Source organism: Tabrizicola sp., assembly GCF_016792905.1.
Classification (GTDB): domain Bacteria; phylum Pseudomonadota; class Alphaproteobacteria; order Rhodobacterales; family Rhodobacteraceae; genus Tabrizicola.
In genome coordinates, this window is the sequence record NZ_JAEULP010000054.1 from 1 (window position 1) to 53,823 (window position 53,823).

Consider the following 53,823-nt stretch of genomic DNA (forward strand, 5'->3'; position numbering starts at 1 on the left):
GCGCCCGGCGGTTTCGCACGACCCGGAGCGAACAACGATCCGGCATATGCTGAACGGGGATCTTTGAAGTGGATTGACTTGATAGCTCCGGCCAACGGAGCGACGTGTACAGAACTGCGCAACGAACGTTAGGCAGTTTTGAACAGGGGGTGGAGATGGCGGCAGGACAGCGGCTGGTGGCCTACGAGCGGGTCTCGACGGCGCGGCAGGGAGCGAGCGGGCTAGGTCTCGAGGCACAGCGCAAGGTGATTGAGGACTTTGCAGTCTCCCGCGGCGCTGAGGTCCTGGCGCGGTTCACTGAAGTCGAGAGTGGGCGCAAGGCGGATCGGCCGGAGCTTGCGAAAGCGCTGCACCTCGCGAAGGTCACGGGCGCGACGCTGGTGATCGCCAAGCTGGATCGACTGAGCCGGAATGCGGCGTTCCTCCTCGCCATGCGCGACAGCGGGGTGCGGTTCGTGGCCGTGGACATGCCCGAGGCGAATGACCTGACCGTGGGTATCATGGCATTGGTCGCCCAGGCCGAGCGGGAGGCAATCTCCCGGAGGACCAAGGAGGCGCTGGCAGTGGCCAAGGCGCGTGGAGTGAAGCTCGGGAACCCAAATGGGGCCGAGAGCCTGCGGCGGGCCGGGAAAGGCGGTGCGGCTCTCCGAGAGGCCGTGTCTGCCAACGCTGCAGTCTTCTCTGCAGACCTGGCACCAGTGCTCGCGGATATCCGGGCCGAAGGACATACTTCGCTGCGAGCGATTGCTGCCGAGCTTACTGCCCGGGGGATAAGGACGCGGCGGGGCGGTCGTTGGAGCGTGGGTAATGTCGGCCGACTGCTCCATCGCCGGTGACAGCTCCCGGCCCAAAGCGGACGGTCGTGGCAAGACAGCCAGTAGCAGCATTTGCAGGTCGACTTTCTCCAATTACCTATCTCTCTCTCTCGGCTGTAGATCGTCCGAATGTCCGGCTGTCGCCAACAGGCCACGAAGAACTCAGCACGCCCAGCCCCGTACTTACGGGCGCACGCCGCTGTGATACCAACGAATTTAGCCCGCGCAATCGCGAAAGAAAGAGGCGGCAGCGCTCCTCGCATCGTTAGTAAATAGAAGGATTTTAAGAACAAATTTCTGGCTTCAGCAGCCCCAAAGTATGGTCGCTCTCAGTAAGTTTGGCACCAATGATGGGGGATCATATGACCGAAGACATGTTGCACGTGATGGAGTGGCACAACGGGGACAAGGAATATTCGCCCTTCTCCGAAGCCGAGATGAAGCGCCGTCAGGATGACGTGCGCGGATGGATGGCGAAGAACAACGTCGATGCGGCGCTGTTCACGTCCTACCATTGCATCAACTACTATTCCGGCTGGCTCTACTGCTACTTCGGCCGCAAGTACGGCATGGTAATCACCCAGGACAACGCCACCACGATCTCGGCGGGGATCGACGGCGGGCAGCCCTGGCGGCGCAGCTTCGGCAACAACATCACCTACACCGACTGGCGGCGCGACAACTTCTACCGCGCGGTGCGCCAGCTGACCCCCGGCGTCAAGCGGCTGGGGATCGAGTTCGACCACGTGCACCTCGACTACCGCAAGGCGCTGGAAGCGGCGTTGCCGGGGGTGGAGTTCGTGGACATCGGCCAGCCCTCGATGTGGATGCGGTCGATCAAGTCGGCCGAGGAGCACAAGCTGATCCGCACCGGCGCGCGCATCTGCGACGTGGGGGGCTGGGCCGTGGCTGGTGCGGTCAAGGCGGGCGTGCCGGAGCACGAGGTCGCCATCGCCGGCACCAACGCGATGATCCGCGAGATCGCGGCCTCCTTCCCGTTCGTGGAACTGATGGACACCTGGACTTGGTTCCAGTCGGGCATCAACACCGACGGCGCGCACAACCCGGTGACCAACAAGAAGATCAGGTCGGGCGAGATCCTGTCCTTGAACACCTTCCCGATGATCTTCGGCTATTACACCGCGCTGGAGCGGACGTTGTTCTGCGACCACGTCGATGACGCAAGCCTGGATATCTGGGAGAAGAACGTCGCCGTCCACCGCCGGGGCCTCGAACTCATCAAGCCCGGCGCCAAGTGCAACGAGATCGCGCTGGAACTGAACGACATGTACCGCCAGTGGGACCTCTTGAAATACCGCTCCTTCGGCTACGGCCATTCCTTCGGAGTCCTGTCGCACTACTACGGCCGCGAGGCTGGGGTGGAACTGCGCGAAGACATCGAGACGGAACTGAAGCCGGGCATGGTCGTGTCGATGGAGCCGATGGTCATGCTGCCGGAAGGCACGCCGGGCGCGGGCGGCTACCGTGAGCACGACATCCTAATCGTGACCGAGACCGGTGCCGAGAACATCACCGGCTTCCCCTTCGGCCCCGAGCACAACATCATCAAGAACTGATCTTGGACGGGAGCTGTCTAAAGGGGCCGGATTTCCGGCCCCTTTTCTATTTGTGACGTTCAGACCTGGCATGAAAAAAGGGGGGCCGAGGCCCCCCGAGGTCACCAGGAAGAAGATGGTTCAGGCAAACTCGGTCCGCAGCGCCTCGACGATGCCCTTGGTGCAGACCTCCAGCAGGATCTGTCCTTTTTCCGTCGAGGCGTCCTTGGGCGACGACAGCGTGCCGGAGCAGGGGGTCCATTCGGGCTTGACCGGATAGACGTCATAGGGCGGGAAGGTCGCGGCGGGGTGGTCCACGGCGCGGTCGAGGTGGACGTGCTGGGGGTAAAGCGCCAGCATCAGTGACGTTTCCAGCACCCCGCCGTGTTCGACGTCCCAGCCGGGGAAGCCGTTGGGGTAAAGCTGCGCGATGGCCTCCTTGTGGACGAAGTCCCAGTAGGAGAGGACCACGACTTTCAGATCGGTGATCCCGTCCCAGCGCAACTCGCGCAGGGCGAGGTCGATGCCTTCGATGATGAACCAGGAATTCTCGAAATGGCCGTTCACCAGGCAGATCTTGCGCACGCCGTGCCGGGCGAACTCCTTCACCACGTCCTTCAGCGCCGCGACGAGCGTGGCGCCGTCCAGGCTGGTGGTGCCGGGCAGGTGGTTGCCGCCACCGGATTTCTGGTGCGACTTGTAACCGTAGGTGAAGGCGGGCGCGACCAGGGCGCCGATCTGCGGGGCCACGCGCTTGGCGAATTCGGTCGGCAGCAGCACATCGACATGCAGCGGCATGTGGTGGCCGTGCTGTTCCATCGACCCCAGCGGGATCAGGATCGGGGTCCCGCCGTCGCGGACGGCCGCATGGTAGTCCGGCCAGGTCAGTTCCGAGGCGAAGGCTGTTTCGTGTTTCATGGGCCAAAACCTGAGTAAGGGTTGGCCAAAATTACGTTGCCTTAGCTGCATAAGGAAAATAGATAGTCACAATGGTTCCATTGCCGGAGCAAATTCTTGGCGCTGCTGACCAACCTTCCGACCGACCTGTTGCGTACGTTCATCGCCGTTGTCGAACTTGGGGGCCATTCGAAAGCGGGGGCGGTGCTGGGGCGCAGCCAGCCCGCCATCTCTTTGCAGATCCGCCGACTGGAAGAGCTGGTCCGCACGCCGCTTCTGATGCAGGAGGGCCGGGCGATCCACACCACGCCCGCGGGCGAGGCGCTGCTGTCCTACGCGCGCGAGATGGTGCGGATAAACGACGAGGCGGTGCGATACTTCCACCGGTCGGACATGCAAGGCGTGCTTCGGATCGGCCTGCCGACCGATTATGCCGTCGCCTTCCTGCAGAACACCCTGACCACGTTCCTGCGCCAGAACGCGGATGTCGAACTGGAAATTCACTGCGACCTTTCCCGCGAACTGCACCAGCACCTACGCTCGGATGACTTGGACATCATCGTGGCCACCATGCCCTCGGCCCGGATGCCCTACCTGTCGCGCGCCTGGGTTGAGCAGCCGATCTGGGCCGCCGCCGAGTCGCTGAAGCTGTCGCATGCTCGGCCCGTGCCGCTCGGCGCGCATCTGGAAGGCTGTGACTACCGAACCCGCATGATCGAGGCCCTGGACGCCGCAGAACGGCGCTGGCGCATCGTGTATACCGGCCCGGGCATCTCTGGTTTGCAGAACGCGGTGCTGAACGGGCTCTGCGTCACGGCCCTGACGCGGGCCACCATGATGCCCGGCATGCGCGAGTTGCAGCAGGAAGAGGGCTTCCCGAAGCTGGAACCCCTGCGCATCGGGCTTTTCTACAAGCATCCGCGGCTCTCCCCGGCGGGTTTGCAACTGGTCAGCGACCTGGTGGCGGGGCTGGAAAGCGTCGGTTCCGGCGTCCGTCCGGTGCCGGGGTGATGTATTTCCGGGCAGCATAACGGGCGCTTATCAAGGGATTTCAAGAACCGATTTTGTGCGGGCGCGCTGATCCCCTAACGTCGCGGCAATGACATTGCCGACATAACGACAACGGGGACAACGAACATGACCAAGATCGATACCGCGATGGGTCTTTCCCGCCGCTCGCTGCTTGCCTCGGGTGCCGCACTTCTGGCGACGCCCATGCTGTCGCGCCGTGCCTTCGCAGCGCCGACCGAGCTGACGATGCTCGCCTGGTACGGCCATGCCGAGCCGGACATCGTTACCGAGTTCGAGGCCGAGAACAACGTCAAGTTCATCCCGAAATACTACACTGGCGGCGACAACATGCTGGGCCTGATCTCGCAATCGCCGCCCGGCACCTTCGACGTGATCCTGTCGGACGCCGAATATGTTCAGGCCCTGAACGCGGCCGGCTATGTCGAGGAGCTGGACCCCGCCGACTATGCGCTGGACGACTATTTCCCCGAGTTCCAGCAGTTCCCGGGCAACTGGCAGGACGGCAAGCTCTTCTCGCTCGTCACCCGTTTCGGCTTCCTGGGCGTGGCCTACAACACCGACGCCCTGACCGAGGCGGAAGCGGCCAACTACAACGTCTTTTGGGACCCGAAGCTAACCGGCAAGGTCGGGCATTTCGACTGGCACCTGCCGAACCTGGGGCAGATGAGCCTGTTGAACGGCAATGCCAATCCCTATGACATCGACGAAGCCGCCTGGGCCGGCGTTCAGGAAAAGACCATGTCGCTGCGGCCGCAGGTGGGCGGGTTCTTCGACTATGGCGGGACCTTCTCGTCCCTGAACGACGGGCAGATGCTGGCCTTCTGCGGGATCGGCGACTGGATCACCGGCGTATTGGAGAAGAACGGCGCCAAGGTGAAGTCGGTCATCCCGGAACAGGGCGGGCTGCAGTGGTCGGAATGCTTCTCGATCGGCAAGGGCTCGGCCAAGGCGGACCTGGCGAAGAAGTGGATCCAGTACATCACCTCGGCCAAGGGGCAGGCCAAGTCGGCCCAGATGGCGGCCTATCCGGCGCTGATCCCGAACGCGAAGGGCTGGGAGGTCCTGCAGGCCGAGAACCCCGACGAGGCCAAGCGTCAGGGCATGACCAAGGACGCAGGCAACGCGATGGACATGATCCGCGCCGGTCGCATCAAGTTCCGCGAATGGCCGATCCAGCAGGATCTGGAGACCTGGAACGACTTCTGGTCGGAATACAAAGGCGCCTGAGCCGAGAGGCTTCCAAAGACTGTGGGCCGGTTCCCATGCCGGCCCGCACCCCATAAGCCGGAGTGCGCCCGCCAATGCGACGCCCGATTTCCCTCTACGGCCTGACCTTCTCGCTGCCGCTGTTGATCTGGCAGGTGCTGTTCTTCGTCTTTCCGCTGCTGTTCCTGGTCGCGCTGTCCTTCTGGACGGTGAAGAACTTCGTGATGTCGCCGGATTTCGACGCGGTCAACTGGACCACGATGTACGACCGCGCGGTCTTCTGGCAGGCCTACGGGACGACGCTTGCCCTTGCGGCGGCCGCGTCAGTCCTGACCAGCGTGCTGGCTTTCCCGGCGTCCTACGCCATCGCGTTCAAGATGTCCGAGACCACCCGGCGCTGGGCGGTGTTCCTGATGGTGATCCCGTTCTTCACGAGCTACCTCGTCCGAGTCTATTCCTGGCAGATCTTTCTGTCCGACAACGGCATCATCAACGTCATCCTCGGCGGGATCGGCCTTGGCCCCTACCAGATGCTGAACACCGTCGGCGCCACGATGATCGGCTACCTGACGCTGGCTTTCCCGCTGGTGGTTCTGCTGCAACTGTTCAGTCTGGTCTTCATCGACCGCACCCTGATCGAGGCCGCACACAACATGCGCTGCGGGCGGTTGCGCACGGTGTTCGAGGTTATCATCCCCTCGGCCCGCACCGGATTGGTGATCGCCGCGCTCTTCTGCTTCATCCTGGCCTTCGGCGATTTCGTCAGCCCGGTCTACCTGGGCGGGGGGGAGCCGACGACGCTGTCGATCCTGATCACCGACACCACGAAATCCGGCCAGCAATGGCCCCGCGCGGCGGTCATCGCGCTGACCATGATCGGCACGCTGATGGTCGTGGCCTTCGCCGCCGTCAAATTCGCCTATAAGGGGAAGTCAAAATGAGCGGCTCCGCCGATCTGAACCGCAGCCGCAGCGTGGACTGGGCGCTGATGCTGTATGTCGTCCTGGCCTATGCCTTCGTCTTCGCCCCCATCGCGGCAAGCTTCGTCTTCAGCTTCAACTCGGACCGCTTCCCGTCGATCCCCCTCGGCGAGTTCTCCCTGGACTGGTACCGCGCCGTGGCGACGGACCCACTGGTCTGGGAAGGCGCGCGGAATACGCTGTTCGTGGGTGTGATCGTGGGTGTGGTCTCGACCGCGCTGGGGTTCGGGGCGGCCTATACGGACTACCGCTACAAGTTCGCGGGCAAGCAGGTCTACCTGGCACTTGCACTGCTGCCGCCGACGATCCCGGTCATCATCCTTGGCCTGGCGATGCTGGCCTACCTGTCCCGCATCAACCTGTCGGGCAATGCGTTGTCGGTCATCATCTCCCACGTCGTCGTCTGCGCGCCCTTTGCGATGGCGATCATCCGGCTGCGCCTCAGCCAGATGGACCCCGCGCTGGAGCCCGCCGCCTGGAACCTGGGCGCGTCGGAATGGATGGCGATGCGCCATGTGATCGTGCCCTTCTGCGCGCCAGCGATCCTGGGGGCCCTTTTCATCACGATGGCGGTTTCGTTCGACGAATTCGCCGTGGCCTGGTTCGTCTCGGGCCTGAACGAGACCCTGCCGGTCAAGGTCCTGGGCTTCCTGCAAGGCCAGGTCAGCCCGCGGATCAACGCGATCGGCACCTTCGTCTTCATCCTTTCCATGACGCTTGTGATCCTGGCGCAGCTTCTGCTGTCGGGCCGCGGCGCCAAGCTCGCCGACAAGGAGTGACCCCATGAGCCGCGACATCCTGGTTTCCTTCGAAGGCGTGGTCAAAAGCTTCGGCAATTTCATTGCCGTCCAGAAGCTGGACTTCGAGATCAAGAAGGGCGAGTTCTTGGCAATCATGGGGTCCTCCGGCTGCGGCAAGACCACGACGCTGCGGATGCTCGCCGGTCTGGAAGCGCCGACCAAGGGCGTGATCCGACTGTCGGGCAAGCCGATCAACGACCTGCCGACCTGGAGCCGCGACACTCCGATGGTCTGGCAGAGCCTTGCGCTCTTTCCATTCCTGAACGTCATCGAGAATGTCGAATTCGCGCTGAAGATGCGCGGCGTCGGCAAAGCCGAACGACGGCGGCGGGCCGAGCAATGGCTGGACCGGATGCAGATCACCGAGTTCGCTGACCGCAACATCAGCCAATTGTCCGGCGGCCAGCGGCAGCGCGTGGCGCTGGCGCGGTCGCTGGTGGTCGAGCCGGAGATCCTCCTTCTGGACGAACCCCTGTCAGCGCTGGATGCCGCGCTAAAGGTGCGGATGCAGTCGGTGCTGAAGAACCTGCAACGCGAAACCGGGATCACCTTTGTTTACGTCACGCACAGCCAGTCCGAAGCCTTCTCGATGGCCGACCGAGTGGTGATCATGAGCCGGGGCAAGATCGAGCAGATCGGGACCCCCCAGGAAATCTACCGCACGCCCCGCACCCGCTTCGTCGCCGATTTCCTCGGCTCGTCAAACCTTTTCTCGGGACAGGTGCGGTCCGGCACCTCCGGCTTTGAGCTTGACACGCCCATGGGCCCGCTGCGCCTTGCTGCGCCCGCCGCGAGCGGAGAGTCCGCGACCCTAACCGTACTGGATACCCAGACCCACCTCAGCACCACGGCCCCCGCCGGGAATGTCAACTTCGTCCCCGTCAAGGTCATCGGCGAGGAGTTCGTCGGTGCCACCGCCACGGTTTATCTTGAGACCGCACAAGGCCAGGAAATCCGGGTCCAGAAGGGCCATGACGAACTGGCCGGCCTGCCCTTGGCCATCGGACAGCCGCTTTACGCCTGGTGGAACCCGGAAGACGGCCATCTAGTCCGCGAAAGCTAGCGCCGGCCCGATGCTCTATCCTTTCTATCACGCACGTCTGCAGCCCGTTTTCCTGAACTCCCGGAGATCCGAAATGAGTATCGTCCTGTTTCACGGTGGAGGCCTGTCGAAGCAACAGATGGACGGTCTCGCACTTACGCCGAAACGATGGCGGTTCGTGCTGCCGGGCTGGGCCAGCCGGTTCTTCCGACGTCACCATTTGAAGTGATGATCCGAGCGCCAAGATGAGCATCCACGCTAAGGGAAATCGTTTCGACCCTGCGACGCCGGTCATCCCCCGAGGGGTGGCCTTCCTGCGCCTGCCCGGCGCCGTCACCACACGGCATTTCGCCTTCCTCGCGCTGCCGCGCTTCACGCTTCTGGCTTTCAGCTCGGCCATCGAACCGTTGCGCATCGCGAACCAGCTGACGCAGCAGCCGCTTTACAGCTGGAGCCTGCTCAGCGCGGACGGCGCGCCGGTGGAAAGCTCTGCCGGGATACGGGTCGAGGTCGACCGCGGGCTCGCCCCCTTGGGACGCGATGCAACCGTCGTCGTCTGTTCAGGCACCGACGCATCCCAGGCCGCCGACCTCGGCGTCCTATCTTGGCTTCGAAGCCACCAGCGTATCGGGGGACGGATCGGGGCCATCTGCACCGGCGCCTATACGCTTGCGCGGGCCGGGCTGCTTGGCGGTCACTCACCCGCTGTCCATTGGGAGAACCAGCCAGCCTTTCGGGAACTGTTCGATGTCGAGCCGCTTCAGCAGATTTACTCAATCGGCCCCAAGCACTTTTCCTGCGCTGGCGGCGAGGCGGGCGTCGACATGATGCTTGCGCTCATTGCGAAGGATTACGGCGACCGGCTGGCCGATGCAGTGGCCGAGATGTGCCTGCATTTTCGTCGTCGAGAAGCAAGCGTTACGCAGAAGGCGATCTATCCGACTGCGATGGGAGTCCGGCATCCCGGCATCGCAAAGGTCATAAGCGTGATGAAGGCCAACATCGCGACGCCTCTCGATCAGGGAGAGCTTGCGGACATCTTTGGTCGGACCACACGCCATCTTGAGCGGACGTTCAAGTCGATCATGCAGGAGACACCCAAGAGCTATTACCTTGGACTACGCTTGGAAGAGGCGCGGAACCTCCTTTCGGAAACACAACTATCAATCTTGGAGGTTGCGGTTGCGACTGGCTTCAACTCGCGATCGAGCTTTTCGAAGGCCTATAAGGCGCGCTATGGAAAGAGCCCGTCCAATATTTCGTGAGCCGGCAACCTGTCGGGACCCTCGAACACATTCGTTGGCCGCCGGAAACTGCAGCGCCGCCAAATTCTTTCCATTCTAAGAACTGCCTGAAGTCGGTCAAGCGCAAGCGGACTTTGTCCATTTTCGCAAAGGTCCGTTTTGCGACCGTTCGCGAGTAAGAGGCCGATTATCCATCCGGACCTAAGCCGCCGTTGGTCACTCCTGTTCGAATGACCGCTCCCCGCCCTTCGGTCCTCGCCGCCACTCTAAAGCTATCAGATGCCAACGACCTCGCTACCTTCGCCTTTAACGGTCTCGTGGATCCAGTCGCTGAATGCGCGTATGGCAGGGCGGTTTTCGGCGGCTTCTGGGTAGAACAGCGCAATCAGCTTCGCCGCTCTCACGCGAAAATCGAAAAGCCGCACTAACCTACCAGCGCGGATATCCTGTTCCACCAACGAGCGCATGGCGATGCCGACGCCCTGGCCCTGCATCGCCGCCTCGATCATCATATAGGCGCGCGAGAAGGACAGCGCCCGTTGCGCCGAGAGGGGGGCGAGGTTTAGAGCGGCCAGCCACTCCTCCCAACTGGCTCCGAAATCGAGGCCCTCCAGCGTGGTGTGCAGGATAGGTCGGCCCGACAGATCCTCGGCGCAGCGGATAGGTTGGACGTCCTGGGCCATCCCGGGGGTGCAAATCGGCCAAATCTCATCCTGCAACAGGATTTCCTGACAGATGCCTGACTGCCGCTCGCGAACGAAGCTGATAGCAATGTCGACGCCGTTGATCACAACGTCGTCGAGGCTGACATAGGAAAGAAGCCGGACCTCGATATTGGGATGCATGTTGCAGAACTGCCTGAGCCGCGGCGCAAGCCACTTGGCCCCAAAGGAGGGCAACGATCCGATCACCAGCCTGCCCGAAATGTCGCCGGAGCGGATATTGTCCAGGACGCCCTCAATATTCATAAGTGACTTGCGCACCACCCCGGCAAGCGCCGCACCTTCACGCGACAGGACTAGCCGGCTGTTCATCCGATGGAACAACTGCGCGCCAAGCTGACTTTCCAGCTGGCTAATCTGCTGGCTGACGGCGCTGCGCGTCAGGAAGAGCTCATCCGCGGCCTTGGTGAAACTCAGGTAGCGCGAGGCGACCTCGAAGGTTCGCAGCGCGGTCAGCGACAGATGCCGAAGCGACATGGCCACCCTTTCTGACACGGTGTTAACAATAATCCTAGACAGCGACGGGGTTCCCGTCCAGCCCAAGCCACGCCGGCCGAACCTTGGCCAAGGCCAGCCCTTCGTACTCGTTAGCTTGACTAACGGCAACAGTTAGGTCTTCGCGCTTGTTGCAATCAGCCGGGGGCTGCAAAGTCGGACGAAGAACTGAAGGGCTGCCTGGTGAAAAGGTGGCCGATCGCATGAGGGATGAATGCCCAACACCGTAATTAGCGACGGCACCATGGTGTTCTTCGGAAGCCATGCCGTCGATCACTACCTGCTCTGCAGGGCTTGGCCAAACGAGGGCCAGAAAATCAATGCCGAGCCGACGGGGAGGGTATATGGCGGCATGATCCCAAATGCGGCGACCATCTTTGCGGGTTACGGCGCCCCGCCTATGCTGATGGGACCGCTGGCGGACGACGAGGATGCTGATCCCATCTTGGCCGAGCTGGCCCAGGCCGGCATCGACACCCGAAACATCCGCCGCGCGCCCGGGTTCCGTAACTCCTATGCCTACAATTTCCTGACCGAGGTCAATCCGGATGAAAAGACGCTTGTCATCGTCGATCCTGGCTATGACTTCGATCCGACCACGGCCGAGAGGGCAGTGCTGACGGGGGCGAAATTCATCTATTCGACCATCGCCCATCTGCGCCGGATCGTGGGTATCCAAGGTGTGCTGGCCGAGGCGCACGCCCGGGGGGCGCGGCTTTTCATCGACGTCGAGGCAGAATCCTTCCGTTCGGCCGAGGAAGACTGGTGGGCCTTTTCGGCAGCCGACTTCCTATCGTTCAACGAGGAAAGTCTTGACAAGTTCCGCGGTACGAAATCCGCAGAGGCGGCGATTGCCGACCTCCTTGCAGCGTCTGGTGCCGAGATCGTCACAACCCTCGGCAAGGGCGGCTGCGAGGTCGTTTCGCCGACGGGGCGCTGGAGGACGGCTGGGCTCCGAGTGGCAACCGTCGATCCTCTTGGCGCAGGCGATACGTTCAACGCGACATATCTATTCGGCCGCAGTCAGGGCTGGTCCATCGAGGATTCGGCGCGCTTCGCCAATCTCGCTGCAGCCCGTTCGACCACCATGACCGGCCCCCGCAGCGGGCGCGCGACGGTCGGGACTGTGATGGAGTTCTTGGAACATCTCAAACAAACAGGCGCTGCCGCTGCCTGTCCAGCCTGACTAGGGCGGCTCATTCAAGCAAACAGGGAAAGGTATACTACATGAAGAAGACATCTGTTTTGTCGACGGGGGTGGCTTTCGCCGCTCTAATCGCGACGACCGGCCTAGTCCGCGCTGACGAAGTGAACGTCACATCGACCGGTGGAGCCTACCAGCGCAGCCAGGAGATGGGGTATGGCGAAGCCTATGAAAAGCTTGGCCACACGATCAACTGGAACGTCTATTCCGGCGGCCTTGGCGAAATCCGCACACAGGTGGATTCGGGCAATGTCATCTGGGACATCGTCGATGTGAACAGCGCCGAGGCCAATACCGGCTGCGCCGAGGGCATCTTCGAGAAGATCGATCTGGCCGAGGTCACCGAACCCGCTCCCGATGGCACCACGTTGGACGACTACCAGGTCCAGAGGACCAACGACTGTTCGGTCGGCACCGTGGTCTACTCTTGGGGGTTCGCCTTCAACAATACCGTGTTTACCGGAGATCAGCCGGCCAAGGTCGCCGATTACTTCGACACCGCGCGGTTTCCTGGCAAGCGCGGGATCTGGAGCAGCCCGACCCAGGCCATCGAACTGGCGCTGATGGCCGATGGCGTGGCCCCCGGGGATGTCTACAGCTATCTGGAAGAATCGGGCGATGTCGGAGTGGACCGGGCGCTGGCCAAGCTAAAGTCGCTGCATGACGATCCGAATGGCGGTCTGGTGTTCTGGACTGGCGGAGCCGAGCCCCCAGAACTGCTGGCCAAGGGCGAGGTCGTCATGTCCACCGGATGGAGCGGTCGCTTCTTCAACGCTGTCGTGACGGAAAACGCCCCGATCACTCAGGTTTGGGACGGGCAGATCATGGATTTCCAGAACTTCGCGGTGATCAAGGGCACCCCCAATCTGGAGGCGGCAAAAGCCTTCCTGAAATTCGCCACTGCGACCGACAACATCGCCGAAACTGCCCGCTACATTCCCTATGCGCCTTGGCGAAAATCGGCAGTGGACAAGATCCTGGCGAATGAGCCCTGGTCCGAAGACGGCAAGACCTCGGTGGGGCCGTTCCTGTCGACCGCGCCAGATAACATGGCCAACTACCTCGAGATGGGTGTCGACTACTGGCAGAACCATCAGGACGAGGTGACCGAGCGCTGGACCGCCTGGAAAGCCGGCCTCTGACCTTAACGGGGCTGGGGCGGAGCAATCCGCCCCGCCGCCACCCAATCCCCCCGGGAGCGTCCCATGACCGCACGCCCTTTTCAGACGGCAAGGACCTGGCGCCCAACGCGAGCCTCGGTCATAGGCCTTGGCCTGATCGCACCGCTTGCCCTGCTGGTTCTGGCCTTTCTGGTCCTGCCGCTTTTCCGCTTCGCCTACCTCAGCGTCGACAACCGAGCCATCGCGCAGGTGTTGTCGCTGACAGCGCAGGCGATGCGCGACCATCCGGTCGAGGGAGTGCCGGACGATGCGGTTTTCGCCGCCTTCCAGCAGGACCTGGCCCGAGACCCCGAGGGCGTGGCCAAACTTGCAGCAAGACTGAACTTTTTCGAGGGCGGCTTGAACAGCTTGCTCCGCAAGACCAGCGCCCAGATGGCGACCATCCCGCCGAATCGGGCCGGTTTCATGGCCTTCGACAAGCGCTGGGGCGAGGAAAAGACTTGGCGCGCCATCGGCTTAGCGACGCATCCCGTCATTCCCGAATACTATCTGAATGCGCTCGACCTGCGCACCGACGAGCCGTCCCGGCTGCTTTCGATCGAGCCGAAGCCCGAGGGCCAGAGGATCTACTTGCGGCTCTGGGCGCGCACCATCATGGTGGCCTTGTTCGTGGTCAGCGTATGCACTCTGGTCGGATATCCGATCGCGCATTTCCTTTCACGCTCCAAGGGCATGGTATTCACCCTTGCCATGGGGCTGGTGATGCTGCCTTTCTGGACGCCGCTTCTCGCCCGCATCGCCAGCTGGAAGGTGCTGCTGGAATCGAACGGGGTGATCAACAGCCTGCTGGTCGCCAGCGGTCTGGTCAGCGAAGCGGGGCGCCCGCAGCTTCTGAATAATCTCTTTGCCACCGTGTTGGTCATGTCCTATGTCCTGCTGCCCTATGCGATCCTTCCAACCTATGCGGTGATGAAGCGCGTGCAGCCCTCACTCTTCAGCGCGGCGCTGACGCTAGGAGCCACCCCGGTCCGGGCTTTCTTCACCGTCTACCTGCCTCAGACGCTGCCGGGCGTGCTGGCCGGCGGCATCCTGATTTTCGTGCTGTCCTTCGGCTTCTACCTGACACCGGAACTTGTGGGCGGCCCCAGCGGCAGTCTCATCGGCAACATGATCGCCTACAACTTCTCGCGCTCGCTCAACTGGGGCCTGGCCGGAGCCCTCTCGACCATGTTGCTCATTGTCATCGCAGCCGCAGCCCTGCTGCTGCGCGCCGTGTCGCTGAAGCCTTCGGCAAGATAGGGGAAGCACGATGAACCAATTCGTTAAGCTCTGGGTCATCGTCGGCCTTGCCTTTCTGGCGTTGCCGCTTCTAGTCATCGTCCCGCTGTCGTTCACTTCGGGCCACTACATGGTCTACACACCCGAAATGCTGGCGCTGGAGCCCGATGCCTATTCGGCCCGCTGGTATTCCGAGGTGCTCCACGACCGCGACTGGATGCTGGCCCTGAGGAACAGCTTGATCATCGGCCTGTCGGCAGCAGCGCTTTCTACGGTCCTAGGCACATTGGCTGCCCTGGGCTTGTCGCGGTCGGGAACGCCGGGGCGCAATGTCTGGACGGCGCTGATCCTGCTGCCGCAGATCGTGCCGATCGTTGTGACGGCTGGGGGCATCTACTCCGCCTTTTCCGACCTGAACCTGATCGGCACCTATGCCGGAGTCATCATCGCCCATACGGTTCTGGCGGCTCCCGTCGCCGTGATCACAATCCGCGCCAGCCTCGAAAGGTTCGACTGGAACCTCCTCGCAGCCTCCTCAACGCTCGGCGCGGGGCCCTTGCTGACCTTCTGGAAGGTCACGCTGCCGCTGATCCGGCCCGCGATTGTCGCCGGGGCGATCTTTGCCTTCGCCACCTCGCTGGACGAAGTGGTGGTGATCCAGTTCATCGGCTCCTACGACCAGAAGACGGTGCCGATCCAGATGCTCATCGGCCTGCGCGAACACCTTAGTCCGGCCATCCTGGCCGTCGCCAGCATGCTTGTCTGCTTCGCATTGTCGATCCTTGTGCTCAGCGAATTGATGCGCCGCCGCAGCGAGATCTATGCCCGAAAAACTACCAAGACCTGACGGCGCCCTGAACGCGCCCCTGCCCAAGGAAAGAACTCCAATGCGCAAAGGCACATTGCTCAACGGCCCGCTCACCGCGCTCGTCGGCGATCTGGGTCACTCAGACAAGATCATGATCGTAGATGCCGGTTGGCCGATCCCGGCCGACCTACGTCTGGATCTGTGCCTGACCCACGGCATCCCTCGCCTGACGCAGGTGTTCGCCACCGTGGCGCAGGAACTGTCGATCGAGCGCGTCATCATTGATGCCGAAATGCAGAAGCACGGCCCCGAGGTCCACTCCGAAGTGCTGCGCATCATCGCAGCCGCCGGGCAGGATCAGGGCGAAGCGATCACCATCGATTACGAACCGCATGACACCTTCAAGCACCATGCCAGGTCGGTGAAAGGCATCGTGCGCAGCGGCGAATGCATCCCCTACTGCAACCTGGTCATCGTTGCCGGGCTGGCGTTCACGCCGCGGGATCGCAGGCCATGATCGGAGTCCGCGACATCGGCATCGAGCCGTTGACGGCGTCGGCCGCCGCCGATTTCGGCGCAGCCGTCCTGCCCGACCCCGCCCGACCGACCAGCACGGGCCCGTGGTGGGCCTGCTGTGAGGGCTGCGTCGGCCTCGGTGACGGGCAGCAATGGCTGGGCTTCGTGCAGGCCGGGGCCGCCCCGCCCGAGGTGACCGAGATGGAGCGTGAACCGGGAACCGAACTTGTGATCCCGGTCGCGGGGGAAATCGTGCAGATTGTGGCGCACGGGCTGCGCGATGCGGCGGGCGTTGATCGCCCGGACGGCCGCACCGCCCGTGCCTTCGTCCTGCGGCCGGGGCAGGCGCTGATGATAAACCCTGGGGTCTGGCACGCCGCCGCCTTCGGCCTGAGCGCCTCGGCTGCGTATTTCTACATCGCCCGACGCCGCAAGGCCGAAGACAGCGAAGGCCGTGGAGGCTGGGTCGCGCTGGCCGAAGGGCAGGTGCTGCATCCCGGTCCGGGGCGAATGGAGGCAGGTCAGCGGATGGGTGATCGGGAATGACTGACGACATCATCGGCCGGTATGAGAACGTATCGAAATTCTACGGCAGTATGGCCGTGGTGAAGAACCTCAATCTCGACATCCGGCGAGGCGAATTCCTGTCGTTGCTGGGACCTTCCGGCTCGGGGAAGACCACTACGCTGATGATGCTGGCGGGGCTGCAATCGCCCAGCAGCGGGCATATCTTCCTGAACGGCCGCCCCATCGAGACGACCCCGCCTCATCGCAGGAACATTGGCGTAGTGTTCCAGAACTATGCGCTGTTCCCGCATATGACGATAGCCGAGAATTTGGCCTACCCGTTGAAGGCGCGGCGGATGGCCAGGGCCGACATCGCGCAACGTGTGCAGCGCGGGCTGGAGATGGTGAAGCTTCAGCCGCTGGCCCAGCGTCGCCCTACCGAACTGTCGGGTGGCCAGCAGCAGCGCGTGGCGCTGGCCCGCGCGCTGGTCTTCGAGCCGAGCATCGTGCTGCTGGACGAGCCCCTGGGTGCGCTCGACCGCCAGCTGCGCGAGACCATGCAGCTGGAGTTGAAGCAGCTTCACCGCGAGACCGGGGTGACCATGGTCTACGTCACCCACGATCAGGCCGAGGCGATGACCATGTCCGACCGCGTGGCGGTCTTTAACGATGGCAAGCTGCTGCAATGCGCCCCGCCGCCCGAGATCTACGACCGGCCGACCAGCGCCTTCGTTGCCGAATTCGTGGGCGAGAGCAACCGTCTGAGTGGTGCGGTCGCCGCTGTGGACGAAGGGGGCTGCACCGTCACGACTGATGCCGGGATCGCAATTCGCACCCGTCCGCAGCCGGGGCTTCAGCGGGGTCAGGCGGTGTTCGTCTACCTTCGGCCGGAACGGATTCTGGTCGGCGGCGCTGCTGCCGCCTGCGAAAACCGCCATGAAGCCCCCATCGCCGACGCGATCTTCCTCGGCGACCATACCCGCCTGCGGATTGAACTGCCCGGCAATCGCGACTTCACCATCAAGCAGAACTTCTTCGGCGAGACCCGGCCTCCAGACCTCGGCGACCGCATCGTCTTCGGCTGGACGGCCGAGGCACCGCAGGTCGTGCCCGTCTAGGGCCAGCCGCCCCGAAATCCCCCGCTCCGCCGCCGATCCCGTGGGCGGTCGGGTGAACTTTTGCCGCTGACTTCAGGAACGAATGGAACTCGAAATGAACAGGACGGACTTCCACAAGCTTTTCAAATCACCCGGCCCGGTGGTGCTGCCGGTGGTGCATGTGCTGGACCACGCACAGACGGCCCGCAACGTCAGGATCGCGCTTCACGCCGGCGCCCCCGGGGTGCTGCTGATCAATCACGACATCACGGTCGAGGAATTTCTCCCGGTCATACGCTCGATCCGCCAGCAGTTTCCGGCCTGCTGGATCGGGGTCAACTTCCTGGCTGTCACTGGCCTGGAGGCGTTCCCCATCCTGGGCGGCCTGCAACGTGAGGGGATCGCCGTCGACGCCTACTGGGCCGACGATGCCCGGATCGACGAAAGTCGCACCGCCGACGACCAGCCCGAGGCCGCCGCCATCGCAGAGTCTCGCCACCGCTCCGGCTGGACCGGCCTTTATCTTGGCGGCACCTGTTTCAAAAAGCAGCGAGAGGTCGCGCCCGAGCATCACGAGGTTTCCGCCGCCATCGCCGCACGTTGGATGGATGTCGTGACAACGTCGGGTATCGCGACCGGCCATGCGCCGGAGTTGCAGAAGGTTGAAACCTTCCGGCGCGGCGTGGGCGATGCGGCGCTGGCGCTGGCCTCGGGCCTGACGCCCGAGAACGCGCATGTCTTCGCAAGCCTGATCGACTGTTTCATCATCGGCACCGGGATCAATCACCCCGGCGATTTCCACAACTTCGATCCCGCGAAGCTGGAGCGCCTGTTGGCCTTTGTGCGTGGACAGGGTGAGTGCTGTGACGCGCGATAAATCGTCGATCTTATGCAAGTGACCAACCCTGTAGGTGTTGTCAGATGAACTTCGCTTGCCGCATGACAGGCCGCTCCGCTAGCTTGCTGCGTGACCAAACGCTCCCCTTTCCGCTTCTTCAGGACGAGCCCGGAGAGAATCCGCCTCGCGGTGATGCTCCACATCCGCTTCCCACTGTCACTGCGCTAGGTCGAGGATCTGCTCCATGAGCGCGGCATCGAGATCAGCCACAAGCCGGTGCGGTACTGGTCCGGGCCGCGCAATTCGAACAGAACTTGCTGCTTCTAAACTGACCCGGGTTAGATCTTAGTCGCGATTGTATCGGATGGGATTCGAACACGCACTCGGTCGTAGTGAAAACAATGACTTAGGAACTGGAGAAGGTTGGATATCAGACCCATCCTCTCCTGCGACTGGGCGTGAAGCGACGCGCCGATGATGGTCAGGCCGCTGATGGCGACCGCGAGGAGGCCGGAAAGCCTGCTCTGCGCGGCGAGAGTCGCCACAATCAGCCAGATGCGCAGGGTCGGATTGCGTGAAGCGGTCATGACCGGGGCTCGCTACCATGTGCCCTTGGCATGCGAAAGGCTCCCTGTGCTTCTGCCGCTGCGGCCGGATCCGTCAGCCGGCAAACCGGTCGAGCAGGGGACGGTTTGCGGGATCGGGTCTGCCGTAGCTGACGATCACCACGTCCATCTCGACGGTCTGCCAAGTTTCAAGGGCTGTAGCCATTGCGGCGGAAATCCAGGAGGACGGATTGCCGAACGCCCCCCCACCCAGCCGGGTCAGGAACAGCCGCGGAGCGCCAAGCGCATGGGCGGCTCCGAAGGTGGCAAGGTAGGCTGCCTCCAGCACAAGCCGGGCAAAGGGCTCCCAGTCGTCGATTGGGTCAAGGGAATAGGCAATCGGCAGGGCCGAAGCATAGACCTGATGCACCAGATGCCCGGCACCGGGCAGCGTGACCTCAGTTCCCGCCTGGACCCCGACCCGCAGCAGATTCCGTAGCCGGGACCGATCCGCCTCACCGATCCGGATGGACCCAAGCCCGCCGGGATGCGGCCTCACATAGCCGTTCACCATCGACCACAGTCGGCCCTGCGCATTGCCAAGCGCCGCGCCAAGATCGGCCAGCATGTCCAGCTGGTGCGCCGCGCTTTGCCCGATCCGGTTGCCCACCGGCACAAAGTAGTTCCGGTAGATCGTCCCCGCCGCGCAGGCCATGGCACAGGCCGGGCCTTGTGTCTGGTCTGTCTCATATCGCGCAATCCCGTCCTCGGGCGTGACCATCGGTCCGATCATTTCCAGCAGGTTGAACTGCGAGGCCACCTGGAACACCGCCCCCGCATTGCCTGGGTCGGCATGCAACGCCTTCACGTCGGCGACGACCTCGCGCAGCCGGAGCCGGACAGGTCCGGTTGGTGGTGCCGGAAGCTCCGCCAGCGCCGGTGTGGTCAGCCGACCCGCCACCAACCGCCGTCCGCTTGTGCGCAGGACAAGCTCGGCGCCGTCCTGCAGGATTCCTGCCCGAACCACGTCGAGTCGATCGCTTGGCAATCCCGTCAATGCGCTGAACCAGTCCATCAAACCTCTCCCACCGCCACGATGAACCCGCCTTTTTGCGTTGCCGAACGGCAGATTCGGGCCTATATCGCCCCCATGCACGGGTTCATCTACTTCAACATCACCGATCACGCGCGGCTTCCGGCCCGTTTCTTCGGCATGACCCGCTCGATCCTCGCCCGCGTCTGACGCGCCACGCGCGACCCGACGACCCTTTCCAAAGCCATCCCGAACCACAGACAGGTGAGAGCCATGACCGCTCCGCGTACCCTCTATGACAAGATCTGGGACGATCACGTCGTCCACCAGGCCGAGGACGGCACCTGCCTCCTCTACATCGACCGCCACCTTGTCCACGAAGTGACCAGTCCGCAAGCCTTCGAGGGGCTCAGGATGACCGGCCGCAAGGTCCGCGCGCCGGAGAAGACCATCGCCGTGCCGGACCACAACGTGCCGACGACGCTCGACCGCGCCAATGCCGCGACGATGACCGAGGACAGCCGTATCCAGGTGGCCGCCCTCGACAAGAACGCCAAGGACTTCGGGATAAATTACTACCCGGTCTCCGACATCCGCCAGGGCATCGTCCACATCGTCGGCCCCGAACAGGGCTGGACTCTGCCGGGGATGACCGTGGTCTGCGGTGACAGCCACACCGCCACCCATGGCGCCTTCGGCTCGCTCGCCCACGGGATCGGCACGTCGGAGGTCGAGCATGTCCTTGCCACCCAGACGCTGATCCAGCGCAAGGGCAAGAACATGAAGGTCGAGATCACCGGGTCCCTGCGCCCCGGTGTCACGGCCAAGGACATCACCCTGTCGGTCATTGGTGCCACCGGCACGGCGGGCGGCACCGGTTATGTCATCGAATACTGCGGCCAGGCGATCCGCGAGCTGTCGATGGAAGGCCGGATGACGGTCTGCAACATGGCCATCGAGGGCGGTGCCCGCGCGGGCCTGATCGCGCCGGACGAGAAGACCTTCGCCTATGTCATGGGCCGCCCGCATGCCCCGAAGGGGGCGAAGTGGGAGGCCGCGCTCGCCTACTGGAAGACCCTCTTCACCGATGAGGGCGCGCATTTCGACAAGGTCGTCACGATCAAGGGCGAGGACATCGCCCCCGTCGTCACCTGGGGCACCTCGCCCGAGGACGTGCTGCCGATCACCGGCACCGTCCCGGCGCCGGACAGCTTCTCCGGCGGCAAGGTCGACGCGGCCAGGCGCTCCCTCGACTACATGGGCCTGACCGCTGGCCAGAAGCTGACCGACATCGCCATCGACACCGTCTTCATCGGCTCCTGCACCAATGGCCGGATCGAGGACCTGCGGGCAGCTGCCGCCATCCTGAAGGGCAGGAAGATCGCCGTGAAACGCGCGATGGTGGTCCCGGGCTCGGGCCTCGTCCGCGCCCAGGCGGAAGAAGAGGGCCTGGCCCAGATCTTCATCGACGCGGGCTTCGAATGGCGGCTCGCGGGCTGCTCGATGTGCCTGGCGATGAACCCCGACCAGCTTGCGCCGGGCGAACGCTGTGCGGCCACCTCGAACCGCAACTTCGAGGGCCGCCAGGGTCGCGGCGGCCGCACGCACCTGATGTCGCCCGCCATGGCGGCCGCAGCGGCGATCACCGGCCACCTGACCGATGTCCGCGAACTGATGGGCGAGACGGTCTGATGACCGAGCCGGCATCCTCCAGGGATGTCGTCCCCAGCGGGGCCGCGCGTCGGCCCCGCGTGCTGGTCGTTGCCGAGGCCGCGAACCCGGAGTGGGTTTCGGTCCCACTGATCGGCTGGTCCCTGACCGAGGCCCTGCGCGAGGTGGCCGATGTCCATCTTGTCACCCAGGTGCGCAACCGCGACGCCATCCTGCGCAAGGGATGGGTCGAGGGCCAGGATTTCACCGCGATCGACACCGAAGCCATCGCCGCCCCGGCCTGGAAGCTTTCCCAGATTCTGCGCATGGGCGAAAGCCGGGGCTGGACCATCGTTCAGGCCATCAGCAGCCTGACCTACCCCTGGTTCGAGCGGAAGATCTGGCAGCAGTTCGGTCCCGCCCTCAGGCGCGGCGACTATGATCTTGTCCACCGCATCACACCCCTGTCGCCCGCCGCCAGCGGCCCGCTTGCCGCGAATTGCCGCAAGGCGGGCGTACCTGTCGTCCTCGGCCCCATGAATGGCGGCGTGCCCTGGCCCAAGGGGTTCGAGGCAGAGCAGCGCCAGGAAGGCGAATGGCTTTCGCGCTTGCGCGGGCTTCTCAAGGTCTTCCCCGGCCGGAACGCCATGCTGAACGCCTGCGACGCCATCCTCTATGCCTCGCGCTTCACCCGGCGCGACATTCCCGAACGGCTCGCCGACCGGTGCATCTACCTCCCCGAGAACGCCATCGATCCGACCCGTTTCTTCCGGGAAGCCAGTCCCGAGCCCGGTACCCTGAAAGCCTGCTTCATCGGCCGCTTCGTGCCGTTGAAGGGTCTCTCCATGCTGATCGAGGCGGCGCGGCCCCTGCTGGAAACCGGGAAGATGGAATTGCACCTCGTCGGCGACGGTCCCCTGACGCCCGCCCTGAAGGATCAGGCGAAAGGCCTGACCGGCATCACCTTCCACGGCTGGCTCAAGCACGAACAAGTGCAGGACGTCGCGGCACGCTGCCATGTCCTTGCCTTTCCCTCGATCCGTGAATTCGGCGGCGGCGCCGTGCTGGAAGGCATGGCGCTGGGCCTTGCGCCGCTGGTTGTCGACTATGGCGGTCCCGCAGACCTCGTGACGCCGGACGTAGGCATCAAGGTGCCGCTGACCACGCGCGAGGGCACCACGCTCGCCCTGCGGCAGGCCCTGGAAACCCTGGCTGCCGATCCCGCGGAGACAGCCCGCATGGGCAAGGCGGCCCGGCAGCGCGTCGCCGACCATTTCACCTGGTCGCGCCGCGCCGCGCACCTGTCCCAGGTCTACGACTGGGTCCTCGGTCGCCGCCCGACCCGCCCCGAACCGATCAAGCACCCCTGACAGTCAGCAAGGCAGACCCCATGGACAAATTCACCACCCTCACCGGCGTCGCGGCCCCGATGCCGCTTGTGAACATCGACACCGACATGATCATCCCGAAGCAGTTCCTGAAGACCATCCAGCGCTCGGGCCTTGGAAAGAACCTGTTCGACGAGATGCGCTACACCCAGGACGGCCAGGAAATCCCGGAGTTCGTGCTCAACCAGCCCGCCTACCGCAAGGCCGAGATCATCGTCGCCGGTGACAACTTCGGCTGCGGCTCCTCGCGCGAACATGCGCCCTGGGCGCTTCTCGACTTCGGCATCCGCTGCGTGATCTCCACCAGCTTCGCCGACATCTTCTTCAACAACTGCTTCAAGAACGGCATCCTGCCGGTCGTGCTGCCGCAAGAGGCGATCGACGTGCTGATGGACGATGCCCGCAAGGGGGCGAATGCCCGGATCACGGTGGACCTGGAAAGCCAGACCGTCACCGCCTCGGACGGCACCTCGTTCCATTTCGAGGTCGATGCCTTCAAGAAGCACTGCCTGATGAATGGTCTCGACGACATCGGCCTGACCATGGAAAAGGCCAGCGCCATCGACAGCTTCGAGAAGAAGAACGCCACGCTCCGCCCCTGGGCCTGACCGGCCTTTCTGCCTGCTTTCACCTGGCACCAAATATCCTGCGGGGGTTTGGGGGTGCAAAACCCCCAACGCCCGAGCCGGTTGGCCGCAGGCCGGAGGCGAGACAAAAGGCTTGCGCGGCACGCGCTCAACTTGAAAACCGCCCCCACCCGCGACCCGTTACGAAATCGTAAACGCCCGCGACCAACCCCTTGAAATCACTTGCGCCAGAGCCCCTGTCCACTGTGGACAGCCCGACCCTTGCCGCCCCGCCCAGCCCGCGCTACCCTCGCGCCGACCCATCCCGGAGGACCCCATGCACCTGATCGAGAAACGCCTCGCCGACCTCGGCGTCACCCTCCCCGACGCCCCCGCTCCGGCGGCGAACTACGTCCCCTTCGTCCAGGTCGGGACCCTCGTCCACGTCTCCGGCCAGATCAGCCAGAACGAGGCGGGCCTGATCAAGGGCAAGCTCGGCGAGGACCTGAGCTTCGAACAGGGCGCCGAGGCCGCCAAACGCTGCGCGATCTCGCTTCTTGCCCAGTTGAAGAAGGCTCTCGGCGGCGACTGGGACCGGCTGGACCGGGCAGTGAAGTTGGTGGGCTTCGTGAACTCCACCCCCGACTTCACCGACCAGCCCAAGGTGATCAACGGCGCCTCGGACTTCCTCGTGGCCGTTCTTGGCGATGCCGGTCGCCACGCCCGATCTGCCGTCTCCGCCGTGTCGCTGCCCCTTGGCGTGGCGGTGGAAATCGAGGCGATCTTCGCGCTGAAATGACCCTTCCCAGATGACCCGCGTTCCCCTGCCCGAGAGCTTCCTCCGCCTGCCGATCACCCACCGCGCCCTGCACGACCGGGCGGCGGGGCGGATCGAAAACTCGCCCGCCGCGATCCGGGCGGCAGTGGCGGCGGGTTACGGGATCGAGGTCGACCTCCAGCTCTCGTCGGACGGAGTGCCGATGGTCTTTCACGACGAGGTGTTGGACCGCCTGACCGACCAGACCGGCCCGGTCAACGTCCGAACTGCCGTAGACCTGGGCCACATCCGTTTGACGGGGTCGACCGACACCATCCCGACGCTTGCCGAGGTGCTGGCGTTGATCGGGGGACAGGTGCCCCTCCTCATCGAGATCAAGGACCAGAGCCTTGTCATGGGCCCGACCGATGGCAGGCTGGAAGCCGCGACCGCTAAGGCACTGGAGGGTTACAGGGGAGACGTCGCGCTGATGTCCTTCAACCCGGCCTCGGTCGCCCATCTGGCCCGCCTTGCCCCCGACCTGCCCCGCGGGATCACCACCTCGGCCTATGACCCGGACGACTGGGCGCCCATGCCCGCCGACATGTGCGCGCATTTCCGGGCGATCCCGGATTATGACTCGACGGGGTCAAGCTTCATCAGCCACGAGGCGCCCGACCTTGCCCGCCCCCGGGTGGCCGAGCTGAAGGCCCAAGGCGCCCGGGTGCTGTGCTGGACGATCCGTTCGCCCGAACAAGAAGCGGAAGCGCGGAAGCATGCCGACAATGTGACCTTCGAGGGATACCGGGCCGAGCTTCCGGCTTGACCTTTAGCTCCGGTCCGCCACTTTCCTTCCGACCCCGAGGGCATGAATGGCCGACCTGACCCTGCACGAAAGCCTGTCCGAGATTCCCGCCGCCGAGTGGGATGCCGTTTCCGCCCCGGAACAGGCCGAAGGGCGGCCCCTCGACCCCTTCACCACCCATCGCTTCCTGTCGGCGCTGGATCTTTCGGGCTCCACCGGCAAGGGCACGGGCTGGCAGGCGCGGCCTCTGGTCTTGCGCGAGGGGGGAAAACTGGTTGCGGCGACTCCGCTTTACGTCAAGTCCAACAGCCAGGGCGAATACATCTTCGACCACGGCTGGGCCGACGCGCTGGAGCGGGCCGGGGGGAGGTATTACCCAAAGCTGCAGATCGCCGTCCCCTTCACCCCCGCCACCGGAAGGCGCTTTCTGGGAGCAGACGAACATCGGGATACCCTGTGGCAGGCGGCCATCGGGATCGCGGCGCAGAACCGGCTGTCCTCGCTGCACGCGACCTTCTGCACGGGCGACGAGGCCGAGGCTCTGGCGGGGGTGGAAGGCACGCTGCACCGCGTCACCCAGCAGTTCCACTGGCAGAACCGGGGCTACGGCAGCTTCGACGACTTCCTGTCAGACCTCTCCAGTCGCAAGCGCAAGATGATCCGCAAGGAGCGCGAGACGGCGCGGGCCAGCAGTCTGGCGATCCGCGCGCTGACCGGGGACGAGATCGAACCCGCGCATTGGGATGCGATCTGGGCCTTCTACCAGGACACCGGAAGCCGCAAATGGGGCCACCCCTACCTCACCCGCGATGCCTTCACCCGCTTGCACCAGACCATGCGCAACGACATCCTGCTGATCCTTGCCTTCGACGGAGCCCGTCCGGTGGCAGGCGCACTGAACTTCATCGGTCGCGACACGCTTTACGGCCGCTACTGGGGCTGCGTCGAGGACCATCCCTGCCTGCATTTCGAGCTGTGCTACTATCAGGCCATCGACTGGGCGATCACCCACGATCTGCAACGAGTCGAGGCCGGGGCGCAGGGCGAACACAAGCTGGCGCGCGGCTACCTGCCGGTCGAGACCCATTCGCTGCACTGGATTGCGGAACCCTCTTTCCGCAAGGCCGTTGACCGCTATCTGCAAGCAGAACGTCGCGCGGTGGACGAGGAGATCGAGGTGTTGACCGCCTACGGGCCCTTCCGCAAGCACGAGGGGCGGGAGTAGGCTGAGGCAAAGGAGGACCTGGCCATGCTGACTTTCTATACCAACCCGATGTCGCGCGGCCGGATCGCCCGCTGGGCGCTTGAGGAAGTTGGCCAGCCCTATGACACGGTGGCGCTGGAATACTACACCACGATGAAGGCGCCGAAGTATCTGGCGGTGAATCCGATGGGCAAGGTTCCTGCGATTGTCCACGACGGCAAGGTCGTGACCGAGGTGGCGGCGATCTGCACCTATCTGGCGCTGACCTTTCCTGAAGCGGGGCTGATGGCCGTGGACAAGGCGGCCTTCTTCCGCTGGATGTTCTTTGCCGCTGGACCGCTGGAGCAGGCGGTGGTCAACATGGGCTTTGGCTGGAAGACCAGCGGCCCGCAGGAAAAGCGGCGGGCGGGGTATGGCGACCTGGCAGACGTGCTCTCGGCACTGACCGGGCATCTGGAAAAGAACGACTACATCGCTGATGGCCGGTTCACCGCCGCGGATGTCTATGTCGGCAGCCAGATCGGCTGGGGGATGCAGTTCGGTGGCATCCCTGCAAGCGACACGCTGGCCGCCTATTGGGCGCGGCTGAAGGACCGTCCCGCGCTTCTCGCGGCGAATGCCAAGGACAATGCCCTGATCCCGGAGGCCACGACATGACACCCCTTCTCCCCGAAGCCGACCGCAAGGCCGGGTTGCCGCCGCTGGCCGAAACCGGCTGGGCCGCCGTGCCCGGCAAGGACGCGATCCGCAAGGTCTGGAAGTTCCGTAACTTCTCCGAGGCCTGGGGCTTCATGTCCCGCGCGGCGCTGGCGGCGGACAAGGCGAACCACCACCCGGACTGGACCAACCGCTACAACGTGGTGGACGTGACGCTGACCACCCATTCCGCCAAGGGCCTGACGCAGCTGGACATTGACCTGGCCAAAGCGATGGACAGGCTGGCGCCCGATACCGAGATCGAGCGCAACCATGGCGAGCCGGTGAGCTGCCTGTGCGAGTTGCACGCCAGGAAGGCGTGACCGGCGTGCAGCCTAGAGCAGCCCCGCCATCCGCGCCCCGGTCAGAAGGTCCGGCGCAAGGTGATGCGCCCAGCGGCCCCGGCTGGGGACGACATCGGGAACCTGCACCACCACGCAGCCCGCCCGATGGGCGGCTTCCGCCCCGGTCTCGCTGTCCTCGAACACAAGACAGCGGGCGGGCGCGACGCCAAACAGCGACGCGGCCAGCAGGTAGGGCTCGGGGTCGGGCTTCGCGGCGCGGACGTCGTCCAGCGTGACGACATGGGTGAAAGCCTCGGCGATCCCGGCGATCCCAAGCTTGCGGTGCGCGCCAACCCGGCCGGTCGAGGTCACGATGGCCAAGGGGGCTGAAAGTGCGGGCAGCAGGTCGAGGGCGCCAGGCTTGAGCGCAAGGCCTGCATCGACGCCATCGTTGAACCCCTGGCGCCAGTGCATGTTGACGGCGTCGAGGTCGACCTCCGGCAGGGCAGCCCGAATGATGCGGGCGGCAGTGGGTTCGTCCTTGCCGACCAGGCCATGCATGAAGGCTTCGTCCACCGCGTGCCCATGGGCGCGAAAAGCCGCCAGTCCGGTGACAAGGGCGATGCTTTCGGTGTCGATCAGCGTGCCGTCGAGGTCGAAGAGAATGGCGTCGTACATCTGGGCCTCCGCGCGGAGGCATAGCCGATCACAGGTGCAGCCGGTAGTGGGTAAAGCCCTCGGCATCGCGCCCGAGTGGAACCGGGCGGAAGGCCGCAATGTCGTCAAGATGCACGGGGGAGGCGTCTCCGGCTGTGATCGAGACCGTGGTGCCGGGCATCGGCAGGAAATGCCAGTTGCGGTGCGGTGCTGCCCCGACACTGCCCTTGCGCTGGATATGTTCGGAGAAGACCGACTGCACCCGTGTGCCATCGGTAAACACGACCTGCAGCGCGGCGGCGGGGTCCTGCAGGCGCGCGCGGCCTGCGCGGTGGTTGTTGGTCACCAGCAGGAATTCCGCCGCGGGGTCGACTGGGCGCCCATTGTATCGCAGTCCGGCGATCCGTCGCGCGCCGGGATTGATCAGCCGTCCCTGCACGTCGAATCGCGAAGGTTGGCTAAGGTCTATGGCGTAGGAAAGCTGCGGAATGCTCTCGAAGACGAAGGCCGGTACCCCGTCGTCGCGCAGTGGGGAATCGATCGACCCGGGTGCGATCTGGCGGAAGACAGCGGTTGCGCGCTCCAGCCACTCGGTCAGTTCCGCCCCGGTCAGGAGAAGCGTGACGAGCGTGTTCGGAAATGGGTAGAGATCGGAAAGGTTGCGCATCCGCAGCGGACCCGCGGCGATGTCGGTGAAGTTCGCCGGGCCACCCCGCCCCCCGGCGCGGAACGGCGAGGCGGAGGACAGCAGCGGCAACCCCGCCCAACTGGTATCGGCCAGGGCGGTGCGGACGTGATCGGCCTTGGCCTCGGCAATCAGCTGAAGCGAGGCCGAGGGCGCGACGATTGCAAAGTGGCTGTGCAGCGGGACGGTGGTTTCGCCTAACTGCCGCCGCGACCAGGCGAGCGTCGCACGGTGATCCGGCGCCAGTATGTGCTGCAAGGCCGGGGCGGGCAGGGTCTTGTCGGGGTTGCGCTGGCCGATGCGGGCGGAGGAGGCCACGACATGCCAACGACGCTGTCCGGTGGTCCGGCGTTCAAGCTGCAGGTCGATGATCCCGACATGGTTGGCCGAATGTCCCGGCATCACCGCGGGCTTGCCGGCAAGGCGACCCTGGACCGGATCGACCTCGGGCGAAGCGGCAAACCCGGGGCCGGGAAACACCAGGTGGCTGTGGCCAGCGATGACTGCGTCGATCTCGGGCAGGGCGGCAAGGGCGGTGGCGGCGTTTTCCGAACCGTATTCCGGGTCGATCTCGCCGATGCCGGAGTGGGCGAGTGCGACGATGATGTCAGCCCCCTGCGCCCGCAGCCGGGGCAGCCAGGCGCGGGCGGCGGCAAGGATATCGCGGGTGTGGACCTTGCCGCCTGACGAGTCCCTGTCCCATTCCGCGACCTGCGGCGGGGCGAAGCCGATCACGCCGATGCGCAACAGATGCGCGCGACCCTCGTGATCGAAGATCTGGCGGCGCAGGATGGTAAAGGGCGGCAACAGGGTTTCGTCACGTGCCGGGCTTGGGCCGAGCCGCGTTGCGACATTGGCCGAGACGACGGGAAATGCCGCGTCGGCCAGAACATCGGACAGGAAGCGCAGGCCATAGTCGAATTCGTGGTTGCCAAGCGTGGCCGCGTCGTAGCCGAGCGTGTTGAAGGCGGTAATAACCGGGTGCGCCCGGCGCCGCCGCGCCGCCGCCACATAATCCGCCAGCGGGTTGCCTTGCAGGAAGTCGCCATTGTCGAACAGAAGGCAATTGCGCGTTTCGCCCCGGGCCGTGGCGATCTGCTGTGCGATTGCGCCCAGCCCGAGGTTGGAGTTCGGCCGGTTGGCGCAATAATCATAGGGCATTATGCTGGCGTGCAGGTCGCTGGTTGCAATCAGCCGCAACGAGGCGAGCGTGCGCCGCGACGTCACGGCGGAGCTTGCCGCTTCGGCAAGAGGCGTTGTCGAGCCGTTCTCTGGCTCTTTCCGGGTCAGCGACCCTGCAACCGACACGACAGGGGGGCGATACATCGAACTTCCACTGACCTGAGCAAACCGCTACGACCCGACAACACACAGAAAACGCACAGCTTATACGCGAGTTGTTTATCGTTTGGGTTGTGTCAATGTTGTGGCGAATTATCGTTATTCGCGCGGAGGTTGCGGAATTGCGAAAGGTCGGCAATTGCCATTGGCTGTGAGGCAGCGAAGCTTGTAATTCGTCGGAACAATTCAGGGAAAGCGGGTTCGGCATGCGGATTGCAGAAACAGTAACCTTTGGCGGATCCGGCCTGGACCGCCATGCCCAACTGCGACGGGATGTCACGGGACTGGCCGAGGCCTTGGCGAGAGGCACGATCCTGCCCGTCTGGCGTGGCAAGCCTCTCTTGTCCGAGGACCGGCCCGTCTGGGTTCCGGCGGGCCATCCGATCCTTGCCCAGGCGGAACCGCCGGTCTTTCTGGGGATGGACGAGGGCGTGCCCCGCTTTGCCGCCGATCTGTCGGACTGGTCGCCCGAGGCTGGTGCCGCCGCGCCCGAGATGGGGCTTTTCGACCAGACGGTGCAGCGCCACCCTGCCATGGCAGGAGGCGAGGGCTTTGGCGAGCTGCGCGGCGTGATGGCACTTCTGTCCCAGCGCGAGGCTGAGCTGGTGGCGACGGCCAAGGCGCTCTTGCAGTGGCACCGCAGCCACGGATTCTGTGCCGCCTGCGGCGCGAAGTCCGACATGGTGCAGGGAGGATGGCAGCGGTCCTGTCCGTCCTGTGCAGCGCAACATTTCCCGCGCACCGATCCGGTCGTCATCATGTTGGTCACGCGCGGAAACTCGGTACTGCTCGGCCGGAGTCCCGGCTGGCCGGAAGGGATGTTTTCGCTCCTTGCAGGCTTCGTCGAGCCCGGTGAAACGATCGAGGCCGCCGTCCGCCGCGAGGTGCAGGAGGAGACCGGGGTCCGCTGTGGCGCCGTGTCCTACCTGGCCAGCCAGCCCTGGCCTTTCCCCGCCTCGCTGATGATCGGCGCGCAGACCGAGGCGACGAGCGACGAGATCGCGATCGACCCGGACGAGCTGGAACGGGCCCTGTGGGTCACTCGGGAAGAACTGGTGCAGGTCTTCGCCGGGCGGCATCCGGCCATCAGGCCCAGCCGCAACGGGGCCATTGCGCATTTCATTCTGCGAAACTGGCTTGCGGACCGGCTTGATTGACCTGAACTTCCTGCTATCCGGGTGGCGCGGCCCGCCTTTCAACCTGTGGAGCACCGATGAAGCTGACGGCAAAGACCGATCTTGAGGTTCCGGCGGCCTTCGTCTTCGCCACGCTCCTCGACCATGCGTCCTGGGAACGCGAGGCAATCCGCAACGGGGCGGAGGTCGACCGACCGGTGGGCGGGCCGGACAGCGGCGTCGGGGCGGAATGGCGGATCCGGGGACATTTCCGCGGCAAGGCGCGCAAGGTGCTGATCCGGGTCGAGGATCTGAAGCCGGACCACAGCCTTGGCCTGCTGATCGACAGCCCCTCGATCGAGGGCAATTCCCGTATCGAAGTCACGGTGCTGTCGCCGCGTCGGAGCCGGGTGCGCGTAGACCTGGAGGTCAAGCCCAAGACGCTGGCGGCGCGGCTCTTCATCAACACGATGCGGCTGGCCAAGGGCCGGGTGCAGGCCAGGTTCGAAAAGGGCCTGGTCCAGCTGGGCGCGCGGATCAAGGATCGCTACGACCGCCAGGCCTGATCCTAGCCGCGCTCACGGTCGGCGGGGTAGACGCCCAGGATGCCGACTTCGGTGGTGAAGTAGCGCAGTTCTTCCAGCGCCAGGGCGACATTGGCGTCGTCGGGGTGGCCTTCGATGTCGGCATAGAATTCCGTTGCGGTGAAGGTGCCGCCGACCATGTAGCTTTCCAGCTTGGTCATGTTGATGCCGTTGGTCGCAAATCCACCCAAGGCCTTGTACAGCGCCGCCGGAATGTTGCGGACCCGAAAGGTGAAGGTGGTGATCATCTTCCCCGTGCCGCGCCGGGCCAGATCCAGGTCGCGCGACATCACCAGGAAGCGGGTGGTGTTGTTGGCCTGGTCCTCGATGTGGCGGGCCAGCACGTCCAGCCCGTAGATTTCCGCTGCCAACTCGCTGGCCAAAGCGGAGCGGGACTTGTCCCCGGCCTCGGCCACCTCGCGCGCGGCGCGGGCGTTGTCGGAGCTGACCTTGCCGCGGATGCCATGCGCCTTCAGGAAACCCGCGCATTGCGGCAGGATCACCACATGGCCGTGCGCCTCCTTCACATCCCCGACCTTTGCGCCCGGCACGCCGAGCAGGTTCACATGCACCCGGACGAAGGCCTCGTCGATGATGTGCAGGCCGGATTTCGGCAGAAGCGAATGCACGTCGGCCACCCGGCCATAGGTCGAATTCTCGACCGCGAGCATGCCAAGGTCGACCTCGCCCTTCGCGACCTTGTCGACGACTTCCTCGAAAGTGGTGCTGGGGACCGCCTCGAAATCCGGGCGCGACTGCTGGCAGGCCTGGTGCGAATAGGCCCCAAGTTCCCCCTGAAACGCGATGCGCCCCGCCATTCCGCCCTCTCCCCTGTCGAAAACCTGCCCCAAGGGCGTTTCGCCGCGCGTCTACACCTTGAAACCAACCGTTGGAAGCGGATAGATACCGCGCGACACGAGACCCCAGATAGGTGAACCATGTTCGACACGATGACGATGACCAAGACGGTGGGCGCGGTGTGCGGGTCGCTTCTGGTGCTGATGCTGGTGGGCTGGGCCGGCAATTCGCTCTACACCGTCGGCGCCGCGCATCATGGCGAACATGCCGAGGGCGAGTTGACCCAGGCCTACACGATCGACACGGGCGAAGCGGCGGCCCCGGCCGAAGGCGGCGGCGAGACGGTGGATGTCGCCGCTCTCCTGGCGGCGGGCGATGCGGCAGCGGGCGAGGCTGTCTTCAAGAAATGCGGCTCGTGCCACAAGCTGGACGGAACCAGCAAGACCGCGCCGCATCTGAACGGCGTGGTTGGCCGCAATCACGCTTCGGTTGGGGACTTTGAATACTCCGAAGCCATGGCCGCCAAATCGGGCGAGCCCTGGACCCCGGAAGCGATCTTCGCCTTCCTGGAGAACCCGAAGAAGGTGATCCCCGGCACCAAGATGGCTTTCGCGGGCCTGCCGAAACCGGAAGACCGCGCGAACGTGATCGCCTTCCTGACGACCAAGCCCTGAACATCCGGTGCATCGGAAAGCTGCAAAGCCGCCCCCCCAGGGCGGCTTTTCCTTTGCGCTCACGCAAACGCGCGCGCAATCGCGGCTTGTTGCCTCGACAAAGCGCGGTTTAGCATAAATGAATGATGCTGGTGGCGAGCAGGGAGGCTGGCGGATGCGGACAGAGAAGCGGGCGGCGGCACGGACGACAGCGGCGCGGTTCAATCTTGTGCCTCTGGCTGCCACCGGGGCGCTGATCCTGGCCCTTGTTGCACTGGCTCTGCCGGTCCGGGCAGAGACCGTGATCAAGTCGCACGGCATTTCCACCTTCGGTGACCTGAAGCTTCCCGCCGATTTCGCGCATCTGCCCTATGTGAACCCCGACGCGCCCAAGGGAGGCGAGATCAGCGAGTGGTCCCCCGGCAGCTTTGACAGCTTCAACCCCTATGCCATCGCGGGCAACGCCGCCGCCCTATCCTCGATCTTCTACGAATCTATCCTGACTGGCACGCTGGACGACGTCAGCGCCGCCTACTGCCTGCTCTGCGAGACGATGGAGTATCCCGAGGACCGCTCCTGGGTGATCTTCAACCTGCGCAAGGATGTGAAATTCTCCGACGGCAGCCCGTTCACGGCCGAGGATGTGCTTTTCAGCTATGAGCTGTTTCGCGACAAGGGCATCCCGGAATACCGCAGCGTGGCGAACGGCAAGTACCAGTCGGTCGAGGTGCTTGACCCGTACCGCATCAAGTTCACCTTCACCCCCGGAACGTCCTTCCGCGACATGCCCGCCCAGGCCGGCGGTTCGCCGATCTTCTCGAAGAAGGATTACGAGGAGCACCACCGCGACCTGGAAAAATCCGGCCTTGAACCCTTCATCGGCACAGGGCCGTACGTTCTGGACAGCTTCAAACCCGGCCAGCAGATCATCTACAAGCGCAACCCGGATTACTGGGGTGAAAAGCACCCGCTGAACATCGGCCAGAACAACTTCGACCGCATCCGCATCGAGTATTTCGGCGACGACAACGCCGCGATGGAGGCTTTCAAGGCGGGGGTCTACACCTTCCGGACCGAAGCCGATTCCAAGCGCTGGTCCAGCAATTACGATTTCCCGGCGATCGCGGCCGGCGACGTCCTCAAGGAAGTGATCCCATCGGGCGATATTGCCGGTGGCCAGTCGATCATCTTCAACCTGCGCCGCGCCCAGTTCCAGGATCCGCGTGTGCGTGAGGCGCTTGGGCTGGTGTTCAATTTCGAGTGGTCGAACAAAGCACTGTTCTACGGGCTGCTGACCCGGATCAACTCGATCTGGGAGAACTCCGAAATGGCGGCGACGGGAACGCCTACGCCCGAGGAAACGGCCATCCTCAGGCCCCTGGTCGATGAAGGCCTGCTCCCGGCCAGCATCCTGACGGATGAGGTGCCGATGGCCTCGGTCTCCTCCGACGCCAACAACCTGGACCGCAAGAACCTGCGCAAGGCCTCGGCCCTTCTGGACGAGGCGGGATGGACCGTGGGCGATGACGGGATGCGCCACAACGCCAAGGGCGAGAAACTTCGGATGGAGATGGTTCATGTCCGCACCGACCTTCTCCCGGTGATGAACGCCTATGTCGAAAACCTGCGCGCGCTGGGCGTCGACGCCAGCTTCGACATCATCGACGACCCGCAGCTGCAGGAACGGGCCAGCCCGCCGGTCTTCGACTTCGATGCCCTGCCGACAACCGTGGTCAACGGTGGTCTTGAGCCGGGCAGCGTGCTGAAACAGGCCTGGGCCTCGGTCGCCAAGGACAATTCCAGCCGCAACCGGATGGGCTATGCCAATCCGGCGGTGGACAAACTCTTGGACCTGGTCGAGGGGGCGAAAAGCCGCGAGGAACTGACGACGGCAGTGAAGGCGCTGGACCGCGTGCTGCGGTCGGAATTCGTGATCGTCCCGCGCTACTACAAGAAGGACAACTGGGTCGCCTACTACAACATGTACGAACACCCGGCGACCTTGCCCCCATATGGGCTGGGCGAACTGTCGATCTGGTGGTACAACGCCGAAAAAGCCGACGCGCTGAAGGCCAAGGGTGCGTTGAAGTAACCAAAGACGGGCAGGGACCTTGGGCGCCTATATCCTCCGCAGGCTGCTGCTGGTGATCCCCACGCTGTTCGGCGTGATGGTCATCAACTTCGCACTGGTCCAATTTGTGCCCGGCGGGCCGATCCAGCAGATCCAGGCCCGGTTCGAGGGCGAGGGGGATTCGATCCAGAACCTCTCGGGAACCGAAGGCGCCGGGGTGCAGGAGCAAGACTCGGGCTATGTCGGCGCGCGCGGCCTGCCCCCCGAGTTCCTGGCCAAGCTTGAGGTCCAGTTCGGCTTTTCCCGCATCGTCTGCGACAAGGGCTTCACGGGCGAGCCCTCGCTGAAGGCCCCCGAATGCCGGAAAGAGGCGATCCCGGCGCTGGAACGCTTCTTCATCATGATGGGCAAGTATCTGCGCTTCGACTTCGGCGAGAGCTACTTCCAATCGAAGTCGGTCGTCGACCTGGTGATCGAGAAGATGCCGGTTTCCATCACCCTCGGCCTCTGGTCGACGCTGATCGCCTATCTGGTCTCGATCCCGTTGGGCATCCGCAAGGCGGTGCGTGACGGCTCGCATTTCGACACCTGGACCTCGGGCATAATTATCGCGGCCTATGCGATCCCCGGCTTCCTGTTCGCGATCCTCTTGATGGTGGTCTTCGCGGGCGGGTCCTACTACCAATGGTTCCCACTGCGCGGGCTGACCAGCGACAACTGGGCCAGCCTCAGCCCTTGGGGCAAGATCGTGGACTACCTCTGGCACATCACCCTGCCGGTGACGGCGCAGCTGATCTCCTCCTTTGCAGTGCTGACGCTGCTGACCAAGAACAGCTTCCTGGACGAGATCAAGAAGCAGTACGTGATGACCGCCCGCGCCAAGGGCCTGTCCGAGGGCCGGGTGCTTTACGGCCATGTGTTCCGCAACGCCATGCTGATCGTGATTGCGGGCTTCCCGGGGCTGTTCATTTCTGTGTTCTTCAGTGGCAGCCTGATCATCGAGATGATCTTCTCGCTCGATGGCCTGGGCCTCTTGGGCTACCGTTCCATTGTCGAGCGCGACTATCCGGTGATCTTCGGAACACTGTTCGCATTCGGCTTGATCGGCTTGATCGTGGGCATCATTTCCGACCTGACCTATGTCCTGGTTGACCCGCGCATCGACTTCGAGAGGCGCGATTGATGGCGCTCTCCTCGCTCAACCAGCGCCGCTGGAAGAACTTCAAGGCCAACCGCCGGGCCTACTGGTCGCTGTGGCTTTTCCTTGTCCTCTACGGCATTTCGCTCTGCGCAGAGCTTGTGGCCAATGAACGGCCCGTTCTGGTGAAGTACGACGGCGGTTATTACATGCCGATCTTCAAGTTTTATCCCGAAGTCGCGTTCGGAGGCGACTTGCGGACCGAGGCCGACTATTCCACCGACGAGGTGCAGTGTCTGATCGTCGCCGGAGCCTCGCAGGATTGCTGGGATGATCCGACGGGCATCAGGTCGGAAGTCGAGACGAAGGGCACCGCGGCCGGAAAGCCTGTCAACTCCGGATGGATCGTCTGGCCGCTGATCCCATATTCCTACACGACCATCGTCGACACCGGCGGTATCGCGCCCAGCCCTCCATCCGGGCAGAACTGGCTGGGCACTGACGATACCTCGCGCGATGTTCTTGCCCGCGTGATCTATGGCTTCCGCCTTTCAGTGACCTTCGCCCTTGTGGTCGTGGCGCTGACGACGGTCATCGGTGTTATCGCCGGGGCGGTCCAGGGATACTTCGGCGGGCTGACCGACCTTCTGATGCAGCGCTTCATTGAGATATGGGGCGCGGTCCCCGACCTTTATGTGATCATCATCCTGACGGCGATCCTTGGCAAAAGCGTCTGGCTTCTTCTGGTCTTGATGGTGCTGTTCGGCTGGATCGGCAGGGTGGGCGTGATCCGCGCCGAATTCCTGCGCGCCCGCAACTTCGAATATGTCCGGGCCGCAAAAGCGCTTGGTGTTTCCGACTGGCGCATCATGACCCGACATCTCTTGCCGAACGCGATGGTGGCGACACTGACACTGCTACCCTTCGCGATCACCGGCACCATCGGAGCGCTTGCCGGCCTCGACTACATCGGTTTCGGCCTTCCTGCCGACCAGCCCTCTCTCGGCGCCCTCACCCGCCAGGCGCAACAGAACCTCCAGGCCCCGCACCTGGCCTTTGTCGCCTTCTTCACCTTCGCCATCATGCTCTCGCTTCTGGTCTTCATCTTCGAAGGCGTCCGCGATGCCTTCGACCCGAGGAAGACGTTCCGATGAGGCGAGGCAGATGAGCGTTCTCCAGGTCGACAACCTGTCCGTCACCTTCCGCCAGGACGGGCGGCTGATCCCGGCGGTGAAGGGCGTGTCCTTCACAATCGACAAGGGCGAGACCGTCGCGTTGGTCGGCGAAAGTGGTTCGGGCAAGTCGGTGACGGCGCTGTCGACTGTCGGCCTTCTGGGCGACAACGCCAGCGTCACCGGATCCGTCACCTATCGCGGGACGCAGATGGTGGGCGCCAGCGAGCGCGCCCTGCGCAAGGTGCGCGGCAACGACATCAGCTTCATCTTCCAGGAGCCGATGACCAGCCTGAATCCCCTGCACACCATCGAGAAGCAGATGGCCGAAAGTCTGGCCCTGCACCAGGGCCTGACCGGCGACAGGGCCCGCGCCCGGATCATCGAGCTTCTGGGCAAGGTAGGCATCCGCGACGCGGAAAGCCGCCTCGGCGCCTATCCGCACCAGCTGTCCGGCGGGCAGCGCCAGCGGGTCATGATCGCAATGGCGCTGGCCAACGGGCCGGAACTGCTGGTGGCCGACGAACCCACAACGGCACTGGACGTCACCATCCAGGCGCAGATCCTCGACCTCCTGGCCGACCTCAAGCGGTCCGAGGGGCTTAGCCTTCTTTTCATCACCCATGACCTTGGCATCGTCCGCCGTATCGCCGACCGGGTCTGCGTCATGCAGGGCGGCGAGATCGTCGAGCAAGGCCCGGCGACCGAGCTCTTCGCCAACCCTCAGCATCCCTACACCCGCAAGCTGCTTGCCGCCGAACAGAGGGGTGGCCCCGGCCCGGTCGCCCCCAACGCGCCCGAGATCGTGCGGACGGAAGACCTGCGCATCTGGTTCCCGATCCACAAGGGCCTCCTGCGCAAGACCGTGGGCCATGTGAAGGCCGTCAACGATGCGACCCTGTCGGTCCGGGCGGGAGAAACCCTTGGCATCGTAGGTGAAAGCGGATCGGGCAAGACCACGCTGGCGCTGGCGATAATGCGGCTGATCCCCAGCACCGGGAAGATCGCCTTCATCGGCCAGGACATCCAGGGCCGCGCCCGCGCCGCGCTGCGCCCGCTCCGACGCGAGATGCAGGTGGTTTTCCAGGACCCCTACGGCAGCCTTTCCCCCCGGATGACGGTCGAGGAGATCATCGCCGAAGGCCTTGGCGTCCATGGGCTGGAGCCCGGTCGGAACCGGACCGAAATGGTGGCCGACATCATGCGCGAAACCGGTCTCGACCCTGCCACGATGGGCCGCTACCCGCATGAATTCTCCGGCGGCCAGCGCCAGCGCATTGCCATTGCCCGCGCCATGATCCTGCGCCCGAAACTGGTGGTCCTGGACGAGCCGACCTCGGCGCTGGACATGACAGTGCAGGTCCAGATCGTCGAGCTTCTGCGCGAGCTGCAACGGAGATGGGGGCTCGCTTACATCTTCATCAGCCATGACCTGCGGGTGATCCGGGCGATGGCGCACAAGGTCATGGTGATGCAGGCGGGTGATGTGGTGGAATCCGGCGATTGCGAGGCCGTGTTTACCAGGCCGCAATCCCCCTATACCAAAGCTCTGATGGCTGCCGCCTTCGGAGACTGAAGTGAAGCTTGTCTTCGTCCACCAGAATTTCCCCGGCCAGTTCCTGCACCTCGCGCCCGAGATGCAGCGCCGGGGCCATGATGTGCGGGCGATCACCGAGGCGGCAAACAAGGTCAGTGCCGACGTGCCGATCCTGCGCTACACACATGCCGCGCAAGAGGTTGACCCGAAGGCCACCCGTCTGGGCCGCAACTTCACCACGATGAGCGACCGCGGCGTCAGCGTCGCCCGCTTTTGCCAGCGGCTGCGCGCCGAGGGCTATGTCCCCGACGTGATCTACGGCCATTCCGGCTGGGGAGAGACGTTGTTTCTCAAGGAGGTCTGGCCCGAAGCAAAGCTTCTGGTCTTCGCCGAGTTCTACTATCGCGGCCGGGGGGCCGACAGCGACTTCGATTCCGAGTTTCAGGTTGCGGGCTTCGACCAGACGATGATCGCACAGTCCCGCGCCGCCTATCTCGCACAGGCGTTGGTTCATGCCGACAAGGGCGTTTCGCCGACCGAATGGCAGGCCAGCACGCATCCGCCGCTGCTGCGCAGCCAGCTGGAGGTGATCTTCGACGGGGTGGACTGCGATCGGCTTGCCCCGAACCCCGATGCCCGTTTTGCCCTGCCGGATGGAACGGAGCTGAAGCCGGGCGACGAGGTGCTGACCTTCGTCAACCGCAACCTCGAACCCTATCGCGGCTACCACATCTTCATGCGCGCCTTGCCACAGGTGCTGGCTGCCCGTCCGGGGGCCCGGGTGGTGATCGTCGGCGGCGACGAAGTCAGCTATGGAAGCAAGCCGAAGGATGGCGGAAGCTGGAAAGACCTGATTCTGAACGAGGTGAAGGATCGGCTGGACCTGTCCCGCGTGCATTTCACCGGCAAGCTGCCCTATGACCGGCTGGTCGACCTGATCCATGTCAGCCGCGTGCATGCCTATCTGACTTATCCCTTCGTCCTCTCCTGGTCGATGGTCGAGACGATGGCGGCTGGAACGCTGGTCATCGGCTCGAACACCGCGCCGGTGGCCGAAATGATCGAGGACGGAGTAACCGGCAGGCTGGTCGACTTCTTTGACGTTCCGGCCTGGTCTGCGGCGCTGACCGATGCGCTCGCCCGGCCCGAGGCCTATCTGGGCATGCGGGACGCGGCCCGGCGCATGGTGCGCGAGCGGTACGACCTGCGCTCGGTCTGCCTGCCGAGGCAGGTGGAGCTGTTGACCCGGCTAGAGCGCAGCTGAGACGGCGTCGCCGGTTCAGATTGCCGAGGAATGCTTGGCCTTCTCGCTGTCATAGGCGTCGAAGGCGCGTGCGATCATCCGGGTCAGCGGGCGTGCGCGGTCGGGGATGACGAAGCCCTCCTCCGTCACCCGGACCATGTCGCCGAAGGTTTCCGCTGCCCGCTGGAACAGGGCGTCCAGCCGCGCCGGGCTGACTTGATGATCGGCCAGGAGTTCGGCCCGTGACACGCGGAAGTCGCACATCAGCGCCTCGATGATCCGGGCGCGCAGCAGGTCCTCGCCCTGGAACCTGTGGCCCTTGTGGGTCGAGAAACGGCCATCGCGGATCGCCTTGGTATGCGCCGCCGTGGCCGAGGCGTTCTGCGCGAACCCCTGCGGGAAGCGGCTGATCGACGAAGCCCCCAGCCCGATCAGCGCCGGGGCGGTATCGTCGGTATAGCCCTGGAAGTTGCGTCGCAGCGTGCCCGCCTTCAACGCCTTCGCCATGCCGTCTTCGGGCTTGGCGAAATGGTCGATCCCGACCTCGACATAGCCATCCCACAGGAACAGCTGCCGCGCGGTTTCGAACAGGTCCAGCCGCTCCTCGGGCGTCGGCATCGCGTCCGAGGGAATCATCTGTTGCCGCCTGCTCATCCACGGCACATGCGCATAGCCGTAAAGCGCCACCCGGTCGGGCGACAGCGTCAGAAGCTTCTGCACCGAATCGGAAATCCGCGGCCCCGTCTGGAACGGCAGGCCGTACAGGATGTCGGCGTTCAGGCTGGCCACCCCCCGGTCCCGGATCCGTTCGGCCACGTCGCGCGTCAGTTGATAGCTCTGCTCGCGCCCGATCGCCTTCTGGATCATCGGGTCAAAGTCCTGCACCCCGATCGAGGCGCGGTTCATTCCTGCTGCCGCCAGCGCATCCAGACGGGCGTCGTCAATCTCGTTCGGGTCGATCTCGACCGAGAACTCGCCTGCGGCAGCCATCGGCGCCACGGCGAAAATGGCGTCCGCCAGCCCGCGCATGAGGTCGGGCGACAGAAGTGTCGGCGTGCCGCCGCCCCAGTGCAGGCGGCTCAGGCTCACGCCGCGCGGCAGGTGGCGGCGCAACAGGGCAAGCTCGGCCTTCAGGGTCTCGACATAGGCGATGACCGGCTCGTCGCTGGTGGTGCCTTGCGTGCGGCAGGCGCAGAACCAGCACAGGCGGCGGCAAAAGGGGACGTGAATGTACAGTGACACTTCACTGTTTTCGGGAAGCGCCTCGATCCACTGGACAAAATCGGATGGCCCGACATCGGCCGCAAAATGCGGTGCAGTCGGGTAGGAGGTGTAGCGCGGAACACGCGCGTCAAATAGCCCGAGGCGAGCGAGTTGCGGGTCATGTGTCATGCGGGTAGACTTGCCATTCGACACCGCTTGTCGCCTTGACACAAATCAACCCAGCGGAAAGCCCGGATGCAGGATCACTTTGCACACATCCAGTGTGGCGACTGTCCCATACGCCATCGTGCGGTCTGTGCCCGTTGCGATGCGGACGAACTTCAGAAGCTGGAGCAGATCAAGTATTACCGCAGCTTCCAGGCCGGGCAGACCATCATCTGGTCCGGCGACCGGATGGAATTCGTGGGCTCCGTCGTCACCGGCATCGCCTCGCTGACGCAGACGATGGAAGACGGCCGCCGTCAAATGGTGGGGCTGCTGCTTCCCTCGGACTTTGTGGGCCGGCCCGGCCGCCCAACCGCCGCCTTCGACGTGACCGCGACGACCGATGTGGTCATGTGCTGCTTCCGCAAGAAGCCCTTCGAAGAGATGATGTCAACGACCCCGCATATCGCGCAGCGCCTGCTGGAGATGACACTCGACGAACTTGACGCCGCGCGGGAATGGATGCTGCTCCTCGGTCGCAAGACCGCGCGTGAGAAGATCGCCTCGCTGATTTCCATCATCGCCCGGCGCGATGCCGCGCTTCACCTGCGGAAGAAGACGGGCGCATTGTCGGTCGACCTGCCGCTGACGCGCGAGGAGATGGCGGACTACCTGGGCCTGACGCTGGAAACCGTCAGCCGCCAGATTTCTGCGCTGAAGAAGGACGGAGTGATCAGCCTGGAAGGCAACCGCCACGTCCAGATCCCTGACATGGACCGGCTTCTGGAAGAGGCTGGCGACGACAGCGACGGCGGCATGCTGGTCTGATCCGAATCAATCCGGTCCCGCGACAGCGGTGCGCATCACTTTGCCGCTTCCCGGACCAGTCGTTTCCGCGCCTGTGCAGGCCAGATACTAATATGATGCAAAATGATACATCCATGCGGCATCTTGCGCGATTGAAGTTGTCTCCTGCCTCCCATGCCGATTAGCCGGGGACATCCGCAAAAGGAGGGCCGCCGATCATGCCGAAAACTACCGTCGCCACACTTCTGCAACAGAAGAGCGCGCGAAAATGGGTGCAGGTCCATGTCGACACCGCCGCCGAGGCCGCGGCCGCCGAAGCCGCCGAGATCGTGATCCTGTCCTGCGAGGCCGACCACACCCTGCCGGGCATCCGCGCTGCCGCGCCCTCGGCGCTGATTTCCGCCGGGATGCCGCATGGCTCCTCTGCCACGCCGGACGAGGCCGTCCGTGCCGGGTTCGACGCCCTGCGCCGGGGGGCGGATGCCATTTACTGCTCGCACTCCCCCCGCTTCATCGAGGCCATGGCACGAGAGGGCATCCCGGTGACGGGACATGTCGGACTGGTGCCGAACCTTGCCGCCTGGACCGGGTTTCGCGCCATCGGGCGGACCGCGAAAGAGGCGCTGACCGTGCTTCGGAAGGCGAAGGACATCGAAAATGCCGGGGCGGCCTTCGTCGAGGTCGAGGTGGTTCCGGTCCAACTTGCCGACCATATCACCCGGATGACGCCGATGATCACCATGGGCATGGGCTGCGGTTCAGTCTGCGACACGCAGTACCTGTTTTCCAGCGATGTGCTGGGTACCAACACCGGCCACTATCCGCGCCACTCCAAACGCTACGCTGATTTCGCCGCTATCGAGGCAGAACTGCAGGCCAAGCGGGTTGCGGCCTTCCAGGACTTTGTCGAGGACGTCACCCGGTCGCGCTATCCGGAGCGTCGGCACGAGGTCTGGATGGATGAGGCCGAGGCCGAAGCCTTCGCCAAGGGGTCAGCGTCACTCTGACCCCTTGCCAGCGGCGGCGTCCTGCGGCAGCGTGATGCGAAATGCCTCACTCTGCAAGGATGCATCATGCGCCGCGTCACCGTTGCCGACATCATGCGCGAAACCGGCCTGTCCCGGGCGACCGTGGACCGGGCGCTCAACGGGCGCGGTCGGGTACATGACCGCACCCGCCTGGTCGTTGAAGAGACGCTGCGCAAGCTGATGTCACCCGGCGCCGAGGGTCCGGCGCGGCCAGTTGCCGCCGACATTGCGCTTCGCGTCGGCAAGGGCATGATGGGGCAGATGCGCGCCGCCTGGGAGGCCAGCGGCGCGAAGGGGGCGTTCCATGACCTTCACATGGCGGATGATGTCGCCGTGCTGCGCAGCGTCGAGGCGCTGTGCCGTGACACCTCGCGCCCGCTGATCGTGACGGCCAAGACATCCGACCGGCTGACCGCCGTCCTTGCGGCCGCCCGGGCGAAGGGCAAGCGGATCATCGCCATGATCTCGGATCAGGCTTCTCCGGTGCGGGATGCCTTCGTCGGGCTGGACGACCGCGCCGCAGGGCAGACGGCGGCATTCCTGATCGGCCGCATGCTGGGCGACCGGCCGACCACGGTGGGCGTGGTGCTGGGCAGCCCGGCATTTCGCAACCACGAAGACCGGGAAATCGGTTTTCGCTCCGGTCTCCGGGCGAATTTTCCGAAGGTGGTGATTTCGGGCGAGGCGCAGGGCGAAGACAGCGCCGACCTGACCCGGAATGCAGTCAACCGGCTCCTGCGTGACCAGCCGGCGCTTGGGGCGATCTACAACGTCGGTGGCGGCAACATGGGGCTGGTCGAAGCCCTGCGCGCCGCGGGCCGGGCCTCGGACATGCTGGTCGTCGGGCATGAGGTAAACCCGGTTACGACACCCCTTCTGCGCGCCGGGGCGATGGATTTTGCCATCGCGGGTGATCCGGCGAATCTGCTGTCCAACGCGCTGGCTCTGGCCGGAGATCCCGATCTGGCCAGATCGGGGGCCGAGCGGCATCTGGAGTTCGGCATCTACACCCGGTTCAATCTGCCCGGCTTCGGCGCGGCATGACCTGTCCGCGACGAATCGCCGCGCACTCCGCCGAAACGCGCGGCGAGGTCGCCTTGTCAGTTTGCATCATTGCTTTGCCCCTGCCGGGTCCGTCCCCGGGTCGATGGCAGGAAAAGATGCATAATGACGCAGACACTGATGCGAAATGCAGAAATGTATTGCGCTAACAGTAAGGCCGCCGTCAGGGTGCCTCTCACGACAGCACCTTCTGTCGGGGAGGCTTGGTCTGCGTCGGGGGAGAGAGCGCAGGCTCCTAGGAAATGGATGGGCACCCGCGACCGCGCCTGGCGCGCCCGGTGCCCGGATGGCAGCTTCCTCCCAAGGAAGTTCTCCCAGCAACCTGCGGTCGGGCGGCCTCCGCCCGGCCGGATTTCAAAGGATGGCAGCGATGGACGACCTGAAGTACGGCACCCGCGACAAGCGCGGAAACTGGACCCCGAACAAACCCGCGGGCACCGCGCCGCTGTTCGTCTTCCCTCCGCAACCGTTGGCCCTGCTGAAATGGCTGCCGAGCTACTTCCTGCCCTACAACGCGCTCTTCTTCCTTTCGGCGCTGGCCTGGTGGGCCTGGGTCATCCCGTCGGTCGAAGTGATGCAAACGCTCGCCTGGGGCTGGGTCCTTTGGCTGTTCGCCGTGAACGCTGTCGCTGTCTTCCTGTGGTATTCCGCCTTCGAGTTGCACCTCTACATCCGCCGCGCACAAGGCAACCGCTTCAAGTACAACGGCAAGTTCCCCGCCGACACGCCCTCGGACGTGTTCTGGTTCAAGAGCCAGAACCTCGACAACTTCCTGCGCGGGTTCCTGTCGGGCGTGCCAATCTGGACCGGGCTCCAGGTGCTGGTCCTGTGGTGCTACGCCAACGGCATCGGCAACTGGGTCACGTTTGCCGACCATCCGGTCTGGCTGGTCTTCCTGTGCCTGATCGTCCCGGTGATCCACGAGTTTCACTTCTACTGCATCCACCGGCTGATCCATGTGCCGATCCTCTACAAGTGGGTGCATTCGGTGCATCACAACTCGATCAACCCCTCGCCATGGTCCAGCCTGTCGATGCACCCGGTCGAGCATCTGGCCTACTTCTCGACCATCCTTTACCACCTGATCCTGCCCTCGAACCCGCTGATTGCGCTGTATCAGCTGCACTATGCCGGGTTTGGTGCGGTGCCCGGTCATGTGGGCTTCGACAAGGTGGAGCTGACCGAGGACACGGGCATCGATAGCCATGCCTTCATCCATTACCTTCACCACAAGTATTTCGAGGTGAACTACGGTGACGGCTTGATCCCGATCGATAAATGGACGGGCACCTTCCATGATGGCACCAAAGAGGCCGACGAACGAATGAAGGAACGCTATCGCCAGAAGAAAGAGCGTCTGAACGCCCGCAAGACCACCCCGGCCGAATGACCACCCGAGAAGGACAAGACATGCCCTGGATCGACGCCTGCTCGACCGACGATATCCCTGCCGAAGACGTGATCCGTTTCGATCATGGCGGCCGGACCTTCATCATCGTTCGCAACCATGCTGACGAGTATTTCTGCGCGGACGGCCTCTGCACGCATGAGGAAATCCATCTCTGCGAAGGCCTGGTGATGGAGGGCACCATCGAATGCCCGAAGCATTCGTCGATCTTCAACCTGGCGACGGGCGAGGTCGAGACGCCCCCCGCCTGCGAGAATCTGCGGACCTACGGGACGCGAGTCGAGAATGGCCGGGTCATGGTGAACCTGTAGCGCATCACAAGCGACAATCCCTCCAACGAATCTGAAGACAGACACCTGACTCTGCTGCAAATTCGTGGGGGATCGAATAGCATGGACATAAATCATAGAATCTGATTAATTGACGCCCAGCCAGGAGAGGACGACCGGAATCGGTCGTCGGCCGCGTCGAGAAGGGGGAGGAACACAGCCAATGCCGGGAGAGCCCGAAGCCAGACGGCCCGTGATCGAGATGCTCGGGATCGAGAAATCCTTCCCCGGCGTCCGGGCCCTGCACAACGTGCGGTTCGACCTGTTCCCCGGCGAAGTCCATGCCCTGATGGGCGAGAACGGGGCGGGCAAGTCGACGCTGATGAAGATCCTCACCGGGGTCTACCAGCCCGATGCGGGCGAGATCCGGGTGGACGACGAACCCGCCGTGTTGCCCGGTCCGCAGGCGGCACAAGCGCGCGGGATCAGCATCATCCATCAGGAGCTGTTCCTGATGAACCACCTGACCGCCGCCCAGAACATCTTCATCGGTCGCGAGCCGCGCAAGGCGTTCAACCTCTTCGTCGACGAAGACCAGATGAAGCGCGACGCGGCCGCGATCTTCAAGCGGATGAAGATCGGCATCGACCCGGGCGCCGAGGTCGGGCACATGACCGTCGCCCGCCAGCAGCTGGTGGAAATCGCCAAGGCCCTGTCCTACAACGCCCGCGTCCTGGTGATGGACGAACCGACCAGCGCCCTGAACGAGACCGAAGTCGAGCACCTGTTCGCGGTGATCGAGGACCTCAAGGCCAATGGCGTCGGCATCGTCTACATCACCCACAAGATGGACGAGGTGAAGCGCATCGCCGACCGCGTCACCGTGATGCGCGACGGCCAGTACATCGACACGTTGCCCGCCGCCGCGACGCCGATGTCGAAGATCATCCAGATGATGGTCGGGCGCGAGCTTGCCGACCAGCACCGGGCGACCGGCCATGGCACGACCGAGGAAGTTCTGCGGGTCGAGGGGCTGAACCGCGGCCACGTCATAAAGAACGTCAGCTTCACGCTGCACAAGGGCGAGATCCTGGGCTTTGCCGGCCTGATGGGGGCGGGCCGGACCGAGGTCGCCCGCGCGGTCTTCGGCGCCGACCCCATCGACAGCGGCTCGATCCGCATCCATGGGCGCGAGACTCGCGTTGCCACGCCGGCCGACGCGGTGGCGAACGGCATCGCCTACCTGTCCGAGGACCGCAAGCATTTCGGACTCGTGACGGGCATGTCGGTTCGCGACAACATCACCATGGCCAGCTGGCGCCGCTACATCTCTGGCCGCGTCTTCATGCGGGATGCGGCGATGGATGCGGTCGCCAAGGAATATGTCGCAAAGCTGCGGGTCAAGACCCCCTCGGTCGACCAGGTCACCCGGCTTCTGTCCGGCGGCAACCAGCAGAAGGTCGTCATCGGCAAATGGCTCTTGCGCGACTGCGACATCCTGATCTTCGACGAACCGACACGCGGCATCGACATCGGCGCCAAGGCCGAAATCTACCGCCTGCTGGAGGAACTGGCCGCGCAGGGCAAGTCGATCATCGTCATTTCATCCGAACTGCCCGAGGTGCTGCGCCTGTCGCACCGCATCGCGGTCATGTGCGAAGGCCGGATTACCGGCGAACTCGACGGGCGCACCGCCACCCAGGAAGACATCATGACGCTGGCGACCCAGCGCAACGCCACAGCGGCCTGAACAGGAGACGCCAGAATGTCCGATACAACCATGGACAAATCGGGGACCGGCAAGCCGGGCTTCCTGTCCGCAGCCACCCTGCAGAAGGCCGTCGCCTTCGTCGTGCTCATCGCGCTGGTGCTGTTCTTCTCGATCTTCGCGAACAACTTCGCGACCGGGGCGAACGCCGTCGGCATCATGCAGGCGACTGCGGTCAACGGTGTCCTCGGCGTCGCCGTGACCTTCGTCATCATCTCGGGCGGGATCGACCTGTCCGTCGGCACGATGATGACCCTGACCGCGGTCACGGCGGGCCTTGTCCTGACGAACCTCGGCATGCCCTTGCCCATCGGCATCCTTGCGGCCATCGCGGCCGGGGCCTTCATGGGTGCTGTCTCGGGCGTCGTCATTGCCAAGCTGAAGATTCCGCCGTTCATCGCCACGCTCGGCATGATGCAGATCGCCCGTGGCCTTGCCTTGGTCTTCTCGGGGGCGAAGCCGATCTATTTCAACGATACGCCCAGCTACAGCCTGCTGTCCCCGGAAAGCACGATCTCCAAGCTTATCCCGGGGGTCGAAATCCCGAACGGCGTCATGATCATGTTCATCGTCGCGATCATCGCCTCGATTGTCTTGAACCGCACGATCATCGGCCGGATGATCTTTGCGCTGGGCTCGAACGAAGAGGCCGCGCGGCTGTCCGGGATCAACATCGACAACTGGAAGATCCTGACCTACGCGATCTGCGGCGGGATCTGCGGCATCGCCGGGCTGATCGTTTCGTCGCGCCTGAACTCGGCGCAGCCGGCGCTGGGGCTTGGCTATGAACTTGATGCCATCGCGGCGGTCGTCATCGGCGGTACCTCGCTGGCAGGCGGGCGCGGCACGGTCATGGGCACCATCATCGGCGCCTTCATCATGAGCGTATTGACGAACGGCCTCCGCGTGATGGGCGTTCTGGAAGAATGGAAGATCGTCGTGACCGGTGTGATCATCATCGTCGCCGTGTTCATCGACATCGTCCTGCGGAAGCGGGCCTAAGCAGGAGGAGCAACACCTGCCAGGCACCACTGACGTGACGACCCGGATGCGCAGACCGCACCGGACTAACCCAAAGGGAGTGAGAAATGAAGAAGACCCTCATGACTTCGGCACTGGCCCTCGGCCTTGCCTTCGGCGCGGCGCCGAGCTTCGCCGAAACCTATTTCCCGATCATCGCCAAGGGCTTCAGCCACCAGTTCTGGCAGGCCGTGAAGGCGGGTGCCGAAGAGGCTGCCGCGCGCAATGGCGTGACGATCACCTTCGAGGGCCCGAACACCGAGGCCGAGATCGACAAGCAGACCGACATCCTGAACGCTGCCATCGCCAAGAATCCGCAGGGCCTGGGCTTTGCCGCGCTCGACAGCCAGGCGCAGGTTCCGGCGCTGCAAAAGGCCGCCGATGCGGGCATTCCGATCGTCGCCTTCGACTCGGGCGTCGAATCCGACCTGCCGCTGACCACCTGCACCACCGACAACGTCGCGGCAGCGGCGGCAGCGGCGGATGGGCTGGCCAAGGCCATCGGTGAAGAGGGTAAGGTTGCGGCGGTGATCCACGACCAGACCTCGGCCACCGGGATCGGGCGTCACGACGGCTTCGTGAACCGGATCAAGGAAGCCTATCCGAAAATCGAGATCGTCGACGTCCAGTACGCGAACGACGCTGTGAAGGCGACCGACACGATCAAGGCGATGCTCCAGGCGAACCCCGACATCAAGGGCTTCTTTGCCTCGAACGAAGGTGCCGCCATCGGCCTTTCGGTCGCGATCAAGGAATCGGGCGCCAACATCGTCGGGGTCGGGTTCGACTCGGGCAAGAGCCAGAAGGATGCCATCATGGAGGGCACCCTGATCGGCTCCATCACCCAGAACCCGGTCGGCATCGGCCAGTGCGTCGTCGACAGCCTGGTGAAGGCGCTGGCGGGCGAAACCCTGCCCAAGGTCATCGACACCGGCTTCTACTGGTACGACAAGACCAACATGACCGACCCGAAAATCGCGGCGGTCCTGTACGACTGATCCTTGCGCGCACCCCTCCTCCGGCCAAACCGGGGGAGGGTCCCTTTGCCGGTCAGCCGATCTTTGCGCGCTGGACCAGGGGCGAGCGGCCGAAATGGCTGCGGAAAACTTTCGAGAAATGCGATGTCGACTGGAACCCGCAGGCCATGGCGATTTCCGTCACCGATTGCTCGGTCTGCACCAGCAGATTCTGAGCCCGGTTCAGGCGCATCTCCATGAAATAGTGCTTTGGGGTGGAGTTCAGGTAGCGTGCGAACAGCCGTTCCAGCTGCCGGGTCGATATGCCCAGCTCCTCGGCGATCAGACTGGGGGATTCCGGGGTCTCGATGCTGGTTTCCATGATCGCGATGGCGCGCTTCAGGTGCTCGTTGCGCATCCCGTGCCGAGACTGCACCGATACCCGCTGCGCCGCCGTGCCTTCGCGCACGGCATTGTAGACCATCTGGTCCGCGACTTCGGTCGCCAGGTCCTGCCCGTGCGCCTTGCCGATCAGGTGCAGCATCAGGTCCGCCGCCGCCGTTCCGCCCGAGGCGGTGATGATCTTCTCCCGCGCGACAAAGACATTGCGCACCAGGCGGACGTCCGGGAACTCCTCTGTGAAAAGGTCGTGCCAGGCCCAGTGGACCGCCGTCTCCACCCCGTCCAGAAACCCGGCCTTCGCCAGCACATAGGCCCCCGAGCAGATCGCACCCAGGGGCGTGCCCGACGCCCGTTCGCGCCGCAACCAGTTCAGCACGGGCGCGGTGGTGTGGGATTGCACATCGACACCCGAAATCACGAACAGCCGGTCGGCATGATGCGTGGGTTCCAGTCCCGCCTCGGTCAGCGTGACCGAACCGTTCGAGCAGGTGGCCGTCTTGCCGTCCGCGCTGGCCAGGGTCCAGCGGTAAAGCGGCCGACCCGAGACCAGGTTGGCGATCCGCAGCGGTTCCAGCGCACAGGAAAAGGCGATGTGGGTGAACTCGGGCAGCAGGAAGAAGGTGAAATGCTGGGTCTCGCTCATGTCTCGCACCCTACATGCAAAAGGGCCGCCCCGGAAGGCGGCCCCTCCCGTTCATCTGTCAGGCATCAGTTCGCCGCAGCGCGGGCCGCAGCCAGCCAGGAGTCGTATTCGGCCTGGTGGGCGGCGATCCATTCGTCGGCATGGCGCTTCAGGTCCTCGGGCTTGTCCTCGCCCTTGGAGATGCGCAGCGCTTCGGCCGAGACGTCGTTGATGTCGATCTTCGCCGCTTCGAACAGGGCCTTGGCCGCCGGATTCGCTTCGAGGAAGTCGTTGCGGGCGACCACGCGGATCGAGTCGACGGCAAAGCCCAGGTTCTTGCCGTTGAACTCGGTGTTCGCGGTCGCGCCATCGGGCAGCGGGGTGCCCGCCGGAACCGACAGCCATTCCGCATCCTTGCCCGGGACCAGCTCACCGGCGACCCAGTACGGGACCCAGGTATAGTAGAGGATCGACCCGCCGTTGTCCTTCCGCGCCATCGCGTCGGCGATCATCGCCGGATATGCACCCTGGTTGTGGGTGACGGTGTCGCGCAGCCCCAGCGCGTCGAGATGCGTCTCGATCACCCGCTCGCAGCCCCAGCCGGGGATGCAGCCCGCAAGGTCGGCCTTGCCGTCGCCATCGGCGTCGAAGCGCTTGGCCACTTCGGGATCCTTCAGCATCGACAGGTCGGTGACGCCTGCGTCATAGCTGGCCTTGTCGACCATGTAGCCCTGGATCGCGCCGTCGATCAGCGTGCCGACCTTCGACATCACCGCATCGCCGCCCGCTTCCTGGAAGAAGGCGTCGTGCAGCACGTCCCAGCTCACCGCCATGAAGTCGGCGTCGCCCGCGCCCACGGCGAGGTGCATAGTCTGGTATTCCGCTTCGTTCGGCGTGGCGATGGTATAGCCCAGGTCCTCCAGCGCCTTGAACAGGATCAGGTGCTGCATGTGCTCTTCGATCTGCGTCGGCATGATCGGGCGAACGGTCACGCCCTCGCCGGGCTTGTCATTTGCAAAGGCGGGGACGGCAAGCGCCAGCGCCAGGGCCGTAGTTGCGAATAGTTTCATCAGGTGTCTCCCAGTTGGTTGTCAGGTGGTCTTCTTGAACATGGCAGTGATCAGGCCCACCGGCCCGGTCTCCCACCAATGGCGATGCCCGCGGTCCCGGCCCGACCGGCCAAGCCCTTGGGTGATCCTGTCCAGCACGATGGCCAGCATCACGATGCCCAGGCCGCCGACGATGGCCTTGCCCGCATCCAGCCGCCCCATCGCCCGCAGCACTTCGTTCCCCAGCCCCTTGACCGAGATCATCGAGGCGATGACCACCATCGACAGGGACAGCATGATCGTCTGGTTCAGCCCGGCAAGGATCGTCGGCGTCGCCAGCGGCAGCTCGACCTTGCGCAGGATCTGCCCCGGGCTGGCGCCGAACGCCCGCGCCGCCTCGACCACCGACGGGTTCACCCCCCGGATGCCCAGCGAGGTCAGCCGCACCAGCGGCGGCAGGGCGAAGATGATCGTCACGATCACGCCCGAGACATTGCCGATCCCGATCATCATCACCACCGGCACCAGGTAGACGAAGGCCGGGATGGTTTGCATCGTGTCCAGCACCGGACGGATGAAGCCCTCGAACCGGTCACTCTTGCCCGCCAGGATCCCCAGCGGCAGGCCGATGACCACGCAGAGGATGACCGATGCCGCCACAATCGCCAGCGTCGTCATCGCCAGCCCCCAGGCCTCGGGTGCCAACAGCCCCAGGATCACCAGGCAGGCCCCGACAACGATGGCCCCGCGCCGCCCCGCCGCCTGCCAGGCGATCAGCACCAGTGCCACCAGCATCACCACCGGCGGCGTCGCCTGCAGCGCGCTCTCGATGCCGACGATCACCGTCTCGAAGAACTGCTTGATCGGCTGGATCATCTCGCGGTGCGAGATCGCCCAATGCTTGATCCCGTCGGCCCAGGTCGCGATCCCGAGGTCGACCGAGGCGAAGGGGTTCAGCCAGTTGAAACCTTCGTCTGCCATCAGGCTGCCCTCTCTTCGTCGCGTCCCTGGATGCCGCGCAGAAGCGCGCGCTTCGTCACCACCCCGACCGGCTGGCCCTCCGCCGCGATCAGGATCGGGTGGTCGGTGCCAACCGCGAGGTCCACCAGTTCGTTCAGGTTCATTTCCGGCCTGCCCATCGGCCAGCCGCCGGTATCCTGCGGCCCCTGCGCCTGCACATAGGCACCGAAGGGCTGCATGATCCGCGCTGCCGTCACCAGGTCCAGCTTGGAAATCCCGGCCACGAAGTCGGCCACATAGTCGTCGGCGGGCTTGGTGACGATCTCTTCCGGCGTGCCGATCTGCACCAGGACGCCATCTTTCATGATGGCAATCCGGTCGCCGATGCGGATCGCCTCGTCCAGGTCATGCGTGATGAAGACGGTCGTCTTGTGCAGCTCTGCCGACAGATCCATGAACGTGCCCTGCAACTGCCGCCGGATCAGCGGGTCCAATGCGCTGAAGGGCTCGTCCATCAGCAGGATCGTCGGGTCCGCCGCCAGCGCCCGCGCCAGGCCGACCCGCTGCTGCATGCCCCCCGACAGCTCATCCGGGTATTTCCGGTCCCAGCCCGTCAGGTCCACCATGTCGATGGCCTTGGCCGCGACCTTGGCGCGTTCCGCCTCCGACACCCCCCGCACTTCCAGCGAGAACGCCACGTTGTCCCGCACCGTCCGGTGCGGCATCAGCGCCATCGACTGGAACACCATGCCGATCTTTTCGGCGCGCAAGCGGCGCAGCGCCTCGGCACCCATCGCGTTGACGTTCTGGCCCTCGATATAGACCGTGCCCGAGGTCGGCTCGATCAGCCGGTTGATATGACGGATCAGGGTGGATTTGCCCGACCCCGACAATCCCATGATGCAGAAGATCTCGCCCCGGCCCACGCTGAAGCTTGCGTCCTGCACGCCAACGACACAGTCGAACTCCTCGCGGATCGCCTTTTTCGACAGACCCTTGGCGCGCACGGCCTCCATCGCCTGCC

51 protein-coding genes and 1 pseudogene are annotated in these 53,823 nt (G+C 64.3%); 41 read left to right on the forward strand and 11 right to left on the reverse strand.

Going from position 1 to position 53,823, the window contains the following annotated elements; genetic code table 11:
- The first annotated feature begins 155 nt into the window (after positions 1-155).
- The gene (locus JNL31_RS11240; protein ID WP_294973270.1) at positions 156-836 is read left to right on the forward strand and encodes a recombinase family protein; all 681 of its coding nucleotides are present in this window, start codon (positions 156-158) and stop codon (positions 834-836) included.
- 341 nt (positions 837-1,177) lie between these two features.
- Entirely contained in the window at positions 1,178-2,392 is a 1,215-nt protein-coding gene (locus JNL31_RS11245) for a M24 family metallopeptidase (RefSeq protein ID WP_294973272.1), read from the forward strand.
- Positions 2,393-2,512: 120 nt separating this feature from the next.
- On the opposite strand, the gene JNL31_RS11250 is transcribed toward JNL31_RS11245, so the two are convergent.
- Positions 2,513-3,289 (reverse strand): creatininase, encoded by a 777-nt coding sequence (locus JNL31_RS11250; protein WP_294973273.1) that lies wholly within the window; start codon positions 3,287-3,289, stop codon positions 2,513-2,515.
- Positions 3,290-3,385: 96 nt separating this feature from the next.
- Between JNL31_RS11250 and JNL31_RS11255 the strand changes: the two genes are divergently transcribed.
- The 6 genes from JNL31_RS11255 (at position 3,386) to JNL31_RS11280 (ending at position 9,593) form a co-directional block, all read left to right on the forward strand.
- Positions 3,386-4,279: a LysR substrate-binding domain-containing protein gene (locus tag JNL31_RS11255; RefSeq protein ID WP_294973275.1), complete on the forward strand. Its 894-nt coding sequence runs from the start codon at positions 3,386-3,388 to the stop codon at positions 4,277-4,279.
- A gap of 126 nt (positions 4,280-4,405) precedes the next feature.
- Complete coding sequence (locus tag JNL31_RS11260) at positions 4,406-5,527, forward strand: spermidine/putrescine ABC transporter substrate-binding protein (RefSeq protein ID WP_294973277.1); 1,122 nt, start codon at positions 4,406-4,408, stop codon at positions 5,525-5,527.
- A gap of 74 nt (positions 5,528-5,601) precedes the next feature.
- Entirely contained in the window at positions 5,602-6,447 is an 846-nt protein-coding gene (locus tag JNL31_RS11265) for an ABC transporter permease (protein ID WP_294973279.1), read from the forward strand.
- Complete coding sequence (locus tag JNL31_RS11270; RefSeq protein ID WP_294973281.1) at positions 6,444-7,265, forward strand: ABC transporter permease; 822 nt, start codon at positions 6,444-6,446, stop codon at positions 7,263-7,265. The genes JNL31_RS11265 and JNL31_RS11270 overlap by 4 nt, the downstream gene beginning before the upstream one ends.
- 4 nt (positions 7,266-7,269) lie before the next feature.
- Positions 7,270-8,349, forward strand: coding sequence for an ABC transporter ATP-binding protein (locus tag JNL31_RS11275; RefSeq protein WP_294973283.1), 1,080 nt, complete (start codon positions 7,270-7,272; stop codon positions 8,347-8,349).
- Between the two features lie 224 nt (positions 8,350-8,573).
- Positions 8,574-9,593, forward strand: a complete 1,020-nt coding sequence (locus tag JNL31_RS11280) for a GlxA family transcriptional regulator (protein ID WP_294973285.1) — start codon at positions 8,574-8,576, stop codon at positions 9,591-9,593.
- 254 nt (positions 9,594-9,847) lie between these two features.
- On the opposite strand, the gene JNL31_RS11285 is transcribed toward JNL31_RS11280, so the two are convergent.
- Positions 9,848-10,771: a LysR substrate-binding domain-containing protein gene (locus tag JNL31_RS11285; RefSeq protein ID WP_294973287.1), complete on the reverse strand. Its 924-nt coding sequence runs from the start codon at positions 10,769-10,771 to the stop codon at positions 9,848-9,850.
- Positions 10,772-11,003: 232 nt separating this feature from the next.
- Between JNL31_RS11285 and JNL31_RS11290 the strand changes: the two genes are divergently transcribed.
- From JNL31_RS11290 to JNL31_RS11330, 9 genes and pseudogenes are all read left to right on the forward strand, one after another.
- Positions 11,004-11,975 carry a carbohydrate kinase family protein gene (locus tag JNL31_RS11290; RefSeq protein WP_294973289.1) on the forward strand — a complete coding sequence of 324 codons (972 nt, stop codon included), beginning with the start codon at positions 11,004-11,006 and terminating at the stop codon, positions 11,973-11,975.
- Between the two features lie 41 nt (positions 11,976-12,016).
- Positions 12,017-13,135: an extracellular solute-binding protein gene (locus JNL31_RS11295; protein WP_294973291.1), complete on the forward strand. Its 1,119-nt coding sequence runs from the start codon at positions 12,017-12,019 to the stop codon at positions 13,133-13,135.
- A 63-nt stretch (positions 13,136-13,198) separates the two neighbouring features.
- Entirely contained in the window at positions 13,199-14,413 is a 1,215-nt protein-coding gene (locus JNL31_RS11300; RefSeq protein ID WP_294973293.1) for an ABC transporter permease, read from the forward strand.
- Between the two features lie 10 nt (positions 14,414-14,423).
- The gene (locus JNL31_RS11305; RefSeq protein ID WP_294973296.1) at positions 14,424-15,239 is read left to right on the forward strand and encodes an ABC transporter permease; all 816 of its coding nucleotides are present in this window, start codon (positions 14,424-14,426) and stop codon (positions 15,237-15,239) included.
- A 40-nt stretch (positions 15,240-15,279) separates the two neighbouring features.
- Complete coding sequence (gene rbsD / locus JNL31_RS11310; protein WP_294973298.1) at positions 15,280-15,717, forward strand: D-ribose pyranase; 438 nt, start codon at positions 15,280-15,282, stop codon at positions 15,715-15,717.
- Positions 15,714-16,262 (forward strand): ureidoglycolate lyase, encoded by a 549-nt coding sequence (locus tag JNL31_RS11315; protein WP_294973300.1) that lies wholly within the window; start codon positions 15,714-15,716, stop codon positions 16,260-16,262. The genes rbsD and JNL31_RS11315 overlap by 4 nt, the downstream gene beginning before the upstream one ends.
- Positions 16,259-17,341: an ABC transporter ATP-binding protein gene (locus tag JNL31_RS11320; protein ID WP_294973302.1), complete on the forward strand. Its 1,083-nt coding sequence runs from the start codon at positions 16,259-16,261 to the stop codon at positions 17,339-17,341. Before JNL31_RS11315 ends, JNL31_RS11320 begins: the two co-directional genes overlap by 4 nt.
- 94 nt (positions 17,342-17,435) lie before the next feature.
- Positions 17,436-18,197, forward strand: coding sequence for a BtpA/SgcQ family protein (locus JNL31_RS11325; RefSeq protein ID WP_294973304.1), 762 nt, complete (start codon positions 17,436-17,438; stop codon positions 18,195-18,197).
- Between the two features lie 90 nt (positions 18,198-18,287).
- Positions 18,288-18,446, forward strand: a pseudogene (locus JNL31_RS11330) (IS6 family transposase); the annotation flags it as partial.
- A 372-nt stretch (positions 18,447-18,818) separates the two neighbouring features.
- Here JNL31_RS11330 and JNL31_RS11335 read toward each other — a convergent pair.
- Positions 18,819-19,778, reverse strand: a complete 960-nt coding sequence (locus tag JNL31_RS11335; RefSeq protein WP_294973306.1) for a hypothetical protein — start codon at positions 19,776-19,778, stop codon at positions 18,819-18,821.
- A gap of 231 nt (positions 19,779-20,009) precedes the next feature.
- On the opposite strand from JNL31_RS11335, the gene leuC reads away from it, so the two are divergent.
- From leuC to JNL31_RS11375, 8 genes are all read left to right on the forward strand, one after another.
- A complete protein-coding gene (leuC, locus tag JNL31_RS11340; RefSeq protein ID WP_294973308.1) occupies positions 20,010-21,428 on the forward strand; it encodes a 3-isopropylmalate dehydratase large subunit in 1,419 nt (472 codons plus the stop codon).
- Complete coding sequence (locus JNL31_RS11345) at positions 21,428-22,756, forward strand: glycosyltransferase family 4 protein (protein ID WP_294973310.1); 1,329 nt, start codon at positions 21,428-21,430, stop codon at positions 22,754-22,756. Before leuC ends, JNL31_RS11345 begins: the two co-directional genes overlap by 1 nt.
- Before the next feature lie 20 nt (positions 22,757-22,776).
- Complete coding sequence (gene leuD, locus JNL31_RS11350; RefSeq protein WP_294973312.1) at positions 22,777-23,382, forward strand: 3-isopropylmalate dehydratase small subunit; 606 nt, start codon at positions 22,777-22,779, stop codon at positions 23,380-23,382.
- Positions 23,383-23,677: 295 nt separating this feature from the next.
- Positions 23,678-24,139, forward strand: a complete 462-nt coding sequence (locus JNL31_RS11355) for a RidA family protein (protein ID WP_294973314.1) — start codon at positions 23,678-23,680, stop codon at positions 24,137-24,139.
- Positions 24,140-24,149: 10 nt separating this feature from the next.
- A complete protein-coding gene (locus JNL31_RS11360; RefSeq protein WP_294973316.1) occupies positions 24,150-24,923 on the forward strand; it encodes a glycerophosphodiester phosphodiesterase family protein in 774 nt (257 codons plus the stop codon).
- A gap of 46 nt (positions 24,924-24,969) precedes the next feature.
- Positions 24,970-26,127, forward strand: a complete 1,158-nt coding sequence (locus JNL31_RS11365) for a GNAT family N-acetyltransferase (protein WP_294973318.1) — start codon at positions 24,970-24,972, stop codon at positions 26,125-26,127.
- A gap of 24 nt (positions 26,128-26,151) precedes the next feature.
- Positions 26,152-26,763: a glutathione S-transferase family protein gene (locus JNL31_RS11370; protein ID WP_294973319.1), complete on the forward strand. Its 612-nt coding sequence runs from the start codon at positions 26,152-26,154 to the stop codon at positions 26,761-26,763.
- Entirely contained in the window at positions 26,760-27,125 is a 366-nt protein-coding gene (locus tag JNL31_RS11375; protein WP_366928941.1) for a 4a-hydroxytetrahydrobiopterin dehydratase, read from the forward strand. The genes JNL31_RS11370 and JNL31_RS11375 overlap by 4 nt, the downstream gene beginning before the upstream one ends.
- A 12-nt stretch (positions 27,126-27,137) precedes the next feature.
- On the opposite strand, the gene JNL31_RS11380 is transcribed toward JNL31_RS11375, so the two are convergent.
- Both JNL31_RS11380 and JNL31_RS11385 read right to left on the reverse strand, forming a co-directional pair.
- Positions 27,138-27,764 (reverse strand): HAD family phosphatase, encoded by a 627-nt coding sequence (locus JNL31_RS11380; protein ID WP_294973321.1) that lies wholly within the window; start codon positions 27,762-27,764, stop codon positions 27,138-27,140.
- A 28-nt stretch (positions 27,765-27,792) separates the two neighbouring features.
- The gene (locus tag JNL31_RS11385; protein WP_294973323.1) at positions 27,793-29,754 is read right to left on the reverse strand and encodes a bifunctional 2',3'-cyclic-nucleotide 2'-phosphodiesterase/3'-nucleotidase; all 1,962 of its coding nucleotides are present in this window, start codon (positions 29,752-29,754) and stop codon (positions 27,793-27,795) included.
- A gap of 221 nt (positions 29,755-29,975) precedes the next feature.
- On the opposite strand from JNL31_RS11385, the gene nudC reads away from it, so the two are divergent.
- Both nudC and JNL31_RS11395 read left to right on the forward strand, forming a co-directional pair.
- On the forward strand, positions 29,976-30,926 hold the full coding sequence (nudC, locus tag JNL31_RS11390) for an NAD(+) diphosphatase (protein WP_294973325.1): 951 nt from the start codon (positions 29,976-29,978) through the stop codon (positions 30,924-30,926).
- A 56-nt stretch (positions 30,927-30,982) separates the two neighbouring features.
- Positions 30,983-31,450: an SRPBCC family protein gene (locus tag JNL31_RS11395; RefSeq protein ID WP_294973327.1), complete on the forward strand. Its 468-nt coding sequence runs from the start codon at positions 30,983-30,985 to the stop codon at positions 31,448-31,450.
- Between the two features lie 2 nt (positions 31,451-31,452).
- On the opposite strand, the gene JNL31_RS11400 is transcribed toward JNL31_RS11395, so the two are convergent.
- Positions 31,453-32,286 (reverse strand): prephenate dehydratase, encoded by an 834-nt coding sequence (locus tag JNL31_RS11400; protein WP_294973329.1) that lies wholly within the window; start codon positions 32,284-32,286, stop codon positions 31,453-31,455.
- A gap of 120 nt (positions 32,287-32,406) precedes the next feature.
- Between JNL31_RS11400 and JNL31_RS11405 the strand changes: the two genes are divergently transcribed.
- From JNL31_RS11405 to JNL31_RS11430, 6 genes are all read left to right on the forward strand, one after another.
- A complete protein-coding gene (locus JNL31_RS11405) occupies positions 32,407-32,940 on the forward strand; it encodes a cytochrome c family protein (protein WP_294973331.1) in 534 nt (177 codons plus the stop codon).
- A gap of 154 nt (positions 32,941-33,094) precedes the next feature.
- Entirely contained in the window at positions 33,095-35,011 is a 1,917-nt protein-coding gene (locus tag JNL31_RS11410; RefSeq protein WP_294973333.1) for an extracellular solute-binding protein, read from the forward strand.
- A 19-nt stretch (positions 35,012-35,030) separates the two neighbouring features.
- Complete coding sequence (locus JNL31_RS11415; RefSeq protein ID WP_294973335.1) at positions 35,031-36,173, forward strand: microcin C ABC transporter permease YejB; 1,143 nt, start codon at positions 35,031-35,033, stop codon at positions 36,171-36,173.
- Positions 36,173-37,282, forward strand: a complete 1,110-nt coding sequence (locus tag JNL31_RS11420; RefSeq protein ID WP_294973337.1) for an ABC transporter permease — start codon at positions 36,173-36,175, stop codon at positions 37,280-37,282. The genes JNL31_RS11415 and JNL31_RS11420 overlap by 1 nt, the downstream gene beginning before the upstream one ends.
- A gap of 10 nt (positions 37,283-37,292) precedes the next feature.
- Positions 37,293-38,876 carry an ABC transporter ATP-binding protein gene (locus JNL31_RS11425; RefSeq protein WP_294973339.1) on the forward strand — a complete coding sequence of 528 codons (1,584 nt, stop codon included), beginning with the start codon at positions 37,293-37,295 and terminating at the stop codon, positions 38,874-38,876.
- Between the two features lies 1 nt (position 38,877).
- Positions 38,878-40,101, forward strand: a complete 1,224-nt coding sequence (locus tag JNL31_RS11430; RefSeq protein ID WP_294973341.1) for a glycosyltransferase — start codon at positions 38,878-38,880, stop codon at positions 40,099-40,101.
- 15 nt (positions 40,102-40,116) lie between these two features.
- Here JNL31_RS11430 and hemN read toward each other — a convergent pair whose 3' ends face one another.
- A complete protein-coding gene (hemN, locus tag JNL31_RS11435; RefSeq protein WP_294973343.1) occupies positions 40,117-41,472 on the reverse strand; it encodes an oxygen-independent coproporphyrinogen III oxidase in 1,356 nt (451 codons plus the stop codon).
- Positions 41,473-41,538: 66 nt separating this feature from the next.
- Between hemN and fnrL the strand changes: the two genes are divergently transcribed.
- The 8 genes from fnrL to JNL31_RS11475 all read left to right on the forward strand — a co-directional run bounded on the left by fnrL (position 41,539) and on the right by JNL31_RS11475 (position 49,808).
- A complete protein-coding gene (gene fnrL, locus JNL31_RS11440) occupies positions 41,539-42,276 on the forward strand; it encodes a transcriptional regulator FnrL (protein WP_294973345.1) in 738 nt (245 codons plus the stop codon).
- Between the two features lie 197 nt (positions 42,277-42,473).
- Entirely contained in the window at positions 42,474-43,262 is a 789-nt protein-coding gene (locus JNL31_RS11445; protein ID WP_294973347.1) for a 3-methyl-2-oxobutanoate hydroxymethyltransferase, read from the forward strand.
- A 66-nt stretch (positions 43,263-43,328) separates the two neighbouring features.
- Positions 43,329-44,327: a LacI family DNA-binding transcriptional regulator gene (locus tag JNL31_RS11450; protein WP_294973349.1), complete on the forward strand. Its 999-nt coding sequence runs from the start codon at positions 43,329-43,331 to the stop codon at positions 44,325-44,327.
- 388 nt (positions 44,328-44,715) lie between these two features.
- Entirely contained in the window at positions 44,716-45,735 is a 1,020-nt protein-coding gene (locus JNL31_RS11455; RefSeq protein WP_294973351.1) for a sterol desaturase family protein, read from the forward strand.
- A gap of 20 nt (positions 45,736-45,755) precedes the next feature.
- Positions 45,756-46,064 carry a MocE family 2Fe-2S type ferredoxin gene (locus JNL31_RS11460; protein WP_294973352.1) on the forward strand — a complete coding sequence of 103 codons (309 nt, stop codon included), beginning with the start codon at positions 45,756-45,758 and terminating at the stop codon, positions 46,062-46,064.
- A gap of 181 nt (positions 46,065-46,245) precedes the next feature.
- On the forward strand, positions 46,246-47,772 hold the full coding sequence (locus tag JNL31_RS11465; protein WP_294973353.1) for a sugar ABC transporter ATP-binding protein: 1,527 nt from the start codon (positions 46,246-46,248) through the stop codon (positions 47,770-47,772).
- 15 nt (positions 47,773-47,787) lie between these two features.
- Positions 47,788-48,792, forward strand: a complete 1,005-nt coding sequence (locus JNL31_RS11470) for an ABC transporter permease (protein ID WP_294973354.1) — start codon at positions 47,788-47,790, stop codon at positions 48,790-48,792.
- Between the two features lie 86 nt (positions 48,793-48,878).
- A complete protein-coding gene (locus JNL31_RS11475; protein WP_294973355.1) occupies positions 48,879-49,808 on the forward strand; it encodes an ABC transporter substrate-binding protein in 930 nt (309 codons plus the stop codon).
- A gap of 52 nt (positions 49,809-49,860) precedes the next feature.
- Here JNL31_RS11475 and JNL31_RS11480 read toward each other — a convergent pair whose 3' ends face one another.
- The 4 genes from JNL31_RS11480 to JNL31_RS11495 all read right to left on the reverse strand — a co-directional run.
- The gene (locus tag JNL31_RS11480) at positions 49,861-50,811 is read right to left on the reverse strand and encodes a GlxA family transcriptional regulator (RefSeq protein WP_294973357.1); all 951 of its coding nucleotides are present in this window, start codon (positions 50,809-50,811) and stop codon (positions 49,861-49,863) included.
- A gap of 65 nt (positions 50,812-50,876) precedes the next feature.
- Positions 50,877-51,860, reverse strand: a complete 984-nt coding sequence (proX, locus tag JNL31_RS11485; RefSeq protein WP_294973359.1) for a glycine betaine/L-proline ABC transporter substrate-binding protein ProX — start codon at positions 51,858-51,860, stop codon at positions 50,877-50,879.
- A gap of 21 nt (positions 51,861-51,881) precedes the next feature.
- A complete protein-coding gene (locus tag JNL31_RS11490; RefSeq protein WP_294973361.1) occupies positions 51,882-52,820 on the reverse strand; it encodes a proline/glycine betaine ABC transporter permease in 939 nt (312 codons plus the stop codon).
- Positions 52,820-53,823 (reverse strand): glycine betaine/L-proline ABC transporter ATP-binding protein (locus tag JNL31_RS11495; RefSeq protein WP_294973363.1); only part of this gene is annotated, 1,004 nt, incomplete at its 5' end. The genes JNL31_RS11490 and JNL31_RS11495, both read right to left, overlap by 1 nt.

Excerpts from the sequence above, each read along its gene's own strand:
- JNL31_RS11240 (WP_294973270.1), top strand. The coding sequence starts at position 156 with ATGGCGGCAGGACAGCGGCTGGTGGCCTACGAGCGGGTCTCGACGGCG.
- JNL31_RS11245 (WP_294973272.1), top strand. The coding sequence starts at position 1,178 with ATGACCGAAGACATGTTGCACGTGATGGAGTGGCACAACGGGGACAAG.
- JNL31_RS11250 (WP_294973273.1), bottom strand. The coding sequence starts at position 3,289 with ATGAAACACGAAACAGCCTTCGCCTCGGAACTGACCTGGCCGGACTAC.
- JNL31_RS11260 (WP_294973277.1), top strand. The coding sequence starts at position 4,406 with ATGACCAAGATCGATACCGCGATGGGTCTTTCCCGCCGCTCGCTGCTT.
- JNL31_RS11265 (WP_294973279.1), top strand. The coding sequence starts at position 5,602 with ATGCGACGCCCGATTTCCCTCTACGGCCTGACCTTCTCGCTGCCGCTG.
- JNL31_RS11270 (WP_294973281.1), top strand. The coding sequence starts at position 6,444 with ATGAGCGGCTCCGCCGATCTGAACCGCAGCCGCAGCGTGGACTGGGCG.
- JNL31_RS11275 (WP_294973283.1), top strand. The coding sequence starts at position 7,270 with ATGAGCCGCGACATCCTGGTTTCCTTCGAAGGCGTGGTCAAAAGCTTC.
- JNL31_RS11280 (WP_294973285.1), top strand. The coding sequence starts at position 8,574 with ATGAGCATCCACGCTAAGGGAAATCGTTTCGACCCTGCGACGCCGGTC.
- JNL31_RS11285 (WP_294973287.1), bottom strand. The coding sequence starts at position 10,771 with ATGTCGCTTCGGCATCTGTCGCTGACCGCGCTGCGAACCTTCGAGGTC.
- JNL31_RS11290 (WP_294973289.1), top strand. The coding sequence starts at position 11,004 with ATGCCCAACACCGTAATTAGCGACGGCACCATGGTGTTCTTCGGAAGC.
- JNL31_RS11295 (WP_294973291.1), top strand. The coding sequence starts at position 12,017 with ATGAAGAAGACATCTGTTTTGTCGACGGGGGTGGCTTTCGCCGCTCTA.
- JNL31_RS11300 (WP_294973293.1), top strand. The coding sequence starts at position 13,199 with ATGACCGCACGCCCTTTTCAGACGGCAAGGACCTGGCGCCCAACGCGA.
- JNL31_RS11305 (WP_294973296.1), top strand. The coding sequence starts at position 14,424 with ATGAACCAATTCGTTAAGCTCTGGGTCATCGTCGGCCTTGCCTTTCTG.
- rbsD (WP_294973298.1), top strand. The coding sequence starts at position 15,280 with ATGCGCAAAGGCACATTGCTCAACGGCCCGCTCACCGCGCTCGTCGGC.
- JNL31_RS11315 (WP_294973300.1), top strand. The coding sequence starts at position 15,714 with ATGATCGGAGTCCGCGACATCGGCATCGAGCCGTTGACGGCGTCGGCC.
- JNL31_RS11320 (WP_294973302.1), top strand. The coding sequence starts at position 16,259 with ATGACTGACGACATCATCGGCCGGTATGAGAACGTATCGAAATTCTAC.
- JNL31_RS11325 (WP_294973304.1), top strand. The coding sequence starts at position 17,436 with ATGAACAGGACGGACTTCCACAAGCTTTTCAAATCACCCGGCCCGGTG.
- JNL31_RS11335 (WP_294973306.1), bottom strand. The coding sequence starts at position 19,778 with ATGGACTGGTTCAGCGCATTGACGGGATTGCCAAGCGATCGACTCGAC.
- leuC (WP_294973308.1), top strand. The coding sequence starts at position 20,010 with ATGACCGCTCCGCGTACCCTCTATGACAAGATCTGGGACGATCACGTC.
- JNL31_RS11345 (WP_294973310.1), top strand. The coding sequence starts at position 21,428 with ATGACCGAGCCGGCATCCTCCAGGGATGTCGTCCCCAGCGGGGCCGCG.
- leuD (WP_294973312.1), top strand. The coding sequence starts at position 22,777 with ATGGACAAATTCACCACCCTCACCGGCGTCGCGGCCCCGATGCCGCTT.
- JNL31_RS11355 (WP_294973314.1), top strand. The coding sequence starts at position 23,678 with ATGCACCTGATCGAGAAACGCCTCGCCGACCTCGGCGTCACCCTCCCC.
- JNL31_RS11360 (WP_294973316.1), top strand. The coding sequence starts at position 24,150 with ATGACCCGCGTTCCCCTGCCCGAGAGCTTCCTCCGCCTGCCGATCACC.
- JNL31_RS11365 (WP_294973318.1), top strand. The coding sequence starts at position 24,970 with ATGGCCGACCTGACCCTGCACGAAAGCCTGTCCGAGATTCCCGCCGCC.
- JNL31_RS11370 (WP_294973319.1), top strand. The coding sequence starts at position 26,152 with ATGCTGACTTTCTATACCAACCCGATGTCGCGCGGCCGGATCGCCCGC.
- JNL31_RS11375 (WP_366928941.1), top strand. The coding sequence starts at position 26,760 with ATGACACCCCTTCTCCCCGAAGCCGACCGCAAGGCCGGGTTGCCGCCG.
- JNL31_RS11380 (WP_294973321.1), bottom strand. The coding sequence starts at position 27,764 with ATGTACGACGCCATTCTCTTCGACCTCGACGGCACGCTGATCGACACC.
- JNL31_RS11385 (WP_294973323.1), bottom strand. The coding sequence starts at position 29,754 with ATGTATCGCCCCCCTGTCGTGTCGGTTGCAGGGTCGCTGACCCGGAAA.
- nudC (WP_294973325.1), top strand. The coding sequence starts at position 29,976 with ATGCGGATTGCAGAAACAGTAACCTTTGGCGGATCCGGCCTGGACCGC.
- JNL31_RS11395 (WP_294973327.1), top strand. The coding sequence starts at position 30,983 with ATGAAGCTGACGGCAAAGACCGATCTTGAGGTTCCGGCGGCCTTCGTC.
- JNL31_RS11400 (WP_294973329.1), bottom strand. The coding sequence starts at position 32,286 with ATGGCGGGGCGCATCGCGTTTCAGGGGGAACTTGGGGCCTATTCGCAC.
- JNL31_RS11405 (WP_294973331.1), top strand. The coding sequence starts at position 32,407 with ATGTTCGACACGATGACGATGACCAAGACGGTGGGCGCGGTGTGCGGG.
- JNL31_RS11410 (WP_294973333.1), top strand. The coding sequence starts at position 33,095 with ATGCGGACAGAGAAGCGGGCGGCGGCACGGACGACAGCGGCGCGGTTC.
- JNL31_RS11420 (WP_294973337.1), top strand. The coding sequence starts at position 36,173 with ATGGCGCTCTCCTCGCTCAACCAGCGCCGCTGGAAGAACTTCAAGGCC.
- JNL31_RS11425 (WP_294973339.1), top strand. The coding sequence starts at position 37,293 with ATGAGCGTTCTCCAGGTCGACAACCTGTCCGTCACCTTCCGCCAGGAC.
- hemN (WP_294973343.1), bottom strand. The coding sequence starts at position 41,472 with ATGACACATGACCCGCAACTCGCTCGCCTCGGGCTATTTGACGCGCGT.
- fnrL (WP_294973345.1), top strand. The coding sequence starts at position 41,539 with ATGCAGGATCACTTTGCACACATCCAGTGTGGCGACTGTCCCATACGC.
- JNL31_RS11445 (WP_294973347.1), top strand. The coding sequence starts at position 42,474 with ATGCCGAAAACTACCGTCGCCACACTTCTGCAACAGAAGAGCGCGCGA.
- JNL31_RS11450 (WP_294973349.1), top strand. The coding sequence starts at position 43,329 with ATGCGCCGCGTCACCGTTGCCGACATCATGCGCGAAACCGGCCTGTCC.
- JNL31_RS11455 (WP_294973351.1), top strand. The coding sequence starts at position 44,716 with ATGGACGACCTGAAGTACGGCACCCGCGACAAGCGCGGAAACTGGACC.
- JNL31_RS11460 (WP_294973352.1), top strand. The coding sequence starts at position 45,756 with ATGCCCTGGATCGACGCCTGCTCGACCGACGATATCCCTGCCGAAGAC.
- JNL31_RS11465 (WP_294973353.1), top strand. The coding sequence starts at position 46,246 with ATGCCGGGAGAGCCCGAAGCCAGACGGCCCGTGATCGAGATGCTCGGG.
- JNL31_RS11470 (WP_294973354.1), top strand. The coding sequence starts at position 47,788 with ATGTCCGATACAACCATGGACAAATCGGGGACCGGCAAGCCGGGCTTC.
- JNL31_RS11475 (WP_294973355.1), top strand. The coding sequence starts at position 48,879 with ATGAAGAAGACCCTCATGACTTCGGCACTGGCCCTCGGCCTTGCCTTC.
- JNL31_RS11480 (WP_294973357.1), bottom strand. The coding sequence starts at position 50,811 with ATGAGCGAGACCCAGCATTTCACCTTCTTCCTGCTGCCCGAGTTCACC.
- proX (WP_294973359.1), bottom strand. The coding sequence starts at position 51,860 with ATGAAACTATTCGCAACTACGGCCCTGGCGCTGGCGCTTGCCGTCCCC.
- JNL31_RS11490 (WP_294973361.1), bottom strand. The coding sequence starts at position 52,820 with ATGGCAGACGAAGGTTTCAACTGGCTGAACCCCTTCGCCTCGGTCGAC.